Below are 57,671 nucleotides of genomic sequence, written 5' to 3'. Positions count from 1 at the left end.
GACACGGTCCGCTGGGCCTGGCGCACCCGCATCCTCGTCCACCTCGGCATCGACCTGCGGACGCGCATGTGGCAGGCCGCCGAGGAGGAGGCGGTACGCGTGTTCGCCGCGAACCTGCGCGACCTGCTGCTCGCCGCGCCCGCCGGGAGCCGCGCGACCATGGGACTGGACCCCGGACTGCGCACCGGCGTGAAGGTCGCGGTGGTCGACGCGACGGGCAAGGTGCTGGCCACCGACACCGTCTACCCCCACGAGCCGCGCCGCCAGTGGGACCAGTCGCTGGCCACCCTCGCCACGCTGGCGAAGAAGCACGGCGTGGAGCTCGTCTCGATCGGCAACGGCACCGCCTCGCGCGAGACCGACAAACTCGCGGGCGAGCTGGTCAAGCTGGTCCCCGGCCTGACCAAGGTCGTGGTGTCCGAGGCCGGGGCCTCGGTCTACTCCGCCTCCGCGTTCGCCTCCCAGGAGCTGCCCGGTATGGACGTGTCGCTGCGCGGCGCCGTCTCGATCGCCAGGCGGCTGCAGGACCCCCTCGCCGAGCTGGTGAAGATCGACCCCAAGTCGATCGGCGTCGGCCAGTACCAGCACGACCTCGCCGAGACCAAGCTCTCCCGCTCTCTCGACGCCGTGGTGGAAGACTGTGTGAACGCGGTCGGCGTCGACGTCAACACCGCCTCCGCGCCGCTGCTCACCCGGGTCTCCGGCATCGGCTCCGGGCTCGCGGAGAACATCGTCCAGCACCGCGACGCCAACGGCCCCTTCCGTTCCCGCAAGGCGTTGAAGGAGGTGCCGAGGCTCGGTCCGAAGGCCTTCGAGCAGTGCGCGGGCTTCCTGCGCATCCGCGACGGCGACGACCCGCTCGACACCTCCAGCGTGCACCCGGAGGCGTACCCGGTGGTGCGGCGCATCCTGAAGAGCACCGGCGGCGACCTCGCGTCCCTGATCGGCAACGGTACGGCGCTGCGTGCCCTGCGCCCGCAGGAGTTCGTGGACGACACCTTCGGCCTGCCGACCGTCACCGACATCCTCGCCGAACTGGAGAAGCCGGGTCGCGACCCGCGTCCGGCCTTCAAGACCGCGACCTTCAAGGAGGGCGTGGAGAAGCTCTCCGACCTCAAGCCCGGCATGCTGCTGGAGGGTGTGGTCACCAACGTCGCCGCCTTCGGCGCGTTCGTCGACGTCGGTGTGCACCAGGACGGCCTGGTCCACGTGTCGGCGCTGTCGCACAGCTTCGTCAAGGACCCGCGCGAGGTGGTCAAGCCCGGCGACATCGTCCGGGTGAAGGTGCTCGACGTCGACATCCCGCGCAAGCGCATCTCGCTCACCCTCCGGCTGGAGGACGAGGTCAAGCCCGCGGGGCCCCGGGGGCCGCGTGACCAGCAGGGTGGCGGCGGGCAGCGCCAGGGTGACGGCGGCGGCAGGCGCGGGGGCGGCCAGGGACGCGGCGGACAGGGCGGCGGACAGGGACGCGATCAGGGACGCGGCGACCGGCAGCGCAACGCGCCGAGCGGCGCGATGGCCGACGCCCTGCGTCGCGCGGGACTCGACGGCTCAGGCGGCAAACGCTAGACGTCCGCGCCCGCGGACCCGCGGGGTACATCGCCGGGGACCGGCACGCGACGCCGTGTCCCCGGCGCGAGACCGACGACCGGCGACGGCGACTCCGTTCACGGACGGCGGCCTCTCACCGGCACGGACCCGGCTCACGGACGGCTGCCCCTCACCGGCACGGGCCCCGCTCACGGACGACTGCCCCGCGGGGCGCACCCCGGGTGTCCGTGAGCGCACCGGAGGAGTACGCACGCCGCCCTGTCCCGTCCAGAGCGTCGCCGCATCGGGTCTCTCGCCCCCCTCCGGCAGCGACCCGAGATTTCCTGACAGCACATCCTGACAACGTCGAGCTCTGGACCGTTCCTCCCAGGGCTTCTACCGTAAACAAACTTTCCATTTTTTCCGCGAGCTCACATCGGTCCGCACGAACACGAGACCGGCGCTGTGATGCTTTTTTTACTGCTTGTATTGACCAAGGAACGAAGTCTGTCCTAAGGTCCGGGCAAGCGAAAGCCTGCCGTGAAGGGACTCCCATGACTCGCTTTCCTGACGCCGCGTGGCGGCGGGCGCGGTGGCCGCGCCCCGCTCCACCCCCCTGACGACACCCCCTCACGGGCGGGAGGCACACCGACCGTCTCCCCCCGCGAGGGCTCCCGTTCTCCCTGCCGTATCCGTCGCGGCAGGGCCCAGGACGCGCCGAGCAGCGCGTGCCGCCGCATGGCGATCCGTTCCGGGGACACCGTCCGGCCGCCCGCGAAAGGCACGCTCTCCGCGTCCGGCACCGCCCGCATGCCCCCGCTCGTCCGGGTCGTGACGTCACGCGCACGTCACGTCCCCGCCCGGGCGTGACGTCACCCGCACGTCGCCTCCCAAGACGGAAGGAAATCCGCGCATGGACACAGGACAGCCGCCTCCCCGGCGCCGTCGCATGTCGCTCCCGGCCACTCTCGGCGGGATGTTCACCGTCGTCGTTCTCGCCCTCGCCGGCGTGACCACCGCGTCCCCGGCCGCCGCCGCCACCGGGCAGATCACCGGCATCGGCGGCAAGTGCGTCGACGTCGCCGCGGCCGGCACCGCGAACGGCACCCCCATCCAGCTCTACGACTGCAACGGCACCGCGGCACAGCAGTGGACCCGCAACGGCGACGGCACCGTGCGCGCGCTGGGCAAGTGCCTGGACGTCACCGCCGCCGGAACCGCCGACGGCACCCCTGTCCAGCTGTACGACTGCAACGGCACCGCGGCGCAGCAGTGGGCCTACAGCGCCGCGAACGACCTGGTGAACCCGGCCGCCAACAAGTGCCTGGACGCCACCGGCCAGTCCAGCGCGAACGGCACCCGCCTGCAGATCTGGACCTGTGGCGGCACCGCCAACCAGAAGTGGAACGCCCCGAGCGACGGCGGCACCACGCCCCCGCCGGCCGGCAAGATGGCCGGAGCCCCCTACCTCTACATGGGCTGGGGCAACCCGCCCAACCCGGCGACGATCATGAGCACCACCGGGGTGAAGTCCTTCACCATGGCGTTCATCCTGTCCGGCGGCGGCTGCACTCCGCGCTGGGACGGATCGAGGCCGCTCACCGGCGGCGCCGACCAGGCCGCGATCAACCAGATCAAGGCCGCGGGCGGCAGCGTCCAGGTCTCCTTCGGCGGATGGTCGGGCAACAAGCTCGGCCCCAACTGCTCCACCCCGGCCGCCTACGCCGGAGCGGTGCAGCAGGTGATCAACGCCGTCGGTCCCGCGGTCGTCGACTTCGACATCGAGAACACCGACGAGTTCGAGAACTACACCGTCCAGGACCGCATCCTCAACGGCCTGAAGATCGTCAAGCAGAACAACCCGAACGTCAAGATCGCCGTCACCTTCGGCACCGGGGTGAACGGCCCCACCTCGGCCGGTGTCCGCCTGATCAACCAGGCCAAGGCGCTCGCCGTGCCGATCGACAACTACACGATCATGCCGTTCAACTTCGGCGCCTCGAACATCTACAACGCCACCGTCAGTTCCTCGGAGGGGCTGAAGAACGCGCTCAAGGCCGCCAACGGCTGGACCGACGCGCAGGCGTACGCCCGCATGGGCATCTCCGGCATGAACGGCCTGTCGGACCAGGGTGAGCTGACCACCACCCAGGCCTGGACCCAGATCCGCGACTGGGCCAGGTCCAAGGGGCTGACCCGCTTCGCCTACTGGGCGGTCAACCGCGACCGTCCCTGCCCCGGCGGCAACGCCTCCTCCGAGTGCAGCGGCATCTCCCAGCCCAACTGGGAGTTCACCCGTATCACGGCCGGCTTCTAGACCGTGACCTCCCTCCAGCGGACACCGGTTAGAAAGGAACAGCCGATGATCGTCACCAGCCCGGCACCCCCCACCGGCCCTCGCCCCGCGCGGACGCGGTTCGCGCGGATCGGCGGCCTCCTCGCCGCGACACTCCTCGCCCTCGGCTCCGCCACGCTCGTCCCCTCCCAGGCCGGGGCACAGGCCACCGCCGCCCAGACCGCCACCCGGCAGGCCCTCGCCGCCCCGGCCCCCGGCCCCCTCGTATGGTCGGACGAGTTCAACGCGGCCTCCGGCACCGGCCCCGACAACGCCAAATGGCGCCGGGACGTCGGCGGCGGAGGCTGGGGCAACAACGAGCGGCAGTACTACACGTCCGGCAACGAGAACATCGCCCACGACGGCGCGGGCAACCTGGTCATCACCGCCCGCAAGGGCAACCCCGCCGGACACGGCTGCTGGTACGGCTCGTGCGAGTACACCTCCGGCAAGCTGACCACCGCCGCGACCTTCACCCGCGCCTACGGCCGCTTCGAGGCACGGATGAAGCTCCCCAGGGGCAAGGGCATGTGGCCCGCGTTCTGGATGCTGGGCACCGGAGGGGCCCAGTGGCCCGCCAACGGTGAGATCGACATCATGGAGAACGTCGGCAGCGTCCCCGGGCAGGTGCTCGGCAGCCTCCACGGCCCCGGCTACTCGGGGGGCAACCCGCTGAGCGGCAGCTACAACCTCCCCGCGGGCCAGGCCTTCGCCGACGCCTTCCACACCTTCACCGTCGACTGGGAGCCCGGCGCGGTGACCTGGTACGTCGACGGCGTCCAGTACTCCAGGAAGACCCCCGCCGACACGCGGGGCAACCCCTGGGTCTACGACCACCCGTTCTTCATGATCCTCAACCTCGCCGTCGGCGGGAACTGGCCGGGCTCGCCCGACGCCTCGACCACCTTCCCCCAGCAGCTCACCATCGACTACGTCCGCGTCTACGCCCCGCCCACCGGCGGTGGCCGTACGGGACAGATCACCGGCATCGGCGGCAAGTGCGTCGACGTCGCCGCGGCCAACACCGCGAACGGCACCCCCATCCAGCTGTACGACTGCAACGGCACCGGCGCACAGCAGTGGACCATGGGCACCGACGGCACCGTGCGCGCCCTGGGCAAGTGCCTGGACGTCACCGCCGCCGGAACCGCCGACGGCACGCCCATCCAGCTGTACGACTGCAACGGCACCGCGGCACAGCGGTGGACCTACAGCGGGGCCCGGGATCTCGTGAACCCGGCCGCCAACAAGTGCCTGGACGCCACCGGCCAGTCCAGCGCGAACGGCACCCGCCTGCAGATCTGGACCTGTGGCGGCACCGCCAACCAGAAGTGGAACGTCCCGTCCTGACCCGCTCCGGCGCGGACCGGAACCGTCCCCCTCGGTTCCGGCCCGCGCCGGGCCTGTCCCGCCGTCACCGGCCGCCCGCGACGGGTCCTCCCCGTCCTCCCGATCCGCTTGAGACGCCTCGGGAGGCATGCTCGGTACCGACATTCCCGGGTGGGAGAAGCTCCCCGGATACGCCGGGGCGGCCCGGCGCCTCACGGCACCATGACAAGATCTCGTCGACGTGGTGAACGCCTGCCCGACGGGAGATCAGAGCAGGCGCCTGATGTCGCCGTACGCGCGGTAGAAACCACCCCGCTCGGAGAAGCGGACGCCCTCCACGAGGTAGCGGGCCCCGGCCTCTCTGACCTCCTTGGGGAACTGCACGTTCCGCCGCACGTCGTAGCCCTCGCTGACGACCCGCACCCGGAGCCGCTCGCCCTCGCGGAAGCACTCGAGCACCACGCCGTCGCCGGTGTCCGGGACGGCGTCGAACACCACGGTCTCCAGCACGGCGGTGGGCTCCACCACCGCCAGCCCGGCGGACGCCTTGACGTCGACCGCCTCGGGGAGGGTGCCGTCCTGGGCCGCCCTGATCGCCTCCTCGGTCGCGTCGATGCAGGCCAGGGTGCCGTCGGTGGTGACGATGTAGAGGCGGTCGTCGAGATACTGCATGGAGAAGGCGGAACCGCAGCCGGTGGCCAGCTTCCACAGGCGCTCGCCGCTCTGGTCGAAGCAGTAGATCGAGGAGTGGTTGTCTCCGGCGAAGACGTACCGGCCGCCGGGGGCGGTGGCACAGGAGAAGACGGTGGCGTCGCAGCGGTAGACCGCCTGGGAGGCGCCGTCGGACTTGCGCAGGCGGTGCACGGTGGAGCGCGAGGTTCCCGCGTAGACCGAGTCGGCCTCCTGCCAGCCGAAGAGCACCGCGCCGGTGAGGGGCGTCTCCCAGACCGGCGCTCCGTCGGCGGCGTCGTAGCGGGCCACACCGGTGGAGTGGCCGTGGTAGACGGCCTCGTCGTCGCAGCGGACCATCCAGGCCGAGTCGCCCCTGCCCTTGCGTGCCCACTGGAACTCGTCCTCGTGGTCGATGGTGGTGATCCGCCCTGCCCGGTCGGAGACACCGAGCACACCGTCGTGGATGTCCAGCCAGTAGATGTCGACGTCCTCGGCGATCTCGTACGCGACCCTGGGAACCTTGCCTCCGAGGTCGTAGACCTTGCCGTCGTCGGCACCCGCGTAGATCCAGAAGTCGTCGCCGACGATGCACTTGACCCCGTCCGGCAGCTTGAAGCGGCCGGTGACGGTGCCGCCGTGGGTGACGGTGTAGACGTCGCCGCGCTGGTTGCCGACCCAGCAGCGCTCGGAGTCGACGAAGATGCCGAACGCCGCCGCGCCGCTGGCGAAGCGCCACAGCACCGGCGCCTGGGTGGCGGTGGAGCGGGTGCTCTCCACGCTGCGCCGGGTGACCGCGCGGCGCTGGCGCACCCCCCGGACCGCGGGGGCGTATCCTCTGCGGACCTTCTCGTTGATCTTCTTCGCGGCGGCCGCCTCCGCCTTCGCCTCATTGGCGAACGCCGACGCCTTGGACTGGCCGGACTCGCCGATGCGGCCGTATCTGATCGTCACCTCGGCCCCGTCGACCACGACCTCGTAGAACTTGTGCGAGCTTCCGCCGTCCTCGGACAGTTCCAGGTAAGTGCTCCGCGCGGCCATGCTCCACCTTCTCGATCGATCGACTTTCCGGGAGCGTAGGGCAGCCGTACGACAAACCGGGAACAAACCGGGAACGCGATCAGGCTCGGGCGGCCGCCGGGAGCGGACGGCGGACGCGGCCGCGCCGGGCACCGGCCACCATCCCCAGCATGGCCAGCACCGCCACCTCGAAGCCCACCACCAGCCGCTGGGTCACCCCCGCGGGAATGTCGTCGTTGGTCAGGTCCACGCCGAACACCCGCACCGCGTACGGGAGGACCACCAGGACCAGCACCCCCATCGCGGCCAGGCTGAGCAACCGGACCGCGCGGGCGTACGGACTGGTCGCGTACCGCCTGGCGAGGAGCAGCCCCGCGATCGGCATGGTGAGGAAGGCCACGAACGCCGCGTACCTGTGGATGCCACCCGACATCGAGAGCGGCACGCCGGGCTCGTCGGTGGGGAAGGCTCCGATCAGCAGCATGCACAGGCCCCAGACTCCGACCAGCAGCGCCACCGCACGGTCCTCCCCGCGCCGGGCCAGCACCGCCCCGATGATCGTCGCCGCGGCGGCGAAGAGCGTGAGCGACAGGGGCAGCAACCAGCCGTCCGCCTCGAACGCGTACTCGCTGATCACGGTGTGCACCGGATCGAGGCCGGTGACCACGTGCAGCCCGAGCATCGCGGCGGCCCCGGCGCCGATCGCCGCGTAACCACCGAAGACCATCGCCGACCCCGTGAACGCCTGACTTCCCATGCCTCAACGATGGCGACGAGGAGAATGACGGAACATCGGAGACAGCCCCCGGCCACCCCTGAACGCTCCCGGATGTCTCCCGGGACGCGGTGGTGCCCGCCCTCCGGGGACACTCGCCGCGTTAAGCCCCTGAGCTGCGCGAAGAGCCGAGACGGTAGGGCGGTCCCCCTCAGGGTTCCGCCCCGGGAACGGGCCCCCGCGAGGCGATTCGTCCGCGACGTCGAGTGTCCCGGACGAATTCGACGATCCCATGGTGCGCGATCCGCCTCGGCGACGTCGCCTTCGACCTCTCCTGAGCCCGCGGTCTCCCCCACCAGGACCGCCCGTGTGACGTGGCGTGGGCTCGCGAGGGGACACGGGCTCAGGAGTCGAAGGGCAGGCCGACGTAGTTCTCCGCGAGCGTGGTCGCGGCGGCCTCCGAGGAGGTGACGTAGTCGAGGTGTGAGGTCTGCAGGCGTCCCCCGTAGGGGTCGTCGGCGTCGAAGGTGTGCAGCAGCGTCGTCATCCACCAGGAGAAGTGCTGGGCACGCCAGACGCGCCTGAGACAGTCGGCGGAGTAGGTGTCCAGCAGCCCGGTGGAGCCTTTGGTGTAGAACTCGTCCAGTGCCCTGGTCAGCAGCCGGACGTCGGCGACGGCCAGGTTGAGTCCCTTCGCCCCGGTGGGCGGCACGATGTGGGCGGCGTCCCCGGCGAGGTAGAGGTTGCCGTGGCGCATCGGCTCGGCGACGAACGAGCGCATCGCCGACAGGTCCCTGGAGATGATCGGCCCCTCGGCGAGTGTGAACCCGGGTACCGTCTCCAGGCGTGCCCGCAGTTCGGCCCAGATCCGCTCGTCCGGCCAGTCGTCGAGCGAGGCGTCCGGCGGCACCTGGAGGTAGAAGCGGCTGATCTCCTCGGAGCGCATGCTGTGCAGCGCGAAACCCCGGTCGTTACGGGAGTAGATCAGTTCCTCGGACGACGGCGGGACCCGCGCGAGGATGCCGAGCCAGGCGAACGGGTAGTCACGCTGGAAGACCGACAGGACGCCCTCGGGGATCGACGTCCGCGAGACCCCGTGGAAGCCGTCGCACCCGGCGATGACGTCGCAGTCGAGACGCTCGCCCCCGAAGGTGAGGTAGGGGTCCTTCTCCAGCGAGTGCAGCGCGACGTCGGGGACGTCGAAGAGGATCTTCCCGCCGTCGGCGAGCCGCCGGGCGATGAGGTCCTTGACGACCTCCTGCTGCCCGTAGACGGTGATGGCCCTGCCGGGGACCAGCTTCTCGAACGCGATGCGATGCCCGGCTCCGCCGTAGCGCAGCTCGATGCCGTGGTGCGGCAGCCCTTCGGCGCGCATCCGGTCGCCGACCCCCGCCTCGTTGAGCACGTCCACCGTGCCCTGCTCCAGCACCCCGGCCCGCACGCGCTGCTCGACGTACTGTCTGCTCCGCGCCTCCAGGACCACCGAGTCGATGCCCCGCAGGTGCAGCAGATGGGAGAGGAGCAGCCCGGCGGGTCCCGCGCCGACGATCCCGACCTGAGTTCGCATGCGTCGAGCATCGCGTACCGTCCGCCCGCGCATACCGCCCCCTTCCGCTCAGCGGAAAGCGACGAGGAAAGCTCCGCTCGGCGGGAGGAACGCCGCACTCGGCGGAGGGAGGGGAACCGGGGAGGCGTGAGGCGAGGACGGACGCTCAGCGGAACGCGGCGACGAGGTCGCGGGAGAGCGCGGCGGCCGCGGTCAGCACGGCCGGTGCCAGCCGTCGCGGATCGGCGGTGTGCCGCCAGGCCACCAGCGACAGCGCCGCCACCACCCGGCCGCCCGCGCCCCGTACCGGCACCGCGACCGAGCAGGTGCCGACCGACATCTCCTCCTGTGTGCAGGCGATCCCGGTCCTGCGGACCTCCTCCAGCTCACCGCGGAGCCGCGCCGGGTCCACCACCGTGTTCGGCGCGTGCGAGGTGAGCCCTCCGGCGAGCACCCGCTCCACCGTCTCCGGATCCGCGAAGGCGAGCAGCACCTTTCCCACCCCGGTCGCGTGCAGCGGCAACTCCCCCGCCACGCGCGAGACGACCGGCACGGAGGTGGGCCCGCGCAGTCGCTCGACGTACAGTGCCCGGTCGTCGCGGAGCACCGCGAGCTGCACGTTCTCGCGGGTGGCGGCGTAGAGGTCCGCCATGTACGGCAGGGCGAGCTCGCGCAGCTCCCTCGGCTCCGCGGCCTGGGCGCCGATCTGCCACAGGAGCATCCCGATCCGGTAGGAGCCGTCGGGGAGCCGTTCCACGAACCCGCCCTCCGCCAGCTCCTTGACCAGCCGGTGGCCGGTGGCGGGAGGCAGCTCGGCGCGACGGCAGATCTCGGTGAGTGTCAGCCGCACGTCTCCCGGCAGGAACGCGCCGAGGATGGCCATGACCTTCCCGGTGACCGTGGGCGCCCTCACGTCTCCCACCCTAGATCCTCACCCGCCGCCCCCACGGCGGTGATCGTGAAGGCGAGCCTAGGAGGCGGAGGCGAGGCGGGCGGCGAGGATCCCGGCGCGGGCGAGCTGCACCTCGCGGGCCTTCTTCGCGGCGTAGCCCAGCATCGGCCTCGCCCAGGCGTGCACCACGAGGATGTCCTCGACCTCGGTGCCCCCGTTCTTCTCGCTGAGGGTGAACCGGTAGTCCAGGCGCACCCCGCCGGGGCTGTCGACCTCACCCTCGACGGTCCGCGGCGTGCTCCGCAGCGTCACCTTGATCATGTTGTCGTACTTGACGAGGCCGAAGAACCTGAACCGCTCCACCGAGGTGTAGCGGGTCTCCGACTCCCCCTGCTCGACGTCCTTGACCGCGACCACCATCGGCGAGAGGCCCACGTAGCTCTGCGGCTGGCTCAGGTGGGCACGGACCGCCGCCGCGGTGTTCTGTACGTGGAAGGTGTTGCGCAGTGTGACCTTTGGCATCTTGTGCCCCCGTTTGAAGATTTTTACTGGGAGACACTAACGGGTTCGGCCATGTACCACCGGGCATGTTGCTCACCTCGGGTGAGGGAATTCAGTCTTCGGGGAAGCTCGCGCCGGGAGAAGGGGTCGGCGGCGGCGTTGCGGATGTGGATTCCCACCGCGTAGATGTCCCTCACCTCCATGAGGGTGGAGTATCCCGGCCAGGAGCGCAGGTCACTGCCGTACGCGTCGGCGAAGGCGTCCACGTCGGCGGCGGTCAGGCCGAAGCGCCGCTGGCCGTGGTAGGTGTGGACCAGGTCCCACTCGCGAGGCCCGACCGCGACGCCGTCCCAGTCGCAGAGCACCACGTGCCCGTCCGTGCAGCGCAGCAGGTTGTCGATCCACGCGTCGCCGTGCAGCAGCACCGGCGAGTCGTCCATGCCGAGATCCGACCAGCGCTCCGTCAGCTCCGCGATGCGGTCGCGCAGCCACGCCCGCTGGCAGGCGGTGAGCTCTTCGGAGCGGTCCACGGCGCGACGCACCTCGCACAGCGGGTCGACGAAACGCCGCAACGCCACCGGCGGCACCGGCAGCAGGTGCAGGCTGCGCAGGATCTCGCCCAGCTCCGTGGTGGTGGGACGGCCGCTCGCCGGGACGTAGTGCCAGAAGGTGACGACCCTGCCCTCGTGCACCACGGGCTGCTCGGAGATCTCGTCGGCCGGGCGCACCGCGGGGAACCCCTGCTCGGCGAGCCAGCGGGCCACCGCGAGGACGAGCGGCAGCCGGGTCAGCGCGTTGGGAGCGGTGGCGATCCTGACCACGATCTCACTGCGCAGCTTGAAGACGGCGTTGCTGCGCACCCTCAGCAGCTCCGCGTCCCTGTGGTCGATGCCGAGGTTCTCGCAGACCTCCCGCAAGACGGTGAACGCCTCCTCGGCGAGCGAGTTCATCAGCTGACCGGCGCCGCGCCGGTGACCAGGTCGTTCAGACGTCGCACCGCCGCCGCCCTGTTTCTGGTCTGCGGCACCTCCGACAGCAGCGCCTTCGCTCGGTTGAGCACGATGGAGGTGCGGTGCTCCGGCGGAACCTGGAGCAGGGCCTTCTCGGCCAGGTGGCAGGCGTCCTCGACCTTGCCGTCGCGGACCAGGTGCGCGGCCTGGTCGAGCAGGAGGAGGACCGGGTCGATCGCGTACGGCACCGAGGGCCCCGCGGGTCCCGGGTTCCAGTCGACGTCCTCGCCGAGCTCGATCAGGGTGCCGATCCGGTAGAACTGCAGCCGCCGCTCGGAGAAGCGGAAAGCCAGGTGGTCGTGGCCCTCGGGAGGCATCTTGGCGAAGATGCGCTCCGCCTCGGCCAGCGCGACCCTCGCGGCCTTGTGCTCGCCCATCCGTGCCAGCGCCCGCGCCTCCGCCGCCGCGCCGAGCGCCGCCGGTGAGCTGGGGGCGCTGCCGGCGAGCATCCTGGCCTCGCGGGCGAGCCGCACGGTCTCGGCGAGGTCGCCGTAGTAGTAGGGGAGCATCGCCTGCTGTGCCCGGACGAGGGCGCGCAGCCGCACGTCGCCCATGTCGTCGGAGGCGTTGCGCGCGGTGCCGTACCAGGCGTGGGCCTGGCGGGTGTCGCCGAGCTTCATCAGCGCGTCGGCCGAGAGCAGCGCCAGCATCACGGTGGCGTTGAGCAGGCGGCGCTGGGCCATCGCGGGCTGGCGGGCCAGCGAGAGCGTCCGCACGTCCGACAGCTCCAGCATCAGCCGGTAGAGCATCGGCACCGGCGCGCTGCTGATGTATTCGCGCCGGTAGCGCAGCACCTGCTCGTCGAGCCGGTCGAGCTGCTCCTCGGAGACGGTGGAGACGGCGAGCGTACGGTCCAGGTCCTGACGGGTCCGCTCGACCTCGGCGAGCAGCCGGCCGGTCATCACCGACCGTGAGCCGAGCAGGGCGTGGTGGAACAGCGCGCGCCGCTCGATGTCGTCTTCGGACCGTTCCCGCTCCTCCGTCTGGTAGGGCGTGCGGCCCTCGCCACCGGAGACGACCACGACCTTGGCGCCCCCGCCGTCCTCGCAGTAATCTCCGGCCAGGCCTAGCCTGACGGCGTTCGCACGGTAAAGTCGAGCCAGTAGATCGATGGTCTGCGGGCGCGGCCGTGCCCGGTTGTTCTCCCAGGCGTTGAGCAGGTCGATGCTGGCCCGCGCCTCGCCCAGGTCCTGGCGCTCACAGAGCTCCTCCAGTTCCTGAACGGACTGCCTGGCCGACCAGCCCCTGGCCAGCCGGTGTGCCTTGAGCAGGCTCACCCCGCAGCAGCCGTGAATGGCCTGCGCGGTCTGCCAGTGGGTCCACTGCCTGGACGCCGCCTGCTCGCGCCAGCGTCGCGCGCATGCCGGCGAATGCTCACCTCGGGCCACGGCGCCCCTCCCACTTGCTGTTTACACAACATTAACAAGCACGCACCTCAACGTAAACGCAGCTGTGCGCGGCATTCCGTTTATTCGCGGTTTCCCCACGGAACATCCATGACTTTCCGGTCTATTCCACTGTTCCCGGAGGGGGTTGCGGAGGGACCGATTGCCTCAAGTGCCACAAAACCGCACTCTGCAGAGAGGCAAGTCACCAGTGTCCGCCAGGAGTGATCCGGATGATGACAGAGCGCGGCGAAGGTATCGACCACCTGCGTCGGTTGGCCACCCAGTTGGAGGCGCACGCCTTTCAGGTGCGCCTGAGGTCGGCCGCAGGGCTTTATCCACGACTTCATGTGATCAACCCCATGGCCCCGGCCAGGACCGAGGACGTGCTCGCCGCCCACGAGGAGGACGGCGAGTGGTGGTTCTGGCTGTCCTGGGCGGGGCGCATCGGCCACGCGGAGGACGTCGCGACGGCCGCGGAACGTGTGGCCAGTGTTCTTCATGTGATACGGAGATAGGTGATTCTTGGGCCTGGCGTGGGTAACACCCGGTGATCAAGCCCAGAATGGAGCGGCACCGTGAAAAGGATCCTGCTCGTACAACGTCCGCGTCCACCCCGTGAGCCGGTGCCACTCGACCTGCGCAGCCCTTCGGGTCGCACGCTCCCCTTCTGACAGCCCTCACGATCCGCATCGGGTCGTGCCTCCCCTTGGAACGGTCGGCGAAGAGATCCTCCCGCTACCCCCAAGGGGAGGTCAAAAGGCACGATCCTCTGTCACGTGAGGGCTTGCAAGAGGCTTTCAAGTGTTCTGCAGGTGGTGTGTTCAACCCTGTGGCCATGAACAGCGCCCCTTTTCCTTTCAGTGTCAGCGTGGTCGTCCCCGCCATGAACGAGGCGGAGAACCTCCCGCACGTCTTCGCGACCCTGCCGTCCTGGATCGACGAGGTGATCCTGGTCGACGGCAACTCCACCGATGACACCGTCGCCGTCGCCAGAACCCTGCGGCCCGGGCTGCGCGTCGTCAGCCAGACGGGCAAGGGCAAGGGCAACGCTCTCACCGAGGGGTTCGCCGCCGCGACCGGTGACATCATCGTCATGATCGACGCCGACGGGTCCACCGACGGCCGGGAGATCCACTCCTTCGTGACCGCGCTGGTCGAGGGAGCCGACTTCGCCAAGGGGTCTCGCTGTGCCCCCGGCGGAGGCTCGGACGACATCAGCCCGATCCGCTCGCTCGGCAACACGATGCTGACCAAGGTGACCAACCTGCTGTACGGCACCCGCTACACCGACCTGTGCTACGGGTACAACGCCTTCTGGGCCCGCCACCTCGACGCGCTCGACCTCGACTGCGACGGCTTCGAGATCGAGACCCTCATGAACATCCGCGCCGCCCAGGCCGGTCTCGTCATCCGCGAGGTTCCCAGCCACGAGCGCAGTCGCATTCACGGCGCCAGCAACCTGCACGCCGTCCGCGACGGCCTGCGGGTGCTCCGCACCATCCTCCGCGAGCGCGAGGGACGCGTCGACGGTGTCCGGCTGCGGCAGGAGCACGCCACCCAGGCCGCCGTCTGACCCGCCGGGGATCGGGCCGATCCTCCGGCGCTCCTCCGCGCCGGTCTTCTCGTCGCCCCGGGGCCGTTCGCGAGGGCTCAGGCCACCTCGAGCGCGTCGGCCACGGAGGGGAGCACCTCGAACACCTGGGTCAGGCCGGCGAGGTTGAGACGCCGGGCCAGGTTGCCCTGAACGCCGGTGAGGATCACCCGCACCCCTCTGCTCAGCCCCTGGTGACGCACCTGGAGCAGCTCGCCGATCCCGGAGGAGTCGCAGAAGGTCAGGGCGGACAGGTCGAGGATGAGCCTCGGTGAGGGCAGGGAGCCCCAGGCCCTTCCCATCTCCTCGCGGAGCACCGACGTGTGGTAGTGATCAAGCTCTCCGCTCGCCCGTACGACGAGTGTCGTACCGTGCAGCCCGGATGTGGCGGTGAAAACCGACTCCGGCTCATCTCCCACGAACATGACCAACCTTCTGAACCGACCCTTTGCCCAAGCAACCATAACTGTCTCATACGGCGCGGATCGCTCTAGTGCGGAGAAACGTGACCACTCATGTCACCTCGGGAAACGCCTCCACCGCCTCCTCGACCGTGCGACAGGTATCGAACAGATCGGCCACCCCGAGGCGCCCCAGCCGCTGCCGCATCACGGCGGAGAGGCCGACGAGGACGAGCGAGCCCGCCAGCCGGCGAACCCGGTCGAGGGCGTACATGAGCACGCCGTACCCGGTGGAGTCGCAGAAGGTGACCTCGGTGAGATCGATCACCAGGCGAGGGTGATCCGTCGCTCCCAACGCGACGTCGGCCTGTTCCTTCAGCAGTGGCGAGGACCCGTAGTCCAGTGCCCCCACCGCGTGCAGGGCGATGAAATCACGGTGTTCGTCGGCTCGAACACGGAGTCTGCCGCCCTCTTCAGCCTTCGCCATCGACATCCTCTCCCGCTTACGTCCCCGGTGCCCCGGCCAGGCGGGTCTAATCACGCGGAGCACGACCGGATCGCGAAGGCATGCGGAACAATGGGGACATGGTGAAAGCGCGCCCGATGGCGGTCATGGTCGTCGGTACGCTCCTGATCGCCGCGTGCGGAGGTGCCCCCGCGACGCCCGACCCCACCGTCGCACCGGGCGGCACCGCCTCGCCGGCCCCCGCCTCCCCTTCCCCGAGTTCTCCGAGCCCGGCGCCAGGGGCCCCGTCGGCGAGCCAGGCGAGTCCGGCGGCGACCGGGGCGGTCGCCGCGTCCGCCGAGTGGACGGCCGTGGGGGGCGCGAACCTGTCGGGCGCGACGGCATTGCTCGACGTGGTGGCGACCGGGCCCCGCGACGCCTGGGCGGTCGGATACCAGGACGGCGCGGAGGACCGGGAGGGCACGCCCGCCGTCCTTCGCTGGAACGGGAACCGCTGGAGGGAGATCTCCCTGGGCGACGAGGCCGAGGTCCACCACCTGGAGGGGGTCGGCGCGGCCGGACCCGACGACGTGTGGGTGGTGGGCAACGGCCCGAGCGCGTTCGCCGCGCACTGGAACGGGCGGGCGTGGACCTCGCACCGGCCCTTCGGGGTGGCCGAGGACTACCGGCTGGCCGACGTCGCGACAGGCGGCGGCACGTGGTTCGCCGCGAACGGCCCCTCGGGCGCGGTCGTCCTGGAGCGGGCGGACGGCGGTTTCCGTAACGTGCTGACCACGCAGGGCACCTTCGAGGCGATCACCTCCGGGCAGGGACACGTCTGGGCGGTGGGAACGAGCGAGACCCGCACCCCGCTGGTCTGGCGCGGCACCGCCGGATCGTGGGAGAGCCTGGAGACGCCGCCGGTCCAAGGCGGTCGTCTCAGCGCGGTCTGGCAGGTCTCGCCGTCGGAGGTGTGGGCGGTCGGACGGATCTCGACCGGCCAGGAGACCGGGTCGCAGACGCGAGGTGCCGAGGGGGCGCAGCCGCTCGTCATGCGCTGGGACGGGACCCGCTGGACGCGGGTCGAGGTGCCGGTCTCCCGGGGAGGCCTGTACGGGGTCACCGCCTCCGGCTCCGACGTGTGGATCAGCGGCGTCGACGCCGACCACGCCGGACAGGCGCTCATCCTCCACTTCGACGGCACCGCCTGGTCACGCGAGTACGGCCCGCTGTTCCGCACCTACGCCGCCACCCAGCAGTACGAGGAGACCGACGACGTGGGCGGCGCCGTCCTGACCCGGGTGCCGGGCAGCGAAACGCTGTGGGCGGTGGGCTCGGTCGGCGTGGGCGACGACGAGAAGGCCTTCGTGCTCCGCCGCTGAGACCTCCGGGACTCCCGGGACTCCTGAGACTCCCCGAATCCGCCGGCACCGTCGGCATCGCCGCCGCCATCGGACCGTCGTCGCCCCGGAGATCGCCGCCGAGGTCGCGGACTTGGAACAAACGGTGTCCTTGCCGGAAACATCGGCCTCCTAGTCTGCGGACATGGCGGACTATTTCTCCCAAACGCCACGACAGAGCCCTCGACGCCGCAGCCGGGACACCGAAGGTCAGACCTCCCCTTCGCTGCCCTTCCCCGCCCTCTCGGGCCCCGACATCCGCGCGATCACGCCGCCCGGCACACTCGCACCCCGTCCTGCCGGTACAGATCAACACGAGCTGGGTAAAAAATCCGTGAAAAAGTCGGTCAGTTGACGTAGTCTCTCTCAAACTCCAACAAAGAGGGAGTATCACATGAAAAAGGTTCTTATCCTCCAAAAGCCCCGGCCGCCACGGAAACCCATCGCTCTGGACCTCCGCACCCCCTCAGGACGGGCCCTGCCCTTCTGACAGGAACAACCGGTTGACGAACCAGAGGACCGCACCGATCGCGAGCAGGACCCCCGCGCGGAGATAGACGTCCGCGTCCCTGCCGGTGATCGGCAACGTCAGGACGAGACAGACCACCGCCCCGAGAACCGGCATCCAGCTCGGCGCCCGGAAGTGATCGTGATCGACACGGTCCTTGCGGAGGATCAGCACGGCCACGTTCACTATCGCGAAGACGCACAGCAACAGCAGCACCGTGGTGTCCGCCAGGTCGCTCATGTCGCCGGTGGCGACGAGCACCGCCGCGACGCCCACGGTGAAGACGATCGCCACCCACGGGGTGGACCTCGTCGAGTGGACCGTCCCGAAGATCTTGGGCACGATTCCCTCACGCGCCATGCCGTAGACCAGGCGCGAGGCCATGAGCATGTTGATCAGCGCGGTGTTGCCCACCGCGAGCAGCGCGATGAGGGCGAACAACTTGGGCGGGAACGCCAGCCCGGCGACCTTGACGACCTCGAGCAACGGACCGGACGAGTCCACCAGCGTCCTGGTGTCGACCAGCATGGTCGCCGTGAACGCGACCCCCAGGTAGATGACCGCCGCGATGGTCAGGCCGCCGAAGAGAGCGCGGGGAAAGTCTCGCTGCGGCTCCTTGGCCTCCTCCGCGAGGTTGACCGAGTCCTCGAAGCCGAGCAGCGCGTAGAAGGCGAGGGCCGTGCCGCCCAGGATCCCGAGGAAGGCGCCGTTGACCGGATGGAACTCCAGCGCCCGCGCCGGTTCGCCGTCGCCGGACAGCAGGGCGAAGATCCCGATCGCGATGATCACCAGCAGGCCGAAGGCCTCGATGATCGTGAGCACCACGTTGACCTTGATGGACTCGGAGATCCCGGCGAAGTTCACCAGCGTGATCAGGCCGAGGAAGATGAACGCGCCGACGACGACCGGCAGCGTGACGAACTCCCCGAGGTAGTCGCCGCCGAAGGCCCGCGCGGCGGCGCTCGCGGAGGTGATGCCGCTCATCAACACCGCGAACGCCACAATGAACGTGACAAAGGGAATGTTGAACGCTTTGTTCGCATAAAGCGCGGCACCGGCCGCCTGGGGATATTTGCCGACAAGTTCGGCGTAGGCGGTCGCCGTCAGCGCCGCCAGCACGAAGGCCACCAGGAAGGGCACCCACAACGCCCCGCCGACGTGGCCGGCGACCTTCCCCACCAGGGCGTATATCCCGGCACCGAGGATGTCGCCCACCACGAACAGAAGGAGGACCCTGCGCCCGATGACCCGCTTGAGCGAGTGCTGACCGGAACCGGGATCGACGATCGCCTCAGCCATGCCCCGCACTTACCCTCGGCGGGGGCAAAATCACGTCAGGTCACAGGAGTCACTCCTGTAAGTGTCATGAAAGTGATCCGCAAGGAACCCTGCCTACAGTTCCAACTGTCACGAAATGCAATGAAAGGCAGAAATGTTCCGCGCCCTCTCCTCCCGCCGCCTCGCCGTCGCCGCAGCGGGAGTCGCTCTCATATCGATGACCGCCGCCTGCGGCGGGTCGTCCTCCAACAGCGCGGTCTGCACGGAGGCCGCGTGGTCGAAGCCCTTCGCGGACTTCACCACCGCCGCCACGTCGAGCGCCGGTGATCTCACCAAGTACAACGACGCCACCGCCAAGCTCGCCGCCGACCTCAAGGCGCTCGCGGCCACGGCCGACGGTGAGGTGGCCACCGCCCTCACCGACCTCGCCACCTCGTTCGAGTCGGCCAAGATCGATGCGAACGACCCGGCCGCGGCCGCGACGGCCGCGACGTCGCTGGTGACGAAGATCCAGGAGGCGAGCACCAAGCTCGTCGAGGCCTGCGCCTAGACCTCCTAGACCTCCTGGACCTCCTGAACCTCTTGGACGATCCAGGGACCGGTGCCTCCTGGCGGCAGGAGGCACTCCGGGTACGGCCGCCGCTCCGCCTGCGGGGGGCAGTGCGGCGCGGCGGCCGTACCGACGATCTCCGGCAAGGCCCCTGCCACCGCACGGCAGGGGCCTTGCGCGTTTCCACCCGGCCGCCACCCGGCCGCCGCCCGGCCTCGCGACGGCGTCCCGCCGGACACCGGCCCCCGCCTCGGCCTCCCGTCCACCGGCCCTCTCACCCGGGCCCGGCTCTCAGGTCCGGCCGGCGCGCGCCTGCTCGTAGCAGCGTTCGAAGCCTTCGAGCACCGCGGGCCAGGAACTGTGGACGGGCTCGGTCTCCCGGTTGTTCGCCGCGATCGACTCGCGCAACTCGCGGTCGCGGACCAGCCTCGCCACCGACGCGACCAGGTCGTCGAAAGTCCGCCCGAGGAGTCCCTCCTTGCCCGGCCGTACGAAGTCGGCCACCCCGCTCTGCGCACGCGCCACCACGGGCACCCCCGCGGCTCTCGCCTCCAGTGCCGCCAGCCCGAAGGACTCACGGGGCGCGGGGGCGACGAACACGTCCGTCGAGGCGAGCAGCTCGCGGATCTGGTCGCGGCTGTAGCGGCCGGGGAGCGAGACCCAGCCGGTCATGCCGTTCGTCCTCAAATAGCGCTCCATCTGCGACCGGGCCGGGCCGTCCCCGACGACGGTCGCCCGCATCGGCGTCTCGGCGGGCACCTGGGCGCGGGCCTCCCGCAGGAGCCGCAGCAACCGGACCGGCTGCTTGCGGGGCGCGAGCCGCCCCACCGCGACGACGTGCACCGGCTGTACCGGGCCGCCTTCCCGCTCGGACGGCACGTGATCGACGCCCGCCTCGGACGGCGCGTCTCCCGCGGGGGACGCGGCTCGTACGTCGTCCGCGGGGGAGGCATGGGAAGCCGGAGAGACCGGAGAGACCGGGGGAGCCGAGGGAAGGTGCGCCGAGCGCCAGCCGGAGACGTCCAGGCCGTTGGAGACCACGTGCACCGGCACGCCGGGCCCGGCCACCGCGCGGATCGGCAGGGCCGCGGCCTCGCTCACCGCGGTGCCCACCAGCCCCCAGCGGTGCCACCCGAACAGCAGCCGCAGCCCCCGGTAGAGCGCCCGCGTGACCGGGTCCCACATGCTGTGCACGGTGACGACCACGGGCAGGCCCGCGCGGGTCGCCGCCCGCACGCCCATCCAGGCGAACGGCGAGACCGCCCCCGTGTGCACGTGCACCACCTCGGGCCGCCGCGCTCCGATCAGGCGGAGCAGGTGTCCGGTACCGAACGGGTGGACCGGCAGGTCGAAGGGGAGTCTCGCGACGATCCTGTGCACCCCGGGAAGGCTCTCCCCCGGGGTGGCGGTCGCCACCTCGACGTCGTGGCCCGCCTCCCGCTGCGTCCGGATCAGATCGGCGACCTGCACCTCGATCCCGCCGAGGCGCGGCAGGTAACAGTCACTGATGTGGAGGATCCTCACCGTGCCAGCGTAGACCCGCGTGAGATCATGCCTGCGTGCCCCTGAGGGCGCATCCGCGTCGCGCGAACGGAGTGAGCCTGATCAGCAGCGTCAAGACAGCAGTGTTCTTTCATGCCCATCCCGACGACGAGGCCCTGCTGACCGCGGGCACCATGGCGATGCTCGCCGCCGAGGGCCACCGGGTGGTCCTCGTCGTGGCGACCTCGGGTGAGCGAGGCCAGGCCGACCTCGAACCCGGTGAGGCGCTGGGCGCCGCCCGTATGGCCGAGCTGTACAAGTCGGCCGCGGCACTCGGCTGCGCCCGGGTGGTGAACCTCGGCTACGGCGATTCCGGGCTCGCCCCCGGCGGCGGGATCGCCGACGACCGGCCGGACGACGCCTTCATCGACGCCGACGCCGAGGAGGCCGCCCGGCGGCTCGCCGCCATCCTCACCGAGGAGAAGGCCGACCTGCTGACGACCTACGACCCCGCGGGCGGCTACGGCCACCCCGACCACGTCCAGGTGCACCGGGTCGGCGGCAGGGCGGCCGAGATCGCGAAGACCCCGATCGTGCTGGAGGCGACCGTCAACCGCGACCCCCTGCTGCGGGGGCTGCGGCTCGCGAGGAGGTTCTATCCGCAGCTCGACATCCGGGCCTTCGAGCGGGCGTACTCCCCCGGCGAGGTGATCACCCACCGGGTCCCCGTGCGGCGTTTCGCCCGCCAGAAGCGGGCGAGCATGGCCGCCCACGCCTCCCAGGCCACCGGCGCCGACACCCGCACCCTCGGGGTGATGCTCAAGATCCCCCAGCCTCTTTACCGTCTCGTCTTCGGCACCGAGTGGTATGTCCGCAGGGACGCCCCCCTGGGCTCCCGGCTGAGGCACCCCTTCGAAGTTCCTCCCAAAGGATGAGTTCGGTGGCGGCAGACTGGGTCGGGGATATCGGGTGAAGAGCGGTCGTGTCGCATGAAGAGCAGGTTGTTCCAGGTCGGGCTGTCGGTCGTGTCGCTGGCACTCGCCGCCACGCTCGTGTTCTTCATGCCCCAGGTCGTGGCGGTCCTGACGGGCAAGCACGTCTCCTGGGCGCAGATCGGCGCGCAGTTCGCCGCGCTGGGTCCGCGGGAGGTCGCGCTGATGACCGTCGTCTGGCTGCTCAGCCTCCTCGCCTACACGTTCGTGCTCACCGCCTCCCTTCCCGGGCTGACCCACCTGCAGGCCCTCACGCTGAACGCGGGCGGCAGCGCGGTGAGCAACCTGCTCCCCTTCGGCGGCGCGGCCGGGGTGGCGATGACGTTCGCGATGACCAGGGGCTGGGGGTTTCCCGCGCGGGCGGTCGTGGTCTCCACGCTGACCACCGGCATCTGGAACACCCTGTTCCGCTTCCTGCTGCCCGCGGCGGGCATCGTCGCCCTGCTGTTCAGCGGGCAGTCGCTCAGCCCCACGGTGACGAGGGCGGGCTGGGTGGGTGCGCTCTCCATCCTGGGCCTGGTCGCCGTGGTGACCGCCGCCCTGTACTGGGACCGCGCCGCGAACGTCCTGGGTCGCGGTCTCGACGCCCTCACCCGTCTGCTCCCCCGCCGGATCCGTCCCGGCGAGCACTCCGCCTCCGAGGCGCTGTCCAAGCTGCGGGCCGACACCTCCGAGATCGTGAGGGACCGCTGGGCCGGGCTCACGCTGGGAATGATCTTCTTTCTGGGTTTCCAGTGGCTGATTCTCGTCGTCTGCCTGCAGGCGACCGGCGCCTATCCCGGGCTGGCGCAGTCGATCGCCGCCTTCGCCCTGTCGAGGGTCCTGACCACGGCCTTGGTGACTCCCAGCGGTACCGGGATCATGGAGGCCGGAACCATCGGCGCACTGGTCTTCTTCGGCGCCCCCCTCGACTCCGCCACCGCCGCCGCCCTGCTTTTCGGGTTCTGGACCTACACTGTCGAAATCCCCTTCGGCGGGCTGGCTCTGGGAGCCTGGACCTTCCTGCGCAGGCGTGAGAACGCCGCGACGGCCGCCGAAAAGGAGTCGATCAGCCGCTAGATTGGGAAATACCTTGTATGCGATTGGAAGGCCCACATAGCGTGGCGGCTGACATGGTGGCGTTCCGAGTTCTCGGCCCGGTCGAGGCGCATTCAGGTGAAGACGAGCTCGACCTGGGCGGGCTCCGTCAACGTGCGGTCCTGGCGCGCCTGCTCGTCGCGCGCGGGCAGGTCGTTCCCGTCGACTCGCTGCTGTACGACCTGTGGGACGACGACGCGGCCAAGGGCGCCCAGTCGGGGCTCCAGGTTTACATCTCCCGGCTGCGCCGGGTGCTGGAGCCGGGACGTCCGCGCGGAGGGCCGAACCGGCTGCTGGTGACCGTGGCCTCGGGCTACGCGCTGCGCGCCGCTCCCGACCAGGTCGACGCGCTGCGTTTCGAGACGCTGGTCCGCACCGCGGGAGAGCACCTGGAGGGCGACGACCCCGCCTCCGCGCGGGCTCGCCTGGAGAAGGCCCTGAGCATGTGGCGGGGCACCCCCTACGCCGACTTCGCCGACCAGCCGTGGGCCGAGGCCGAGGTCAACCGGCTCGCCGAGCTGCGCCTGGTGGCCCGCGAGCGGCACGCCGACAGCGGCCTGCGGTTGGGCCTGCCCGCCGAGTCCGTGCCCGACCTGGAGGCGCTCACCACCGAGCACCCGCTCCGCGAGGAGGGCTGGCGGCTGCTCGCCCTGGGCCTGTACCGCTGCGGACGGCAGGGCGACGCGCTGGCGGCGCTGCGCCGGGCGCGCACGATCCTCTCCGACGAGCTGGGCATCGACCCCGGCCCGGCGCTGCGCAAGCTGGAGTCCGACATCCTGTCCCAGGACCCCGGCCTGCAGCTCGCCCCCTCGGCGCCGTCCAGGCAGCGCCAGCAGGTGGCCGCGGAGACCTGGCCGCCCAGGCCGACGGTGGCCCAGGTGGAGCTTCCCCCGCTGGAGCCCGAGCCGTTCGTCGGCCGCGACGCCGAGCTGGGCAGGCTCACCACCGCCGCGGCGAGAACCGGCCGCTTCACCGTCGCGGTGATCAGCGGCGACGCGGGCGCGGGCAAGACCACCCTGGTCCGCCAGCTCATGAGGCGGCTCTCCGACGACGGGTGGGGCATCTCCTCCGGCGCCTGCCCCGACAGCAGCGCCACGCCTCCCGGCTGGGCCTGGGTGGAGATCCTGCGCACCCTGGTGAACGCGGCCGGGCCCGGCGAGTACGCCTCGCTGCTGGCGCCGCTCCTCGACGACGCGGCCCCCGAGCCAGACGACGACCAGGCCTCCGGCGGGTTCCGGCTGCACCGGGCGGTGGGCGGCTATCTCGCCGCCGTCGCCAAGGAGACGCCGATCCTGCTCACCCTGGAGGACCTGCACTGGGCCGACGACCAGACGCTGGCGCTGCTCCGCGCGCTGCCGAGCCTGCTCGCCACCAGCCGGGTGCTGCTCGTGGTGACCTGTCGGGACAGCGAGCTGAGCGACCAGCAGGCCGACGTGCTGGCCGCGCTGGCCAGGCTCGGTCCGGTGCGGGTCGGCCTCACCGGACTCGACACCAAGGCGGTGGCCGAGCTGGTCAGGGCGACGTGCGTGCGCGAGGTCGACGAGGACGCGGTCAGCAGCATCGTCGAGCGCACCGGCGGCAACCCCTTCTTCGTCCGCGAGACGGTGCGCCTGCTCGACGCCGAGGCGGTGAGCGACCGCGCGACGGCCGCCGAGGTGATCTCCGGCGTGCCCTCCGGTGTCCGCGACGTGCTGCGCAGGCGCGTCTCCCGGCTGCCCGCGATCGCCCAGCAGATCCTGTTGCAGGCCGCGGTGATCGGCCGAGACGTGGACGTGGACGTGCTCGTCGACGTCTCGGGCGACGAGGACGCCGTGGTCGACGCGGTGGAGGCGGCGCTGCTCGCCGGCCTGGTCACCGAACCCGGTCCCGGCAGGCTGCGCTTCGACCACGACCTGGTCCGCGACACCCTGTACTCCGACGCCTCCCGGCTGCGCCGCTCCCGGCTGCACGCCGCGGTCGCCTCGGTGATCGAGCGCAGGAATCCCGGCGACGTGGCAGCGCTCGCCCACCACTACCACTCCGCGGGCACCAGCGAGACCGCCGGCAAGACGGTCCACTACGCGGGCCTCGCCGCCGAGCAGGCCGAGCGGCGCTTCGCCCACCGCGAGGCGGCCACCCTGTGGGAGCAGGCCATCGCCGCCTTCGACAGGTCGGGCGTCGCCCACACTCCCGACAGCACCAGGGAGCGACTGCTGCTCACCCTGCGGCTGATCAAGGCCCTCGCGCTCTGCGGCGACATGGCCGCGGCCCGCAGACGGCGGCGCGAGGCGATGGACGCGGCGCTGCCCCTGGGCAACCTGGAGCTCACCGCCCGGGTGGCCGCCTCGCTCGCGGTGCCGCACAAGGGCATGGCCCGCGACTTCACCCGTACGGCCTGGGAGATCGTCGACGTCGCCGAGCAGGCGCTCGTCGAGCTGCCCGCCGGCGAGCAGTCGCTGCGGGCGAGCCTGCTCGCCACCCTCGCCCTGGAGCTGGAGGGATCGGCGACCCCCCGGGGCGAGCAGGCCTCGCTGGAGGCCGAGGAGCTGGCCCGCCGCTCCGGTGACCCCGCCCTGCTCGCGACCGCGCTGAGCGGGCGGCTGCGCCAGTCGTACGGCATCACCCCGGTGGGCGAGCGCGAGGTCATCGGCAGGGAGCTGCTGGAGGTCGGCAAGGCGACCGGGCAGATCTCGGTGCAGGCCCTCGCCCACCTGGTGCTGATGGAGTGCGCCGCCGCCTCGGGCGCGTTCGCCGAGGCCGACGCGCACGTGGCCGCCGCCGAGAAGCTCGCCAGGCAGTACGGCCTGTCCGCGCCCGCCTCCGTGGTCGCCTGGTACGCCGGGCAGCGTCTGATGATCGCCGGTGACTTCGCCGGGGCGGAGCGCGCCTACCGCGACGCCGCCCGGCTGACCGCGAAGGCCGGGATGCTGGAGGGCCGCCAGGACCTGCCGCTGATCACCACGTTCTGCCTGCGCCTGGTGAACGGGCAGGCCGCCGAGATGGTCGAGCCGCTCGCCGAGGCGCACCAGCGCGGAGCCAAGTGGACCCTGGACGCCTACGCGGTGGCTCTCGCCTCCGCGGGCCACCACCGGGACGCCAGGGCGGTCATCGCGGTGAAGACGCCCGTGCGCCCCGACTTCCTCTACGAGCTGGCGATGATCTGGCGGGCCCTCGCGGGCATGCTGCTGGACGACCGGGAGCGGATGATCGAGGCGTACGACACGCTGAAGCCGTTCGCCGACCGGATCGCGGGCGCGGGGACCGGGGTGGTCGCGCTCTGGCCCGTCGCCCTGACGCTGGGTGACCTGGCGCTGCGGCTGGGCTTCGCCGACGCGGTGAAGCCGCACTACGAGAACGCCCTCGCGGTGGCCGAGCGGGTCGGTGTGGACCGGTGGGTGGAGGCGGCACGGCGCTCACTCGGCAGCTGAGGCGTCACGAGGGCGAAGGTCCCCCACGAGATCCGGTCCCTCTTGATGCCCGGCTCCCGCCCCCGGAGAAGGACGATCGGGAGGAGTCCTTCCGAGACCCGGTCCATCTTCGGGAGCGGCTCTTCCCGGAAGGCCGGACAGCGGGCGGATCAGCATTTGACGAGGAACCTCTCGCTGCGCAGCGGGGCCTCGCCGGAGACCGACAGCACGACGCGGTACCAGCCGGGGTTGTTCACGACCCTGGGCTGCCACTCGACGACCTGGCTCTCGCCGGTGAAGCCGGACCCGGTGCCCAGGTATGCCTGCCAGCGGCGGGTGCCGGGGCTCCAGCGCTCCAGGCGCCAGCCGTAGGAGACGGTGGCCCGGGGGTCGTCGTTCTCGACGAGGCTTTTGGCCTGGTAGGGCCGGTCGCAGGGGCCGAGCGCGTCGATCGCGCCGACGGTGACCGTACCGGGCGTCATGACCGTGTCGGAGACCCGCTCGACGGTGACCGGGACCCGCTCCGTGGCGGGCATCGATCGCGACGACAGCTCCACCGCCCGCACCGGCGCCTGCGCCGGCGCACCGGCCGTCACCTGGCCCGGAGTGCCGTACGCGGCCTCCACCCCCAGGTAGGCTCCAGCGAAGGCGAGGGTGGCGACGAGCAGCTTGAGTGCGCTCGCGACTCCACTCGCCACCACCGGTGCCACACTGCTACGCGGACTCATGACAGACACCTCTTTCGTTACCCCAAGGTGTACGCCACGGTTCTTGCCTTGGAGTTGACGTCCGCTTGCAGCCGGTGCGCCCACAGGCCGGCGGGTGCGCCCAAGGAGGGCTCCGCCATGTCGGCTCAGGTAAGCCTGCCCTAATATCAAGTAAAGGCAGCTGAAACGACCGCGGCGGTGATGTTCGGAATGCGACCTGTTGTGGCGGGCATCCCCGACCCGACCTCCGCGTCCTTCCTGGGCATGCCCCTGTGGCTCTGGGTGATCATCGGTGGCGTGGCCCTGTTCGGCGCGTTCCAGGCCTACTACTGGATCGGCCACGCCCTGGGCTCCAGGCTCTACGCCTCGCGCCTGGGCGCCAAGATCGGCCAGGAGAACATCACCCGGGTCGAGAACGTCGTCAGGAAGTGGGGCGCGCTCGCCGTCTACGGCTGCTTCTGGGTGCCAGGCCTGCGCCACACGCTGCCCTGGGTGGCCGGGGTGCTGCGGATCTCCTACCCCTGGTACGTCGTGGCGAGCGCACTGGGCTGCCTGACCTGGGTGCCGGTGACCTCCTTCGGCCTGTACTCGGTGATCTGGGGGTGGCTGGAGCTGGCCGCTCGCTCACCGCTCCTCGCGGGCCTGGCCGCGCTGGTGGCGGTCGCGCTCGTCGCCGGGTTCGTGCGGTGGCGCCGTCGCCGGGCCTCCCGCCGCGAACTGGAGAAACACCCGCCACAGATGTCAACTTTTCAATAGCCAAACCGACAACTTCCGTATATCGACGGTGGCCTCTGCCAGCATGGCTCGCATGCATCACGGGGGAACAGGCCGCACGGCCCGCGCCGCGCTGGTCACCGCGCTCATCCTGGGCACCGCGTCTTCGGTGTCCCCGGCCTGGGGGATCTCGACCTCCGCGCCGCCCGGCGGGGCTTCGGCGCGCGTTTCGGTCACCGGATCCACGGTGTCCGCCCCGCTCGCCACGCTTCGTACGCCCGCCCTCACCGCCACACCCGCTTTCGCACCCGCTTTCGCCCCCGCAGGGGACCGGCGCGCGTCGGTGCCGTCGGTGCCGGGGCGGGCCGCGTACCTGTACGACGCGAGCACCGGAACGATCCACCTGAGCAAGCAGGCGGGCAGGCGGATGCCGGTGGCGAGCCTGACCAAGATCATGACGGCGTACGTCGTCCTCAGGGAGGCGCGGCTGGCCGACACCGTCACGGTCCAGGCGGAGGACGTACGGCACGCGGCGGCGAACGGCGCGACCCACGCCTCCCTGCGCGCCGGGGAGCGACTCACCGTGCGGGACCTGCTGTACGCGGTCATGCTCCCCTCGGGGGCGGACGCCTCACACGCCCTGGCCCGCGTCTACGGGCCCGGCAGCACGAGGTTCGTGGCGAAGATGAACGCCACGGCCCGCTCCATGGGGCTCGTCGACACCCGTTACGCCACTCCCGACGGCCTGCCGAAGCCGGGGCCCGGTTACTCCACCGCCCTGGACCAGGCGAAGCTGGCCGACCTCGCGCTGCGCGACCCGGTGCTGCGGATCATTGCGTCCACCAGGCGCCACCTCGTGGCGAAGTCCAAGGTGCACCGGGCGCATACCTGGACCAACTCCAACAAACTGCTCGGCAAGACACCCGGGGTGACGGGCCTGAAGACCGGCTACACCAGCGCCGCCGGATACTGCCTGTCCTTCGCCGCCGACCGCGAGGGCCACCGGTTCATCGGCGTCATCCTCGGCGAGTCCAACGGCGACCGGCGTTTCCAGACCGCGGCACGGCTCCTGGACTGGGCGGGCGAGCAGACTCCACCCGAGCTGTGAGGACGGCTGGAGCGCCCGCTCCCGACCGGCCCTCGACCGGAACACCCGACCACGCCGCCATCCCGTGGGTGGGATTCCGGCCGTTCTCTGAGAGAGTTTGTTCCACACGTCGAGAGGAGTTGGACGGGTGGAACCCGATGGGGAGCTGAAACACCCCAGCCTGGTCGAGCTTTCGATGCGACGGCTCCGTCACGAGATCCTCTCCGGTGCCCTCGCACCGGGCGAGCGGCTGATCGAGGAGCAGCTCACCCAGCGGTTCGGCATCAGCCGGGCGCCGCTGCGCGAGGCACTGCGGTCGCTCGGGCAGCAGGGGCTGGTGGAGCACCTGCCCCGGCGGGGAGCCCGCGTCACCGAGCTGACCGGGAACGACGTGGACGAGCTGTTCGGGCTGCGCGACGTGCTCGAACGCTACGCGGTCGAGACCGCGCTGCCTCTCTCCGGCACGCACGACATGACCGCGCTCGCCGAGGCGCTTGAGGGGATGGCGGCGGCGGTGCGCCTGGACGACCCGCTCAGCGAGAACGAGGCGCACCGGCGCTTTCACCTCGCGCTGGTCGCGCTCGCGGGCCACCGCCAGCTGCTGATGGCGTACGAGCCCGTCATCCTGAAGCTGCAGCTCTACATGGCCGCGAACCTGCGCAGGGAGGCCGAGCAGCGCTCTCCGGCCGAGGGGGTGGAGCGGCACAGGCGGCTCTTCGAGGCGATCGCCTCCGGCGATCCCGTCACCGCGCTCGACGCCCTCTCCCGGCATGGAGCGCGCACCTACATCGGCTAGAACGGCATCGGGTTCCACCCGTCCCGTCCGGCTCCTCTCGACGTAGGACGCGGGTGTCGGCCGACCGCCGCGCTCACGCCCGTCGGCTGTCGGCCGTCCGCGGGGGCGCAGAGCCGCGGGGGCGCGGGGGCGCTGTCACGCATCGGCCGGACGCTCGACCGCGGGAGAGGCGCGCACCGGACACGATCACGCTCTGGTACAGGCCGCTAACAGAAGCGTAACCGGACGGGAAAGCCGCCGACATAATTCTGTCGACAATCGACAAAAGGAGGATCCGAGGAACGGAGTCAACGTGTCCGATCCGCTTCTCGTCGAGGCCGAGCCGTACGTATACGGGTTCGATCCCCGACATACAGCGCTGCTGCTCATCGACATGCAACGGGACTTCGTCGAGCCCGGGGGTTTCGGGGAGACCCTGGGCAACGACGTGTCCATGCTGCGGCGGGTCATCCCGCCGCTCCAGGAGGTGCTGGCCGCCACCCGCGCGGCGGGAATGACCGTCATCCACACCCGTGAGGGGCACCTGCCCGACCTGTCCGACTGCCCGCCCGCCAAGCTCAACCGCGGCACCCCCTCGCTGCGCATCGGGGATCCGGGTCCCAAGGGACGGATCCTGATCCGCGGCGAGTACGGCCACGACATCATCGACGAGCTCGCCCCCGTCGAGGGCGAACTCGTCGTCGACAAGCCGGGCAAGGGCTCCTTCCACTCCACCGACCTGGACCGGACCCTGCGGGCGGCGGACATCCGCAGTCTGATCGTCACCGGCGTCACGACCGAGGTGTGCGTGCACACCACCGTTCGCGAGGCGAACGACCGGGGTTACGAGTGCCTGGTCCTGTCCGACTGCGTGGGCTCGTACTTCGCCGAGTTCCAGCGGTACGGGCTCGAAATGATCGCCGCCCAGGGCGGCATCTTCGGCTGGGTCGCCCCCTCCGGCGGCTATCTCAAGGCACTCGAAACACGGAGCTGACCGATGACCACGACAACCGACCCCGTCAACCTCAAGCTCCCCTGGTGGGTCAGCGGGGACACCAACGCCTTCTTCGGCCTCGGCTTCAACGTGATGGTCAACGTGCTGGTGCTGAGCGGCCTCTGCCTCGGGGTCGTCCACCTGCCGGGCTCCGACGTCTTCGGCGTCATCCTCCCCGCGATGGGCATCCAGCTCCTCATCGGCAACGTGTACTACACCTACCTCGCCCGGCGGCTCGCCCGCCGGGAGAACCGCACCGACGTGTGCGCGATGCCGTACGGTCCCAGCGTCCCGCACATGTTCATCGTCGTTTTCGTGATCATGCTGCCGACCTACCTGGCCACCAAGGACCCGCTGCGGGCCTGGGTGGCCGGGCTCGCCTGGTGCTTCATCATCGGCGTCATCGTGGTGATCGGCGCCTTCGTGGGCCCGTACATCCGCCGCTTCACCCCCAGGGCGGCGATGCTCGGCACCCTGGCGGGCATCTCGATCGCCTTCATCTCGATGCGGCCCGCCGCGCAGATGTGGGAGGCGGCCTGGATCGCGCTGCCGGTGCTGGTGATCATCATGGTCGGCTTCTTCACCGACCTGAGGCTGCCGGGCAACATCCCCGTCGGGCTCGCCGCGCTCCTCGCCGGCACCGCGATCGCCTGGATCGGCGGCTACATGGACCCCGCCGACGTGGGCGCCGCCGCCGGGAACATCGCGGTGAGCCTGCCGTCGCTGCACATCGACCTCCTCCTCGAAGGACTCGGCCAGGTCTCGCCGCTGCTCGCCACCGCCATCCCCCTGGGCATCTACAACTTCACCGAGGGCATGAGCAACGTGGAGAGCGCCGCCGCCGCGGGTGACTCGTACAACCTGCGCTCGGTGCTCCTGGCCGACGGCGCGGGCGCGGTGGTCGGCTCGATGCTGGGCTCGCCGTTCCCGCCCGCCGTCTACATCGGCCACCCGGGGTGGAAGTCCGCGGGCGGCCGTACGAGCTACTCGATGGCGAGCGGCGTCGTCATCGCGCTCTTCTGCTTCCTCGGCATGTTCGCGCTGCTCGGCGCGGTGCTGCCGGCGCCCGCGATCGTGCCGATCCTGCTCTACATCGGCCTGCTCATCGGCGCCCAGGCCTTCCAGTCGGTGCCGAAGGCGCACGCGGTGGCCGTGGTGATCGCGATCATCCCCAACATCGCCTCCTGGGCGCAGGGCTACATGGACAACGCGCTCGCCGCGGCGGGCACCAGCGCGCGGGAGGTCGGGTACGACACGATCGCGCAGAGCGGGACGGTCTACGAGGGAACGGTCCTGCTCGGCGGCGGTGCCGTGCTCGCCGGCCTGGTGCTCGGCTCGATCACGGCCTTCATCATCGACCGGTCGTTCCTGTGGGCCGCCGGGTACGCCTTCGTCGGCGCGGCCCTGGCCTTCATCGGCCTCATCCACGGCGAACGGGTCGAGTGGAACGCCAACGGCCAGGTCTCCCTGGGCTACCTCTTCGCGGGACTGATCCTGCTCGCCTTCACCCTCCTCAAGCCCAAGCCTTCCGGCGAGACGCCGGAGGCCACCGAGGAGCCCGGCGAGCCCGAGCCGGCCCCCGCGAGGCCCGTCTCCGCCGAGGCACCCGCCACCTCCTGAACACCGTCCCGCCGAACACCGTCCCGCGAACCACGTACACAGGAAAGGCATATGCACACTCCGCCTGATCCGGACAGCATGCCCCGCCTCCCCCTGAACCCGGTCCGGCTGGACCTGGAGAGCCTCTCCGGTCTCTACCGTTCCGGTGCGGCCCTCCCCGCCGACGTCGCCGGGGAGGTGCTCGCGCGGATCGCGGCGCGAGGTGACGACCACGTGTGGATCACCCTGCGCCCGGCGGCGGACCTGCTCGGCGACGCGGCCGAGCTGGCCCGCCGCTGGCCGGACCCCGGCACCCGCCCACCGCTCTACGGGGTCCCCTTCGCGGTCAAGGACAACGTGGACGTGGCCGGGCTGCCCACCACCGCGGCCTGCCCGGCCTACTCCTACGTCCCCGAGCGCGGTGCGCCGCTGGTGGAACGACTGCTCGCGGCGGGCGCCCTCCTCGTCGGCAAGACCAACCTGGACCAGTTCGCCACCGGTCTGTCGGGCACCCGCAGCCCGTACGGCGCGTGCGAGTCACCGCTGGTACCCGGTCTCATCTCCGGCGGGTCCAGCTCGGGCTCCGCGGTGGCGGTGGCCGCGGACCTGGTCTCGTTCGCCGTCGGCACCGACACGGCCGGTTCCGGCCGGGTACCCGCCGCGCTCACCGGCACCGTCGGGGTCAAGCCGAGCCGGGGGCTCGTCAGCACGCTCGGCATGGTGCCCGCGTGCGCGTCACTGGACTGCCCGAGCGTCTTCGCCCGCTCGGCCGCCGACGGCCTGGCCGTCCTGTCGGCCATCGCCGCCTTCGAACCCGCCGACCCCTGGTCACGCGTGCTCCCCGTCCCCGGCCCCGTACCGACCCGCGCGTCCCCCCTGCGGATCGGGGTTCCGCACGAACCGGAGTTCTTCGGCGACACCGCCGCCGAGACGGCCTTCGCGCGGACGGTGGACCGGCTCGGCGGCCTCGGCCACCGAATCGTCCCCGTGGACCTCGGCCCCTTCCTCGCCGCCGGGCGGCTGTTGTACGAGGGGCCGTGGCTCGCGGAACGGCTCGCGGCGGTCGGCGACTTCGTCACCCGCAACCCCGGCGAGATCCACCCCGTCACCCTGAAGGTGCTGTCCGGCGGCGGCGCGCTCAGTGCCGTGGACGCCTTCGAGGGGCTCTACCGCCTGCGCGCGCTGGACGCGAAGACCCGGGAGGCATGGGCGTCGATGGACGTGCTCGCCGTCCCGACCGTACCCACGACCTTCACCGTCGCGGAGATGCTCGAAAGCCCGATCGAGCGCAACGCGATCCTCGGCCACTACACGACCTTCACCAATCTCCTCGACCTCGCCGGGATCTCCGTACCCGCGGGGACGACGACCGCCGGCCGCCCGCACGGCGTCACCTTCCTGGGACCGGCGGGCTCCGACGGACTCCTCGCCGGTCTCGGTGCCACCTTCCACGCCCTGACCGGCGGTCCCGCGCTCCCCGTCCCGGACTCGGGATCGGCGGCCACCTCGGCCTCGGCGAGCACCGTCCACGCTCCGAAGGCGGGACCGGCGACGGTTCACGCCTCCAAGGCCGGGGCCGAGGCCGCAGTCGGGGTCGGGGCCGCGGTCGAAGCCGCAGCCAGGGCCGGGGCCGAGGCCCAGGCGCGGACGGTGCTCGCCGTGGTCGGCGCGCACCGCTCCGGCCAGCCGTTGCACGGCCGGCTCCTCTCCCTCGGCGCCACCGGTCTGGGAGTTGCCCTCACCGCCCCCCTCTACCGCCTCTACGCCCTGGAAGGCGGCGAGATGCCACTGCCGGGGCTGGTCCGCTCGACCTCCGGCGGGGTCGCGGTGGAGGTCGAACTGTACGAACTGCCCCCCTCGGCACTCGGCATCCTCCTGACGCAGACCGTTTCGCCCCTCGGCCTCGGCACGATCGAACTCGCCGACGGCCGCGCGGTGCACGGTTTCCTCTGCGAGCCGTACGCCACCGAGAAGGCCCCCGACATCAGCCGGCACGGCAGCTGGCCGAGCTATCTCCTCTCCCGGTCACGATCCTGACGATTCGGCTCCCTGCCCGGCCACGGTCCTGAGAGACCGGCCCCCTGTCACGGTCCCGACGATCCGGCGACGGTCACTCCGCGGTCGTCCGGAGCTCGCGCCCCGGTGATCGCGGGTTTCGGACGACCGTGTGCGAGCCGATCAGGGGAACCAGCGAAGATTGTTACGGTTTTCCGCATGACTGAACGGTTCGCGATCCTGAGCGGGTCCACCTTCGAGGAGCAGATCGGATACGCGCGGGCGGTGGTCGACGGTGACCGCGTGCACGTGTCCGGGACGACCGGCTACGACTACGCGACCATGACGATCTCCGACGACGTCGTCGAGCAGGCGGAGCAGTGCATGCGCAACATCGGAGAGGCACTGGCCAAGGCGGGCTGCTCGTTCGCCGACGTCGTACGGGTGCGATACATGCTGCCCGACCGCGAGGACTTCGAGCCCTGCTGGCCGACCCTGCGCCGTCACTTCGGCGAGGTCCGCCCCGCCGCGACGATGATCGTGTGCGGCCTCGCCGACTCCCGTATGAAGATCGAGATCGAGGTGGACGCGCGGCGAGGAGATCCGCTCAACCGGCGCGCATGAGTCCGTGGCAGGCGATGGCGGCGGCGGCCACCACGTTGAGGGAGTCGACGCCCATGTCCATCGCGGCCGGGCTCATCGGGATGCAGACCGCCTCGTCGGCCTCGCGCAGCCAGCGGGAGGAGAGCCCGTCCCCCTCCGAACCGAGGAGCAGTGCCACCCGGTCGGCCATGGCGACCTTGTCCATGGGGGTGGCGGACTGGTCGGGGGTGAGGGCGAGCGTCTGGAAACCCGCTTCGCGCAGTTCGGCCAGACCGGCGTACCAGTCGGTCATCCGCGCGTACGGGATCGCGAAGACCGCGCCCATGGAGACCTTCACCGAGCGCCGGTAGAGGGGGTCGGCGCAGCGCGGCGAGAGGATCACCGCCTCCACGCCCAGGGCGGCGGCGCAGCGGAAGATCGCGCCGACGTTGCCGTGGTCGACGAGGTCTTCGAGGATCAGGACGCGCCGGGGCGCCACGGGCTCGGCGGAAACCCCTCGCGGAGCCGGGAAACCCGATCCTGGTCCGCCCTCCGAGTGCGCCGCGTCCTCGGCGGAGGCCCCTCGCGGAGCCGGGGAGTCCGATCCTGGCTCGCCGTCCGACCGCGCCGTGTGCCCGGCGGGAGCCCTTCGCGCCTCGCGTCCGGACAGGAGATCCTCCACCTCGGGAAGCGGGAGGCGTTCCATCGCGGCGAGGGCGCCGCGATGGACCTGGAATCCGGTGACCTCCTCCATGACGGCGTCGTCCACGACGTGGACCCGGTCGCCGAGCGGGCCGAGGAGATCGGCGAGAGGGCCGGCCCAGCGGGAGGTGAGGAGTACGGAACGCACGGGGTAGCCCGCCGCGACGGCGCGGCGGATCACCTTCTCCCCCTCGGCGATGAAGAGGCCGTGCTCGGCCTCCATGCTCTTGCGCAGCTCGACGTCGCGCAGGTTGGCGTAGTCGGCCAGGTGGGGGTCGATGGCTTCAGGCACCCTCGAATACTGCCATGACCCGCCTGAGCTGCCATATCAGCGCGTAGACGAGCAGCATCGCGGAGCAGCCGACGACCGCCCCCGCGCCCAGCCTCGTCACGAGCTCGGCCTTGGTGTCCGGGGGGAAGGTAAGCGCCCAGGCGACCGCGCCCAGCGGGATCGAGACGGCGGTGGCCAGGAGCACGGCCGCCCGCTCACCGGCGGGCAGGAGCAGCCGTTCGGGCACCGGCCGCGGCTCCATCGCGCTCAGTCCGCGCCAGGCCCACCAGAGGACGACCGCCAGGCCGACCACGGTGGAGGTGTACTGCAGCAGGCGGAACAGGGAGATCACTCCCGCCACCCGGACGTCCAGCCAGCTCCAGCCCCACAGGGCCGAACTGTACGAGTGGGTGAAGGAGTCCCAGAGCTTGTGGGTGAAGGCGCCCACGATGCCTCCCGCGACCACGGCGGGCAGCCGCCGCAGCCCGTACATCCCCGGGGTCAGCGCGGCGGCGCGTCCGGCGAGGGAGGGGGGCAGGAGCGCGGTCAGCGGGTCGCGGAGCGTCAGGTGGAAGACGGCGAGCAGCACCAGGACGGCGAACAGGTCGATCGTGAGGACGCCCTCGGAGGAGTGCCAGAACATGTAGTCGGGCAGGAAGGGGAAGAAGATCGGCAGATCGGGCACCATCGCGCCCAGGGCGAGGGCCCAGGGGTCGAGAAACCTGCGCGTCCGCTCCGAGGAGATCAGCGGCAGCACGGCTGCGACGTGGCTGGGCGTGAACGGCACGGATTTCCCTCCCGACGATCTGCTGGACAGCTCCATCTTGCGGCATGCCCGCGCCGGGACCGCGGACTTTCACCGGCCCGCGAAACCCACCGTCCTCCCACGCCCCGCCTACGGCGGGACAGGCCGGTCGACCGGCCTGTCCCGCCACACAATCCACCACACCGTTCGCGCGGTTCGCCATGCGGTTCCGTCATGCGGTTCGTCACGGGGAGGCACGTGGTCCGCCACCGGGGGAGGCATGTCGCCGTCACCATGAGGAGCTTCGCCGCTTCTCCACACTCCGACACCATGTGACGCATAGATTACCGAGCGTCGTCGAACGGGTACCGGAGGCCGTCGTGACCGATCAGATCGTGCCGGTGGCACCGCCGAGCGCCGAGTGGCTGCGTGACGCCCGCAGGGCTCGCACCCTCTCCCTGGTGACCCTGGTCTGGCTGGGCGCCGAGAGCCTGCTCGGCATCGCCGCGGGTCTGGAGGCGCATTCGGTCGCCCTCATCGGCTGGGGCACGTCGGCCCTGGTGGAGGCGGCGGCCGGCCTGATCGTGGTCTGGCGGTTCACCGGGACGAGGACAGGTTCCGCGTACGCCGAGGAACGGGCCCGCAAGGCCGTGGCGATCAGCTTCTGGATCCTCGCCCCCTACCTGGTGGTGCACGTGGCGCACGACCTGGACGCCGGGCACCGGGCCGTGCCGACCCTGCTCGGGATCGTGGTGACGGCGGTCAGCGTGGTCGGCATGCCGTTCCTGGGGATGGCGAAGCGGCGACTGGGGGTCCGGCTGCACTCGGCGGCGACCGCGGGAGAGGGGACGCAGAACCTCATGTGCGCCACCCTCGCGGCGGGGGTCCTGGCCGGGCTCGCGCTGAACTCCGCCGGCTGGTGGTGGGTCGATCCCGCGATGGCGGTCCTGCTCGCCGCGGTGGCGGTACGTGAGGGGTTCAGGGCGTGGCACGGGCACTCCTGCTGCCACTGACCAGGCGATCCTCGCCGTCTCGGTCGTCGACCGCTCTTCGCGGACACAGAGTTCAATGATCAACACATACAGTAACAACCGCACCGAAATGCGTTTTTTGCCCCACTAATCATTGCAAGTACAGTTCCGTGAATATTGCGGACGACCTCCCGATAGGGTGACCCGCTAGCTCCATGACATCGACACCGAAGAGGACATCGTGGGCGGACGTCACCGGACAGATGAACTCGAGGACGGCTACACCCCGTACAGGGAACAGCAGACGAGACGCAGGCGTGGAGGACGCGGCAAGGTGCTGGTCCCGCTCGCCGGATCCGTCGCCCTCGCGGTACTGCTCGGCGTCGCCGCGTTCGTGGTCATCAACCGCGACCGTGACGGCGGGTGCGCGGGCGAGGCAGTCCCGTTGCGGATCACCGCCTCCCCTGACATCCAGCCCGCCCTGTCCCAGATCGCCCAGCGCTTCAACAAGGCGGCCCACCAGGTCGACGGCAGATGCGCCGCCGTCACGGTGGCCAAGGGCACCTCGGCGACCGTGGCCTCCTCCTTCACCGGGGGCAAGGCCGTCGCGATGGACATGTGGGTCCCCGACTCGAAGCTGTGGGTGACGAACCTGCGGACGAGGGTGGAGGAGGTGCCCGAGGCGGGCGCGTCCATCGCCCAGTCCCCCATCGTCATGGTGGCCTCGGGCTCGGTGGTGCCGAACCTGAAGAAGAGCTTCGGCGAGGCCAGCTGGGGCGGCATGATCAACGCCGCCAACGTGGCCAACGTGGACGGTCCCGGCCGCAAGGTGCGCGTGCTCGTGCTGGATCCCGCGCTCAACTCCGCCGGGCTCGGCGCGCTCCTGGCGGCGGCCGGAGTGGCCACTGCCTCGGGCGCGGGCGAGGAGCAGCTGGTCGGCGCGCTCAAGAGCCTGTCGGGATCGACGTCGACGGTTCGCGACCAGGACGCGCTGCTGTCCAGCCTGGGCGTCCAGGGCAGCAAGGCCCCGCTCGGCATCTCCTCGGAGCAGGGAGTCTGGGCGTTCAACAAGGCCAAGAAGCCCGATGTCCCGGCCGTGCCGCTCTATCCGGCCGAGGGGACCATCAACCTCGACTACCCGGTGGTGATCACCGCCAAGGACGCCGTCGTCCGCAAGGCCGCCGAGGCGTTCCAGAAGGAGCTCGGCAGCGAGGCGTCGAAGAAGGCACTGCAGGACCAGGGGTTCCGCACCCCGGACGGCAAGGGCGGCAAGGCCATCTCCGGCTCCGACGGTTTCCAGGCCAAGGCGCCGCAGGCGATCGAGCCGCCCGACGCCAAGACCGTCGCGAGGATGTCCCAGACCTGGTCCCGGATCAAACTGGGCACGAGGCTCCTCACCCTGCTGGACGTCTCGGGCACCATGGCACTCCCTGTTCCCGGTACGGGCCTGACCCGGATGCAGGCGATCAGCAGGATCGCCGTCGAGGGCATGAAGCTCTTCCCCGCCAACAGCGAGCTGGGACTGTGGGAGTTCTCCACCCATCTCAACGGCCAGGGCGTCGACTACCGCGAGACGGTCCCGGTCGGCCCGCTCACCGAGGACATGAACGGCGCCCTGCGCAGGGACGTGATCAACCAGAAGCTGATCACGACCCAGGCCAAGGCGACCGGTGACACCGGGCTCAACGACACCCTCGCGGCCGCGTACAAGCAGATGACCGACGAGTACCAGAGCGACAAGATCAACACGGTGCTCATCCTCACCGACGGGGCCGGCAACGACGATCCGGACGGCGGGATCAGCAACCAGCAGATCCTGAAGCGGCTCAGGGACCAGTTCAACCCCGAGAAGCCGGTCAGCGTCCTGATCATCGCCTTCGGTCCCGACGCCCCCAAGGGCAAGCGCCAGATGGACGCCCTCGCCAAGGCGACCGGCGGTGACGCCTACATCGCCAAGGACGTCCTGGAGGTCAGAAAGTTCTTCCTGGAGGGCATGAAGCGCCGGCTCTGCGCTCCCAACTGCTGACCCTCCCGCATCACTTTCACCCCGTACGGCTGGTGTCACATTGGCACCAGCCGTAGCAGTTTTCCCAGGTCATACCGTATCGGCATGATATTGACCCCTTTGGTCAACCAGTCGCGGGGAGGTGACGTCCTACGCGTGTGGGCTGGAACGGGCGAGTGGTGAAACCCGTGAACGAGCCCGTCTCACGGGGGAGGAATATCCGTGCCCGGATGGCCGACCGTCGGCCGGACCGACGACCAACGACTCGTTGAAGCGCTGCGGCGTGCCGACACAGCCGACCCTGTGGCACCCGCGAGCCTCTACGACTCCTATGCGGAACGGCTCAACGACTACGCCCACTCGCTGCTGGGCGACCGTGAGACGGCCGCCGGCGCCGTACACGACGCCCTGGTAACGGCCCGGGGCAGCGTGGACCGCCTGCGCGAGCCCGGCCGCCTGCGCGCGTGGTTGTACGCGCTCGTACGGATCCGGTGCGCGGACGCCGGGCACGGCGGACCTCGGGGAGCGGTGCCACCGCCCGACATCCACGACGATCCCGGCGAGCGGGAACTCGCGGTCCTGGTCCATGAGGCGATGGCGGAGCTGAGCGTTCAGGAACGCGAGGTGCTCGAACTGTCGCTCCGCCACGACCTCGGCAGCGGCGAGGTCGGCGCGGTGCTGGGGCTCACCTCCCGCCAGGTCACCGCGAGGCTCGGCCGGGCCCGCGACCACCTGGAGAACGCGGCCGGCGCCGTGGTACTCGCCAAGGTCGGCCGGGCGCACTGTCCCGACCTGTCGGCGATGGTGGACTCGTGGGAGGGGCCCCTCACCACGATGCTGCGCAGGCGCCTGTCGGCCCACATCGGCCGCTGCGAGGTCTGCCTCGAGCGCAGGGACCGGCACGTCTCGGCCGGGCGGCTGCTGGACCTCGTCCCCCTGACCTACCCGCCGCTCTCCCTGCGCCGCCGGGTGATCGAGACCTGCGTGAACCCGGAGTCGCGCGAGGAGCGCGCCGCCATCGCCGCCGAGAACGGCTTCGACAAGGCCGGTTTCCCCACGGCGGCCGAACGACGTTCAGCAGGGCGCCGGTGGGGCGGGCGGAGGAGCGCGGGCGGCAGGCGGGCACGCGACGAGAAAACCTCCGAGAGCGCGGCCACACCGCCCACGGGCACCCGCGCCCGGCACGCGGCGCCTCCCGCGGACCCCGGAACGCCCCCCACGGGCGCGAGGGCTTCGCAGGCCGGGGCAGCAACCGGGGCAGAGGCACGGTACGAGTACGAGGAGGAGCGAGCGGGACACACAGGGGGACACACAGCGGCCGGGACGCGATCCCCCGAGGGTGGGTCGGGCACGACGTGGCGAGGGCCGGAGAACCAGGGCGGACCGCACCGCACGGGCGGCGGCCCGCACCGCGCGGAGGGCGGACCGGCACCCCGATACGTTCTGCCGTCGCCCTCGGCCGGCGAGCCAGGGCGTGCGGCCCCCTGGACGAACACGCCGAACACGACGAACACGACGGACACGACGAACACGGGGGCGCGGCCGGCCTCACGGCAGGCGGGCGGCGAGGCGCGGCACACACCGCCACCCGTGAACATCGAGGTCTGGCCGGCACCGCCCGTGAGCGCCAAGGCGTGGCCGACACCGACCGAGAACGCCGAGGCATGGCCGGCACCTCCGGCGGACGACGAGGCGTGGCGTACGGCGTCGGCGGGGACTCCCGAGGCTCGGCGTACGGCGTCGCGGGAAGACCCGGAGGCCCGGCGTACGTCATCGGCGGAGTACGGCGAGGTCCGGCGTGCCGCACTCCCCGGCGGTGGGAAGCGGGGCACGGAGGCGCTCCCCGCGCAGCGGCGCAGGCGGCGCGGACGCAGGGGTCCGGTGCTGCTGGCGGCGGTGTGCGTGCTGGCCGCCACCGGGGCGGTGGTCGTGGTGGGCGGAGGGGACCTGGCCGGCGGGGAGTTGAGGGACCCCCAGGCCGCGCCGGGACCGGAACCCGCGCTGATCACGCTGGAGCCCGAGCCCGCGCCGGAGCCCGACCCCCTGCCGGAGGACCCGGAGACGGCGCCGACGCCCACGCCCACGAGAAGCCGCAGGAGCGAGGCACCCGCCACCCCCGCTCCCACCGCCACCGCGGCGCGACCGGCTCCGAGCCGCGCCACCACCGCGGGACGGCCCCGCCCCACCCGCACCGCCACCACACCGCCCGTGACCGGACGGCTGAACGTCTCGTGCCCGCGCGACATCGGGGAGGGTGCCGGGCAGATCCGGCTCGCGGCTCGCGGCGCCACGGTTTCGTGGTCGGCGACCACCTCCGGCGGGCTCGCCGTGCACCCCGTCCGCGGGCAGTTGAAGGCGGGCACGAGCGGCGTGATTTGGGTCACTGCCAAGGACCCGTCGGAGAGCGGTGCCGGGCGGGTCGCGTTCAAGTCCGCCGGAGGCAACGCCGGATGCGCGATTTCGTGGGAAAGCCCTGACCCAGATGCCTCCGCACCCCCTGAAGACCCTGCCCCGGAGCCGACTCCGACCCCCTCCGCCGGGGCGGGTTCGGAGGAGGCGACGGGCTGATTCCCACATCTCGTTTTACCTAACACCGAGACTTCCCTCAGGGATCCGGTAAACCATGGACTGGTGCCGAGCGTCGGCATTGACGTCCATGTTGAGTGATTGGTCACATGAAGAGCGCGATCAGTCACCTCATTACCAACCAGGAGCTCGGAAGATGTCGGTCAACCGCAGGGTGCTCAGATGGGCACTCACCCTCGCGTGCGTGGCGGGGGCCGTGATCGCCTTGGCCGACCTGGACACTCCGTTACGATTGATCCTTACGCCCCTGTTCCTGTTGGTCGTTCCCGGCGCCGCAGTGGTAGGACTGTTGCGTGATCGTGACCCACTTGCGGCACTATCAGTGGGTGCAGCGGCGAGCCTGGTCGTAAACGTTCTCTTGGCCGCTGCCATGCTTACCTTTGACGCATGGTCGCCCCGCGCCGGAGTCGCGACCATCGCGGTGCTCGGCGGCTTCATATACGTACTACGCGTGTTGTATCGGGGGAGCGGGAGTTTGCAGACCGAACAGGGGGCCAGGTCAAGGTGAACATCGTCATCGTTCGCCCGGGAGACCTCGGGGAGCCCGAGATCTCGCGATGGCGGGAGTTGCAGGTGGCGGACCCGTCGCTGGACAACCCCTTCCTCTCCGTGGAGTTCACCCTGGCCATGGGGCGACTGCGTGACTACGTTCGTGTCGCGATCATCCAGGACGGCGGCAAGATCGTGGGGTTCTTCCCCTACGAGCGCCACAGCTTCGGGATCGGCAAGCCTCTCGGCGGCTTCCTCACCACCTGCCACGGGCTGATCGCGGTCTCCGGCCTCAAGCTGGACGTCCGGACGCTCCTGCGCGCCTGCAAGCTCTCCGTCTTCGACTTCGACCACCTCGTCCCCGGCCAGCCGACGTTCGCGCCGTACGAGTCGGACGTGCGGCCGGCTCCGGTGATGGACCTCAGCGTGGGGTTCGAGACCTACATCGAGCGGGTGAAGGCCAACTCGCCGAAGAATCTCAAGACGGTCCGCTACAAGGAGCGCAAGCTCAGCCGCGAGCAGGGTGAGATCCGCTTCGAGTGGGCCTCGACCGACCTGGGCACGCTCCGTACGCTCACCAACTGGAAGTCCGACCAGTACCGCAGGACGGGCCGGGTCGACCGTTTCGCCCAGCCGTGGATCGTCCAGTTGCTCGACGAGATGCACGCGGAGAGGTCCGAGAGTTTCGCGGGCGTCCTGACCATGGTCTACGCCGGAGACAGGCCCGTCGCCGGTCACTTCGGCCTTCGGACGGCGACGACGCTGGTGGGCTGGTTCCCGGCCTACGACACCGAGTTCGCGCGTTACTCCCCCGGGATCATGCACCACCTGCACATGGCCGAGCACGCCGCGAACTCCGGGCTGCTGCAGGTCGACATGGGCAAGGGCGGACGCGAGTACAAGAGCTGGTTGAAAAGCGGTGATCTCTTCGTCGCGGAAGGTCGCGTGTCGCGTCCCTCCCCGGCCGCCGCCGTCCACTGGATCGGCCGTACCCCGGTCAACAAGGCACGAACGATCGTCACGGATCGCCCGAATTTATACAGGCTTGCTGACCGTGTGCTGAAAGGTTTCGGCCGTATGCGCTCCCCCGCGCAGAACCAATCAGGCACTCCGGCTGTCAAGGAACCGTGGGGAGTGGGTTAGACCGCTCCCGTTCATCACCACCCCACTCGCCAGGACCCTCGTATGCATCCCTCATCGCATTCGCCGTTTTCGCCGATCGTCCCGATCGGCCATGGCCCCGGGTCCGTCCGCCCCAGTCGCCCCTGACGACCGACCGCCCGGAAGGACATCCGTCACAATGAGTCCCGAGATCACCAAGCACTACAACAACAAGCCACCGCTGAGGGCGGTGCCTCCCATCGAGCGGTTCACTCCCATCACCCCCAACATGGCGATCTCCCCGACCGTCAGCGTCGTCGTGCCGGCGATGAACGAGGCCGAGAACCTCCCGCACGTCTTCGCGACGATCCCGCAGTGGATCGACGAGATCGTCCTGGTCGACGGCAACTCCAAGGACGACACCGTCGCCGTGGCCAAGAGACTGCGTCCCAACGTGCGCGTGGTCCACCAGACGGGCAGGGGCAAGGGCAACGCGCTGACGGACGGCTTCGCCGCCTGCACCGGCGACATCATCGTGATGATCGACGCCGACGGCTCCACCGACGGCCGCGAGATCATCCAGTTCGTGGGCGCCCTGGTCACCGGGGCCGACTTCGTCAAGGGTTCGCGTTACGCGTCGGGCGGCGGCAGCGACGACCTGACGTTCATCCGCAAGTTCGGCAACAAGTCGCTGACCGCGCTGGTCAACAGGATGTACGGCACCAGCTACACCGACCTGTGCTACGGCTACAACGCCTTCTGGGCCCGCCATCTGGACGTCCTCAACCTCGACTGCGACGGCTTCGAGATCGAGACCCTGATGAACGTCCGCGCCGCCAAGGCCGGGCTCAAGGTCCACGAGGTGCCCAGCCACGAGCGCTGCCGCATTCACGGCGAGAGCAACCTGCACGCCGTACGCGACGGCATCCGGGTGCTGAAGACCATCATCCGCGAGTGGCGGAGCAACCCGGCTCCCGCCGTTCACGAGCCGGCCGCCGCCGCTCCGGCCGCCGATCAGGGTGCCGCGTAACCATGAGAAGCAGTGTCGTCATCTGCGTTTACACCGAGGACCGCTGGGAGGACATCCGAGCAGCCGTCGAGTCGGTCCAGAACCAGACGCGCGCGCCGCACGAGATCATCCTGGTCGTCGACTACAACCCGGATCTCCACCTGAGGCTCAAAAAGGAGTATCCCGGCGCGATCGTGGTGGAGAACGCTCAGGAGAAGGGGCTCTCCGGTGGCAAGAACACCGGTGCGGCGACCGCCTCCGGCGACATCGTGGCCTATCTCGACGACGACGCCGTCGCGGAGCCTGGCTGGCTGGAAGCACTGGAGGAGGGCTTCCAGGACCCGACCATCGTGGGGGTGGGCGGGCTGACCAGGCCGCTGTGGGGCATCGGGCACCGGCCCGGCTGGTATCCCCACGAGTTCGACTGGACCGTGGGGTGCAGCTATCTCGGCATGCCCACGCAACGGGCGCGGATCCGCAACGTCATGGGCGGCAACGCGGCCTTCCGCAGGGAGGTCATCGGCGGTGTCGGCGGGTTCCACACCGGCATCGGGCGCAGCGTGCAGGGGCGCAAGCCCCGTCCGCTGGGCTGTGAGGAGACCGAGTTCTGCATCCGGCTCTCGCAGCGGATGCCGGGGTCGGGAATGCTGTTCGAGCCCGCGGCGGTGATCGGTCACAAGGTCCCGCCGGTACGTTCGACGTTCGCCTACTTCCGTTCACGCTGTTTCGCCGAGGGGCTGTCCAAGGCGCTGGTCGCCCAGAGCGTGGGAGCGGGCGACGGATTGTCGAGCGAGCGGGCCCACGCGCTGAGGGCTCTGCCGATGGGCGCGCTGCGCGGAGTCGGGGAAGCGCTGCGAGGCGACCTGGCCGGCCTCGGCAGGGCCGGGGCGATCGTCGTCGGTCTGGCCTGGACGACCTGGGGTTACATCGTCGGTTCCCTTCGGCTGAAGCTGAAGCGGGTGCGTGCGGCATGATCCGCGTACCGATCCTGATGTACCACTCGGTCTCCGACCGGCCCAACGCCGAGACGAAGCCGCTCGCGGTGCGTCCCTCGGCCTTCGCCGAGCACCTCGCCTATTTGAAGGAGAACGGCTTCACGCCGCTCACGGTGGCCGACCTGGTCGCCTCGCTGCACAACAACAACGGCCGCTCCATCCCGGAGCGTCCGGTCGTGGTGACCTTCGACGACGGGTACGCCGACTTCCACAGCGAGGCGCTGCCCCTGCTCGAACGCTACGACTTCCCCGCGACGGTCTTCCTGACCAGCGGGTGGGTGAGGGACGCGGGCAAGGACGCGGCGGGCAGGCCCCTGGACACGATGCTCTCGTGGAGCCAGGCCCGCGAGGCCGCCTCCTGCGGCATCGAGATCGGCGGCCACAGCCACAGCCACCCCCAGCTCGACCAGCTGTCCGAAGACGAGCTCCGCCAGGAGCTGCGGCGCAACAAGGCCCTCCTTGAGGACAAGATCGGCTCGCTGGTCTCGACGATGGCCTACCCGTACGGCTACTCCAACGTGCGGGTGCGGCGCGAGGTGCGGAAGGCCGGATACTGGGCCGCCTGCGCGGTGAACAACGCCATCGCCGCCGACCGGCACGACGTGCTCGCACTGCCGCGCCTCACCGTCGCCGAGGGCACCTCGATGGGAATGTTCACCCGGGCGGTCGAGGGGAACCAGGTCCCGCTCATCTACATGCGGGAACGGATGCTGACGAAGGGGTACGCCGTCGTCAGGCGCACGAGATACGGTCTGCGCAAGGTGCGCGGCCAGGTGTGAACGGCCGGGTACGCCACGGAAAGAGCGCGATCCGCGAAGCGGGTCGCGCACCGGTGGCCGCCCCGGCGAGCTCGATGGTCTCCGCTGCCTGGCTTCCCCGTCCCCCGGGGGATCGGGGACGCCAGGAGAGGGCCGTTTGGCCGGAGTACAGCCGCGATACCGCTTTTAACTGATCTACGCGAAGCGTCCGGACATGACGGATATCCGTAGTGACCTGTCACAGCCTGGTCCGCGTAGCCGCCATGATGTTAGACGTGAGGCAACGGGCAGGTAATGACGTGACGACGACGGGGGCGGCGGAAACCGCCGAGGTCGGGAAGATCGATCCCACTCACCCCGCGCCTTCGGACGAGCCCCAGGCCGGGGCCGACGGCGAGCCCGCCGGCACGGCGCCCTTCGGAGCGCCCGGCGACGAGGCTCCCGACGAGATCCCGGGCGGCGAGGTCCCCGACGACGAGGCTCCGGGCGATCAGGCCTCCGGCGCCGGGAGTCCGCAGGGCGAGACTCCCGACGACGAGACGGCCGGGACCGGAGCCCCGTACGGCAGAAGCCCGTACGGGGAGGCAACCGGCGCCGGGAGCCCCCACGGCAGGAGCCCGTACGGGGAGACTCCCGACGGCCGGACGTCCGAGGAGAAGACCCCTGCGGGCGCCCCTCGTGACGGGACGGCGGACGACGAGACGGCGGACGACGAGACGGCGGACGACGAGACGGCGGACGACGAGACGGCCGATGACGGCACGCCGCCGGATTCCGCCGAGGACGCCGATCCTGACGTTGACGACGCCGCCGCCGATGACCTGTCGCCGGCCCCCGACACCGACACCGACACGAAAAACGCGAAAGGCGCGAAAGGCGCGAAAGACTCTCCCGAGGAGAGCGCCTACGGTGACGATCCCGAGGTGACCGCCGTCATCCGGCTACCCCTCGGTCCATCGTCCCCGCCCTCCGCGAGCGTTACCCGCTCCGAGACGACAGAGGCCCCGCCCGCGCGCCGTGAGAACGCCTGGCAGGCCGAGGACACCGGGGATGCCGAGGACGGTAAGGACGGTAAGGACGGTAAGGACACTGAGAGCGCCGAGGACGAGGACGGGGCCGACAACACGGCGGAGTTCCGCCTGCCCGACCTGACAGCGTCCCCACCGTCCCCACCGTCCCCACCGTCCACTGCACCCTCTGCGCCCTCTGCGCCCTCTGCGCCCCCGGTGCGCCCCGTGTCCTCCGGACCTTCGGGACTCGACCGGCCTGCGGGCGTTGAGTCTCGGGAGAGGTCCACCGGAGCCCCTGGGGTCCCCCTGGAAGCTTCCGAGTCCTTCTCCGATGTCACAGAGACCCCGGCGGCCTATCGGGCCTCACAGGACACGCAGAGAGGCTCGGAGATCGGCTCGGGAGCGGGAAAGAGCGCCGGGAGGCTCACGGGGAAGACGGCACCGGCGACGAGCGCGATGCCCCCGGCCGCGGTGGACACCGTCGAACCGCCGGTCACGACGCCCGTCGGACCCACTCCCGACCCCACTCCCGGCCCCGCTGCCAGGCCCACGCGCCTGCAGACCCTGATGCGGTCGGCCATGGTGTGGCTGCCTCCGCTGCTCACCGTCGAGGGCCTGGTCATGTACGTGCTGGCCCTGCGCGTGTCGCCGGGCCCGCTGCGAGGCGTCGACCTGAACGACATCGACGGCGTGGGCCTGATCTCCGCCATGCCGTCCACCGCGTTCGCCGCGATCCTGCTGATGCTCGTCGCGTTCTTCGTCACGATCGCGCAGAACACCGACCGCAAGTTCCTGCTGCTCTTCCAGATCGCGGCGATCACCTTCGCCCTGCACGGGGCCGCGGCCCTGATCGAGGACGAGGCGAGGTTCCACACGGCCTACGTCCACGCGGGCTTCGTGGAGTACATCAACCGCACCGGTGAGGCCTCCGCCATCCTCGACGCCCGCCTGGCGTGGCCGGGGTTCTTCGCGCTGGTGGCGTTCGTCACCAAGGCCGCCGGGGTCACCGACCTGACGACGATCATGCGGTGGACGCCGCTGCTGTCGAACCTGCTGTATCTCCTGCCGTTCGTGCTGATCCTGCGCCAGGTCGTCGCCACGACCAGGGCCCGCTGGTTCGCCGCGCTGCTGTTCGTCATCGTGCAGTGGATCGGCCAGGACTACTTCTCGTCCCAGGGCTTCACGTACGCGATCTACCTGGCCTTCGTCGCGATCGTGCTGCGCTGGTTCGGCAAGGTGGAGCCCCGCGTCAAACCGATGCCCGCCAAGGGGCCCGTCCGGCGGTTGCTCGCCCGTCTGGACGGGCTGACGCCGGGCGAGCTGCCCCATTCCACCGGCGTCTACGACCGGGCCATCATGCTGATCGTGCTGATCGGCCTGTTCTCGACGGCGACCGCCTCGCACCAGATCACGCCGTTCATGATGCTCGGCGCGCTGACGGGCCTGATCCTGCTCCGGCGCTCCTCGCTCAGCTGGGGGCTGCCCTTCTTCCTGGGCCTGATGGTGCTGGCCTGGATCAGCTACCAGACGGTCACCTTCTGGAGCGGGCACATCGACCAGCTCTTCGGCGGTCTGGGCCGGATCCTGGAGAACCTGCAGAGCAACACAGGCGACCGGATCGACGGCAGCGATCCCAAGCACGCGCTCGTCCTCATGGCCCGCCTGGGCATCTGCGGCGTCATCCTGACGCTCGCCGCGGCCGGCCTGTTCCGCCGTCTGCGGCGCGGCGTCGGCGACCGCGCGGCCCTGCTGCTGCTGTGCGTCCCGGTACTCGCCCTCGGCCTGCAGAACTACGGCGGAGAGATCGGCCTGCGCATCTACCTGTTCGCGCTGCCCGGCGCCTGCATCCTGGCCGCGTACGCGTTCTTCCCGAACCTCCCCGCGGGCACCGAGGACGCGCCGGAGGAGACGGTGCCGATCCGCAGGCGCAACATCCGGTTCAACCCCGAGCTGACGCGGCGGATCTCGCTGCTGCTCGCCGCCGGGTGCGCCATGATGCTGGCGATGGTCTTCCTGGTCGCGCGCTACGGCAACGAGCAGTTCGAACGGGTCTCCGCCAGCGAGGTCGCGGCGATGCACTACATCTACGACAACGACGAGCCGAGCGCCCGCGTCCTCTACCTGGTCCCGGTGCTGGGCCAGGAGGTGACGCCGAGCATCCCGTGGGGCGAGCGCGACTTCGACAAGATCTCCTACCAGCAGGTGCTGGTGGACAAGGATCCGGCCCAGCTCTCCTCGGTGATCGACAAGCTCCGGGTCTCGCCGCCCAACACCTATCTGGTGGCCACCCGCGGGCAGGCCGGATACCTGCAGCTCAACCACGGCTTCCCGCACGACTGGGCGCAGCGGTTCCGCGCCGCGCTCGACGCCAACAAGGAGCTCAAACGGGTCTTCAACGGCGAGGACGCGGCCGTCTACACACTGAGTTCCTATCCCGAGGGGGCCGAGATCCCCGAGCCGGGGGTGCAGCTGAACGGCAGTGACCCGACGTCGCCGTGGACGCCGGTCGGCCTGGCCGCGCTGGCCGTGACCTGGATCGCGCTGTTCGCCTACGAGGTGACCTGCCTGCGCGGCCGCGACCAGGCGACCCGGAGAAGAAGGAGGCGCATCCTGTTCGTCGCGGTGCCCGCGTTCGTGCTTGCCCTGGCCGTGATCGCGGAGCGGTTCATCGTCATCGGCTACCAGCTTCAATAAGGAACAAAGTCTCATTGTGGGCGGTCGAACCGCACCATACTGAGCATCGTTCGCCGGGACGCACGTCCCGGCGCTGCTCGAAGGACGGTCAGATGCTCGCAGGGGAGCCCCGTGGCCGGGCAGGTACGTCCGCCGAGGCCACGGCGCCGAGGATCGCGGCGGTCGACGCGTTACGCGGCTTCGCGCTGCTCGGCATCGTGGTGGTCAACATCACCTACCTCGCCTCGGGGTACCGGATGGCCGGGCTGGCGACGCCGACGTTCTCCGCACCGCTCGACTGGGAGGTGCGCTGGTTCGTCTCGATCCTCTTCGAGAACAAGTTCTACATGCTGTTCGCCTTCCTGTTCGGCTACAGCTTCACCCTGCAGATCGACTCGGCCCACAGGTCGGCGACGAGGTTCGCCCCCCGGTTCCTGCGCCGCCTGGGAGGGTTGTTCCTGCTCGGACTGGCCCACGCGGTCCTCCTTTTCCCCGGTGACATCCTGACGACGTACGCGGTCGTGGGGCTGGTCCTGCTGGCGATGCGGCGGATCGCCCCGCGCACCGCGCTGATCATCGCGCTCGCGCTCACGGTGGCGCTGGCCGCGGGGATGTTGCTGCTGGCGGCGCTCGCGACACTGGGCACGGACGCCTCTCAGGCCATGTCGGAGAACGCGGCGCAGGCCGCCCTGTCCGACGAGGCGCTGCACGGCTCCGCCTCCATGATCATCAATGAGCACCTGCACAGGCTCGCCAAGATCTTCGTGCTGCGGGTCTCCTTCCAGGGGCCCACGGTGCTCGCCGCCTGCCTGGTCGGGCTGGCCGTGGGCAAGCTGCGGCTGCTGACCGACATCTCCGGGCACACTGCCACGCTGCGGCGGATGCAGTGGGCGGGGTTCACCGTCGGGCTCGCCGGGGCGCTGGTCTACGCGCACTCGACCTGGTCGGGCGGCGGGCACGCGTACCACATGGTCGGCCAGGCGGTGAACCTGCTCACCGCGCCGCTGCTCGCCGCCGCCTACGCCGCGACCCTGCTGCGCCTGCTCCCGGCGATGCCGCGCCTGGCGGGGGCGCTCGCGGCGCCCGGCAGGCTGGCGCTCACGAACTATCTGGCGCAGTCGCTGATCAGCTCACTCATCTTCACCGGCTACGGGCTGAGCCTGGTCGACCGGCTCAGCCCGTTTCACGTCGTGTCGATCGGCGTCGGCATCTTCGCGGCGCAGTCTCTCTGGAGCCTGTGGTGGCTGCGTAGCCACCGCTACGGGCCCGTGGAGTGGGTGCTGCGCTGGTTCACCAACTGGCGCAGGCCCTCCCCCTCCGCGGGCGCCGCCTAAAGATCCGGTCAGGTGACCGCGCAGAGCGTTGCTCGACATCGGATGCGGCGGGCCGATCCGTTGCGACCTGCGGTTTACCCGACGGCCGAACATCGCCGGGTTCTTCCTGACCGGCACTCTAGGCTCCGGTGCGGTCGCTCCATCTGACCTCGTACGGCCTGAGCTGGAACTCCTTGCCGTCCACGACGGTGGTGGCGGGCGCGTTGGTGGTGTTGACCATCACGAGCTGGCGCTCCTGGGCCAGGACCCGCACCTGTGTGTTGGAGGAGGTGACCGTCTCCAGCGTGACCCCGAGGGGGAACCACTTGGTGAAGCCGCTCATGATGCCCGCCATGGGCATCTCGACGCCGGTGGTCGGGTGCCACAGGCAGCCGGGGCACGCCTGGTTCGCGTCGATGGACTTGCGCTGAGGGTTCCAGAAGAGCGAGGTGGTGACGCCGCTGGTGGCGAACTCCATCATCGCGGCCGTGTGGACGGCGATGCGGCGATCCTCCTCCCAGTCGCTGTTGTTGGGTTCGACGTACCATTCGGCCCACCAGACCGGCAGGTTTCCGCTCCTCTCCTGGAGCCACCTGGTGAGGGCGCCGAACTTGCCCAGGGCGGTGAACTCGTCGGGGAAGGCCCCGGCCTCCTTCGTGACCGAGGCTCCGTCGACGACGATGAAGTCGGCGCCGTCCTTGTTCTCGATCCAGTAGCGGACCGCCTCCAGGTCGCGCTGGACGATGCTCCCCCACGGCCCCTGGATCTCCGCGCCCCGCTCGGGGACGGTGGTGCTGCCGACGGAGACGTAGGGGCCGCCGACCTTGATGTCCTTGTCGACGGCCTTCAGCGCGGCGTAGACCTTGTTGTACAGCTCGGTGTAGCCCTCGATGTCCCAGCGGTTCTGGGGGGTGTTCCAGAATCCCTTCAGCTCGTTCCAGACCATGAAGTGCTTGACGGTGGGGTAGCGCTTGGCGACGGTCACGGCGAGCTTGGCGTAGTCGTCGAAGTGCTCGCGCCGGGGTGCGGTCTCCAACTGCGTCCAGTCGGTCCTGCCGGAGCTGCCGCCCTTCATCCAGTCGGGCGCGCAGCACAGCGTGATGATCGGGACGGCCTCGGAGCCGGCCATGAGTCTCACCCTGCGGTCGAGATCGCGGAAGTCGTTCTTACCCGGCGCCGGCTCGGGATTGCCCGCGCCCCAGCCCATGATGTGCTGGTTCTGCAGCATCGGGACCCGGCTCAGCATGTGGGAGGCGGCCTCGGTGACATCGCTGCCCTCGTTGTCGGCGCTGAACTCCGTGTGGGTGATGCCCCAGCGTGGCCATTCCTCGAGGGAGGGGGGCGCCTCCAGCACGGGTGCCGGCTCCGTCGGAGCCGCGGTCATGGCCTGTCCGCGGGGAACGTCCGGCTTCGCGGCGTAGGCGATGATGCCGACCACGAGCACCACCGTCACGACCATGGCTCCCAGTGCGACCGGCCAGGCCGGGCGCCGTCGCTGGTGCCGTCCGTTAGTCGGTATCACCGAATTCCTCAATCCTCGCAGGTCAACGAATGTAGCGTTCCACAGCGGCAGCGGACCGTGACGGTGCCTCGACATGGTTCACAGGCAAGCGTTACCGGCCATGCCGCCAGCGTATCCAGGGTGGCTTGCACAACGCTTGAAACTTCTACCGTAGTTCCCGCCCGCTCTCCAGCCGGCGGGCCGTCGCCGGACCCGGCGACCGCGAATCCCCGGCGAGCGGGCCGGATCGGTGAGCCTCCCGGGACTCTCAGAACAAAGGAGACGGGCCCGTTGTGAGCCGCCGGTCAGTCTCCCAGGATCCGCAGAGCCCGCTCGACGAGCGTGGGGACGGCGGCGCCGATCTCCTCGAAGCCCTCGCCGACGGTCTTGCCCTGCTTGAACCTGGCGTGGATGCCCTCCACGATGACGGCGAGCTTGTAGTGGCCGAAGGCCACGTAGAAGTCCAGGTCGGACAGGTCCGCGCCGGAGACCTTCGCGTAGTGGGCGGCGAACTCGCGGGCGGTGAGGAAGCCGGGGGCCACGGTGACGCCCGCCGCGACCGGGACCGAGGCGCGCTCCTCGTCACCGGGGTCCTGCCAGTAGGTGAGGGTGAGGCCGAGATCGGCGAGGGGATCGCCGAGCGTGGACATCTCCCAGTCGACGACGGCGAGGATGTCGGGATCCGGGGACAGCCGCACGAGCGTGTTGTCGAGCCGGTAGTCGCCGTGCACGAGCGCCGAGGCGGACCGCGCCGGCAGTCGCTCGCGCAGGCGGGCCACCAGGCGGTCGTACGCGGGCAGTTCGGCGGTCTTCGACCGCTCCCACTGCTGCCCCCAGCGCTCCAGCTGGCGGGCCATGTATCCCTCGGGACGCCCGAAGTCCCCCAGCCCCGCCCTCTCGTAGTCGACGGCGTGGATCGCGGCGAGCACCTCGGCCAGGCGCTCCGACAGCCGCCGCGTCTGCTCGGGGGTGAGTGCCCAGGCGTCCTCCTGGGTGCGCACGGCCGCGCCGTCCACGTGTCCCATGAGATAGAAGGGCGCCCCGATCACCGCCGGGTCCTCGCAGAAGGCGACCGGCTCGGGCACGGGGACGGAGGTCGGCGCGAGTGCCGAGATCACCCGCCACTCGCGCCTCATGTCGTGGGCGGTCGGCAGCACGTGCCCCAGCGGCGGGCGGCGCAGCACCAGGCGGCGCCCGGGGGTCTCCACGACGTACGTCAGGTTGGATCTGCCGCCCGCGATCAGGGAGACCCCGGTAGGCTCACCGACGCCGGGGACATTGGCCGCGATCCATCCGACAAGGTGTGACCAGTCGATGCCAGGGGTGCTCATAGCCACCAATTAGAACGTCACTCGGGCCGGCGGCGCCACCCGGGGTCTTCCAAGGAGATTCCGAAACGTTGCGATGTACACAGCCTGCCCTCAGTTCCGTCCTTTATCGTTACATTACGTCCCTACCAGCATGCTTGAGCTTTACGGCATCCTTCGGGGTGACGTAGGGGACCCCGCACATCCCAGTAGGAGCTCATGCGCGTTTCAGTTGTTCAGCCCCGTGATCTCGGACCGGCCGACATCGACCGATGGAGAGTCCTTCAGAGCGCCGACCCCGCCTTCGACACCCCGTTCCTGTCGCCGGAGTTCACCGTGACCGTCGGCGCGCTCCAGGAACGCGTCCGGGTCGCGGTGCTGCACGACGGGACGGACACGGTGGGATTCTTCCCCTTCGAGCGCCACCCGATGGGTATCGGCATGCCCGTCGCCGCGGGCCTGACCGACGCGCAGGGACTGGTGCACGCCAAGGACGTGGAGATCGACGCGCAGCGGCTGATCAGAGCGTGCGGCCTCGCCGTCTACGAGTTCGACCACCTGGTCTCCGGGCAGCCGCTGCTCCAGGCGGGCCACAGCAGGCACCCCTCGCCGATCATCGACCTGCGTGACGGCCACGACGCGTACATCGAGACGATCAAGGTCACCTCCGGCAAGACCTACCGCTCGACGGCGTACAAGAGCCGCAAGCTCCAGCGCGACGTCGGGCCGCTCCGGCACGACTACGCCACCACCGACCTGGCGCCGCTGCGCACGCTGCTCGGCTGGAAGACCGAGCAGTACCGCCGCACCGGCCGCACCGACAGGTTCGCCAAGCCGTGGATCGTGGAGCTGGTCGAACGCTTCCTCGCCACCGACACCGAGCACTTCGGCGGGGTCCTCGACATGCTGTACGCGGACGGGCGGCCGGTCGCCGGGCACTTCGGGCTGCGCACCGGCACGACCCTCGCGGGCTGGTTCCCCGCCTACGACACCGCCTTCGCGAAGTACTCCCCCGGCCTGATCCACCACCTCGCCATGGCTGAGAAGGCCGCCGACGCCGGAATCCAGGTCATCGACATGGGCCGCGGCGAGAAGGAGTACAAGGAGAAGCTCAAGAACGGCGAGTACGAGGTCGCCGAGGGCAGGATCGCCAGGCTGAGCCCCGGCGCCGGGGTCCACTGGATGCTGCGGGTCCCGGTACGCAAGGCACGTGGCACGGTCCTGGCGAGCCCGCTGCTGCGCACCACCGCCGACCGCGCGCTCAAGACGTACGGCCGCCTGCGGACGTCCATACAGGCGTGATCCGTCCGCCGTGGTTTGGGAACGGTCCCACGCCACGGCGGCACCCGCCCTTCGGGTTCGGGCGGCCGGTCACGCGATCCGTCCGCCCTCCCCCGACGGCCTGCCGGCCCACCCGTTCGGAGGGCAGGCGGCCGGTCAGCCGATCAGCTCCGCGACCACCGAGACACCCCGCCTGACGTCGGCCCGCGACGCGGAGCCGTAGCCGATCACCAGACCGTGCCGCAGCCGCGGCCCGTGGTAGTGGCGGGCCATCGAGTCGAGCAGCACCCCCCGGGCACGGGCGGCCTCGACCAGGGGCGCGACCGTGTGCTCGGGCAACTCCACCATGACGTGCAGGCCCGCGGTGTCGCCCGTGACCCGGGAACCGAGGATCTCGACGACCACGGCGCGGCGGCGCGCGTACTCCAGGCGCGTCCGGCGCAGGTGCCGGTCCAGATCCCCCTTCTCCAGGAGCACCGCCACCGCCTGCTGTGCCGGACCGCTCGTGCGGTCGGCGAGGGCGTCCCTGGTCACGGCGAAGGCTTCGACGAGGCTCTGACGCGCGACCAGCCAGCCGACGCCGATGTCCGGCGTCAGGATCTTGCTCAGGCTGCCCAGCAGCACCACCGACGCGGGGTCGAGACCGTAGAGGGCGGGCAGCGGGGCGACGTCGTAGCGGAACTCGGCGTCGTAGTCGTCCTCCACGACGATCGCGCCGGTGCGGCGGGCCCAGGCCAGGAGGCGTTCCCTGCGCGGGATGGGCAGGCGCCCGCCGAGGGGGTACTGGTGGGCGGGGGTGGTGTGCAGGACGCGCAGGTCGCCGGGGAGCCCGTCCACGACGACACCGTCCTCGTCGACCGGGCAGGGCACGATCTCGGCGCCCCGCCCCGCGAAGACGTTCCTGGCGACGCGGTAGCCCGGCTCCTCCACGCCCGCCCGGTCACCGGGCCGCAGAAGGGTGGCGGCGACCAGGCCGAGCCCGTTGCCGGTGCCCCGGGTGACCATCACGTTCTCCGGGCCGACGGGGATCGCCCTGGTCCTGCGGAGATGCTCGGCCAGCGCGGCGCGCAGCCTCGGCAGGCCGCGCGGGTCGGGGTCGCTCACCGGCGGCAGGTCGGCCGCTCTCCGCCAGGCCCTGCGCCAGGCCGCCCTGTCGTAGTCGTGGACCCACGGCCGCCCCGGGCGCAGGTCGATCACCCCCTGCCCGCTCTCGCTCCGGTAGCCGTTCCACCCCCCGCCCTCGCCCCCTTCGACCGGCACGGGGACGGGGGCCCGCAGCCCCCTCTCCTCCACGGCGGGAAACGTCATCTCGGCCACGTAGGTGCCGGAGCCGTGGCGTCCCTCGACCCAGCCCTCCGCGTACAGCTGCTGGTATGCCTCGGTGACGACGGTGCGGCTCACCGCGAGTTGGCGGGCGAGGGCACGGGTGGAGGGCAGGCGCTCCCCCGAGGTGAGGGCGCCGCCGCGCATGGCGTCCCTGAGGCTGTCGCCGAGCTGGACGGCGAGCGCCGTGCCCGCCTCACGGTCCACCGATACGGGTAGGTCGACGGAAGGGCGTGGCAAAGTGGTCTCCTGTAAGAGCATTAGAGTGGACATGTTCTCGGTATCCACTTCTTTCTAGGTTAGGGTCATGCTCTCTACGACTCCCCGTACCACCCTCAACCGCGCGAAGGACAAGGCCAGGACCTCCCGCGAGGACCTGTACGCGGTGCTGGACGCCGGACTGGTCTGCCACCTGGGCGTCGTGAGCCGAGGCTTTCCCATGGTCGTACCCACCGGTTACGGCCGGATAGACGACACCCTCTACCTGCACGGTTCCACCGGCGCGACCTCCCTGCGCGACGCGGACGAGGTCTGCGTCACGGTGACCCACCTGGACGGCATCGTGCTCGCCCGCTCGTCCTTCAACCACTCGGTCAACTACCGCTGCGCCATGGTCTACGGCCGCGCCCGCCGGGTGGAGGACCCCGAGGAGCACCTCGCCGCGCTGCGGGCGATCACCGAGCAGCTCGCCCCCGGCCAGTGGGAGGCAGCCCGCAAGCCCACCCGCAAGGAGCTCGCCGCGACCATGGTGCTCGCCCTGTCCCTTGAGGAGGCGTCGGTGAAGGTGCGCCAGGGCCCTCCGGTCGACGAGGACGAGGACTACGAGCTGCCGATCTGGGCCGGGGTCCTGCCGCTCCACCAGTCCTGGGGAGCCCCCGAGCCCGACCCCGCGCTCACCGCGGACCTGGCCGTGCCCGAGCACATCGCGTCGAGGACCATGCCCGCCCCGCCGGAGATGCCGGCCGCGAACCTCCCGCTCTAGCCGCGGGGAGCGCTTCGAAAGCCTTCCCACCCGCACCCGCACCCGCACCCGCATCGCCGCCGGGCCCCCGCGCACCCGGGACCCTCCCCGCAGGCCGCGCGTGCGCGGGCCGCGGGCCCGCCGGCGGCGGGGGGCCCGCCACCGCACCCCC

At 70.7% G+C, this 57,671-nt stretch carries 45 protein-coding genes (1 of these 45 only partly in view); 28 read left to right on the top strand and 17 right to left on the bottom strand.

The genetic code is table 11. From position 1 onward, the window contains the following. The 3 genes from ABT352_RS14580 to ABT352_RS14570 form a co-directional block, all read left to right on the top strand. Nucleotides 1-1,569, top strand: the 3' portion of a protein-coding gene (locus ABT352_RS14580; RefSeq protein WP_350945295.1) for a Tex family protein. Its footprint begins 804 nt before the window's first position; the window shows 1,569 of its 2,373 coding nt (coding positions 805-2,373); its start codon lies off the left edge, out of view; it ends in the stop codon at nt 1,567-1,569. Nucleotides 1,570-2,443: 874 nt separating this feature from the next. Further along, nucleotides 2,444-3,847, top strand: a complete 1,404-nt coding sequence (locus tag ABT352_RS14575) for a ricin-type beta-trefoil lectin domain protein (RefSeq protein WP_350945294.1) — start codon at nt 2,444-2,446, stop codon at nt 3,845-3,847. A 45-nt stretch (nt 3,848-3,892) separates the two neighbouring features. Further along, nucleotides 3,893-5,215, top strand: a complete 1,323-nt coding sequence (locus ABT352_RS14570; RefSeq protein ID WP_350945293.1) for an RICIN domain-containing protein — start codon at nt 3,893-3,895, stop codon at nt 5,213-5,215. A 246-nt stretch (nt 5,216-5,461) separates the two neighbouring features. Here the strand turns inward: ABT352_RS14570 and ABT352_RS14565 are convergent, their stop codons facing one another. From ABT352_RS14565 to ABT352_RS14535, 7 genes are all read right to left on the bottom strand, one after another. Beyond that, nucleotides 5,462-6,904 carry a WGR domain-containing protein gene (locus ABT352_RS14565; protein ID WP_350945292.1) on the bottom strand — a complete coding sequence of 481 codons (1,443 nt, stop codon included), beginning with the start codon at nt 6,902-6,904 and terminating at the stop codon, nt 5,462-5,464. Nucleotides 6,905-6,983: 79 nt separating this feature from the next. Continuing rightward, a complete protein-coding gene (locus ABT352_RS14560) occupies nt 6,984-7,640 on the bottom strand; it encodes a DUF998 domain-containing protein (protein WP_350945291.1) in 657 nt (218 codons plus the stop codon). A 361-nt stretch (nt 7,641-8,001) separates the two neighbouring features. After that, on the bottom strand, nt 8,002-9,165 hold the full coding sequence (locus ABT352_RS14555) for a 4-hydroxybenzoate 3-monooxygenase (RefSeq protein WP_350945290.1): 1,164 nt from the start codon (nt 9,163-9,165) through the stop codon (nt 8,002-8,004). A gap of 145 nt (nt 9,166-9,310) precedes the next feature. Next, nucleotides 9,311-10,057, bottom strand: a complete 747-nt coding sequence (locus tag ABT352_RS14550; RefSeq protein ID WP_350945289.1) for an IclR family transcriptional regulator — start codon at nt 10,055-10,057, stop codon at nt 9,311-9,313. A 57-nt stretch (nt 10,058-10,114) separates the two neighbouring features. Beyond that, nucleotides 10,115-10,558, bottom strand: a complete 444-nt coding sequence (locus ABT352_RS14545) for an SRPBCC family protein (protein WP_350945288.1) — start codon at nt 10,556-10,558, stop codon at nt 10,115-10,117. Nucleotides 10,559-10,581: 23 nt separating this feature from the next. Beyond that, on the bottom strand, nt 10,582-11,487 hold the full coding sequence (locus tag ABT352_RS14540) for a phosphotransferase enzyme family protein (protein WP_350945287.1): 906 nt from the start codon (nt 11,485-11,487) through the stop codon (nt 10,582-10,584). Beyond that, nucleotides 11,487-12,935: a helix-turn-helix domain-containing protein gene (locus ABT352_RS14535; RefSeq protein ID WP_350945286.1), complete on the bottom strand. Its 1,449-nt coding sequence runs from the start codon at nt 12,933-12,935 to the stop codon at nt 11,487-11,489. The genes ABT352_RS14540 and ABT352_RS14535 overlap by 1 nt, the downstream gene beginning before the upstream one ends. A 230-nt stretch (nt 12,936-13,165) precedes the next feature. On the opposite strand from ABT352_RS14535, the gene ABT352_RS14530 reads away from it, so the two are divergent. Further along, nucleotides 13,166-13,450 (top strand): hypothetical protein, encoded by a 285-nt coding sequence (locus ABT352_RS14530; protein ID WP_350945285.1) that lies wholly within the window; start codon nt 13,166-13,168, stop codon nt 13,448-13,450. A 320-nt stretch (nt 13,451-13,770) separates the two neighbouring features. Continuing rightward, on the top strand, nt 13,771-14,508 hold the full coding sequence (locus ABT352_RS14525; protein ID WP_350945284.1) for a glycosyltransferase family 2 protein: 738 nt from the start codon (nt 13,771-13,773) through the stop codon (nt 14,506-14,508). A gap of 77 nt (nt 14,509-14,585) precedes the next feature. On the opposite strand, the gene ABT352_RS14520 is transcribed toward ABT352_RS14525, so the two are convergent. Then, nucleotides 14,586-14,951 carry an STAS domain-containing protein gene (locus tag ABT352_RS14520; protein ID WP_350945283.1) on the bottom strand — a complete coding sequence of 122 codons (366 nt, stop codon included), beginning with the start codon at nt 14,949-14,951 and terminating at the stop codon, nt 14,586-14,588. An 88-nt stretch (nt 14,952-15,039) separates the two neighbouring features. Then, nucleotides 15,040-15,414: an STAS domain-containing protein gene (locus ABT352_RS14515; protein ID WP_350945282.1), complete on the bottom strand. Its 375-nt coding sequence runs from the start codon at nt 15,412-15,414 to the stop codon at nt 15,040-15,042. A gap of 98 nt (nt 15,415-15,512) precedes the next feature. Here ABT352_RS14515 and ABT352_RS14510 point away from each other — a divergent pair, with 98 nt between their 5' ends. After that, nucleotides 15,513-16,754 carry a hypothetical protein gene (locus ABT352_RS14510; RefSeq protein ID WP_350945281.1) on the top strand — a complete coding sequence of 414 codons (1,242 nt, stop codon included), beginning with the start codon at nt 15,513-15,515 and terminating at the stop codon, nt 16,752-16,754. Between the two features lie 484 nt (nt 16,755-17,238). Here the strand turns inward: ABT352_RS14510 and ABT352_RS14505 are convergent, their stop codons facing one another. Next, nucleotides 17,239-18,579 carry an APC family permease gene (locus tag ABT352_RS14505; protein ID WP_350945280.1) on the bottom strand — a complete coding sequence of 447 codons (1,341 nt, stop codon included), beginning with the start codon at nt 18,577-18,579 and terminating at the stop codon, nt 17,239-17,241. A gap of 133 nt (nt 18,580-18,712) precedes the next feature. Here ABT352_RS14505 and ABT352_RS14500 point away from each other — a divergent pair, with 133 nt between their 5' ends. Then, on the top strand, nt 18,713-19,108 hold the full coding sequence (locus tag ABT352_RS14500; protein ID WP_350945279.1) for a hypothetical protein: 396 nt from the start codon (nt 18,713-18,715) through the stop codon (nt 19,106-19,108). Nucleotides 19,109-19,399: 291 nt separating this feature from the next. Here the strand turns inward: ABT352_RS14500 and ABT352_RS14495 are convergent, their stop codons facing one another. Further along, a complete protein-coding gene (locus ABT352_RS14495) occupies nt 19,400-20,632 on the bottom strand; it encodes a glycosyltransferase family 4 protein (RefSeq protein WP_350945278.1) in 1,233 nt (410 codons plus the stop codon). A 35-nt stretch (nt 20,633-20,667) separates the two neighbouring features. Here ABT352_RS14495 and ABT352_RS14490 point away from each other — a divergent pair, with 35 nt between their 5' ends. From ABT352_RS14490 to ABT352_RS14480, 3 genes are read left to right on the top strand one after another with little or no spacing between them, the layout of a single operon-like run. Next, on the top strand, nt 20,668-21,525 hold the full coding sequence (locus ABT352_RS14490) for a PIG-L deacetylase family protein (RefSeq protein ID WP_350945277.1): 858 nt from the start codon (nt 20,668-20,670) through the stop codon (nt 21,523-21,525). Nucleotides 21,526-21,579: 54 nt separating this feature from the next. Further along, nucleotides 21,580-22,641 carry a lysylphosphatidylglycerol synthase transmembrane domain-containing protein gene (locus ABT352_RS14485; protein ID WP_350945276.1) on the top strand — a complete coding sequence of 354 codons (1,062 nt, stop codon included), beginning with the start codon at nt 21,580-21,582 and terminating at the stop codon, nt 22,639-22,641. Nucleotides 22,642-22,682: 41 nt separating this feature from the next. Then, entirely contained in the window at nt 22,683-26,066 is a 3,384-nt protein-coding gene (locus ABT352_RS14480) for an ATP-binding protein (RefSeq protein ID WP_350945275.1), read from the top strand. 149 nt (nt 26,067-26,215) lie between these two features. Here ABT352_RS14480 and ABT352_RS14475 read toward each other — a convergent pair whose 3' ends face one another. Then, entirely contained in the window at nt 26,216-26,773 is a 558-nt protein-coding gene (locus tag ABT352_RS14475) for a hypothetical protein (protein ID WP_350945274.1), read from the bottom strand. Nucleotides 26,774-26,962: 189 nt separating this feature from the next. Between ABT352_RS14475 and ABT352_RS14470 the strand changes: the two genes are divergently transcribed. The 7 genes from ABT352_RS14470 to ABT352_RS14440 all read left to right on the top strand — a co-directional run bounded on the left by ABT352_RS14470 (nt 26,963) and on the right by ABT352_RS14440 (nt 34,540). Then, nucleotides 26,963-27,508, top strand: a complete 546-nt coding sequence (locus ABT352_RS14470; RefSeq protein ID WP_350945273.1) for a DedA family protein — start codon at nt 26,963-26,965, stop codon at nt 27,506-27,508. Nucleotides 27,509-27,560: 52 nt separating this feature from the next. Beyond that, complete coding sequence (locus tag ABT352_RS14465) at nt 27,561-28,574, top strand: D-alanyl-D-alanine carboxypeptidase family protein (protein WP_350945272.1); 1,014 nt, start codon at nt 27,561-27,563, stop codon at nt 28,572-28,574. A 127-nt stretch (nt 28,575-28,701) separates the two neighbouring features. Beyond that, nucleotides 28,702-29,349: a GntR family transcriptional regulator gene (locus tag ABT352_RS14460; protein WP_350945271.1), complete on the top strand. Its 648-nt coding sequence runs from the start codon at nt 28,702-28,704 to the stop codon at nt 29,347-29,349. A gap of 292 nt (nt 29,350-29,641) precedes the next feature. Beyond that, on the top strand, nt 29,642-30,322 hold the full coding sequence (locus ABT352_RS14455; protein WP_350945270.1) for a cysteine hydrolase family protein: 681 nt from the start codon (nt 29,642-29,644) through the stop codon (nt 30,320-30,322). 3 nt (nt 30,323-30,325) lie between these two features. Then, nucleotides 30,326-31,942 (top strand): SulP family inorganic anion transporter, encoded by a 1,617-nt coding sequence (locus ABT352_RS14450; protein ID WP_350945269.1) that lies wholly within the window; start codon nt 30,326-30,328, stop codon nt 31,940-31,942. A gap of 51 nt (nt 31,943-31,993) precedes the next feature. After that, complete coding sequence (atzF, locus tag ABT352_RS14445; protein ID WP_350945268.1) at nt 31,994-33,958, top strand: allophanate hydrolase; 1,965 nt, start codon at nt 31,994-31,996, stop codon at nt 33,956-33,958. 177 nt (nt 33,959-34,135) lie between these two features. After that, on the top strand, nt 34,136-34,540 hold the full coding sequence (locus ABT352_RS14440) for a RidA family protein (RefSeq protein ID WP_350945267.1): 405 nt from the start codon (nt 34,136-34,138) through the stop codon (nt 34,538-34,540). On the opposite strand, the gene ABT352_RS14435 is transcribed toward ABT352_RS14440, so the two are convergent. After that, nucleotides 34,524-35,492 (bottom strand): TrmH family RNA methyltransferase, encoded by a 969-nt coding sequence (locus ABT352_RS14435; protein ID WP_350945266.1) that lies wholly within the window; start codon nt 35,490-35,492, stop codon nt 34,524-34,526. The genes ABT352_RS14440 and ABT352_RS14435 overlap by 17 nt on opposite strands. Next, nucleotides 35,485-36,258, bottom strand: a complete 774-nt coding sequence (locus ABT352_RS14430) for a DUF4184 family protein (RefSeq protein WP_350945265.1) — start codon at nt 36,256-36,258, stop codon at nt 35,485-35,487. Before ABT352_RS14430 ends, ABT352_RS14435 begins: the two co-directional genes overlap by 8 nt. A 338-nt stretch (nt 36,259-36,596) precedes the next feature. Here ABT352_RS14430 and ABT352_RS14425 point away from each other — a divergent pair, with 338 nt between their 5' ends. The 9 genes from ABT352_RS14425 (at nt 36,597) to ABT352_RS14385 (ending at nt 51,147) form a co-directional block, all read left to right on the top strand. Continuing rightward, nucleotides 36,597-37,229 (top strand): cation diffusion facilitator family transporter, encoded by a 633-nt coding sequence (locus tag ABT352_RS14425; RefSeq protein WP_350945264.1) that lies wholly within the window; start codon nt 36,597-36,599, stop codon nt 37,227-37,229. A 199-nt stretch (nt 37,230-37,428) separates the two neighbouring features. Next, on the top strand, nt 37,429-39,213 hold the full coding sequence (locus tag ABT352_RS14420; protein ID WP_350945263.1) for a substrate-binding and VWA domain-containing protein: 1,785 nt from the start codon (nt 37,429-37,431) through the stop codon (nt 39,211-39,213). Between the two features lie 201 nt (nt 39,214-39,414). Beyond that, on the top strand, nt 39,415-41,760 hold the full coding sequence (locus ABT352_RS14415) for a sigma factor-like helix-turn-helix DNA-binding protein (protein WP_350945262.1): 2,346 nt from the start codon (nt 39,415-39,417) through the stop codon (nt 41,758-41,760). 522 nt (nt 41,761-42,282) lie between these two features. After that, the gene (locus ABT352_RS14410) at nt 42,283-43,410 is read left to right on the top strand and encodes a GNAT family N-acetyltransferase (RefSeq protein ID WP_350945261.1); all 1,128 of its coding nucleotides are present in this window, start codon (nt 42,283-42,285) and stop codon (nt 43,408-43,410) included. A gap of 157 nt (nt 43,411-43,567) precedes the next feature. After that, nucleotides 43,568-44,398, top strand: coding sequence for a glycosyltransferase family 2 protein (locus tag ABT352_RS14405; RefSeq protein ID WP_350945260.1), 831 nt, complete (start codon nt 43,568-43,570; stop codon nt 44,396-44,398). A gap of 2 nt (nt 44,399-44,400) precedes the next feature. Then, nucleotides 44,401-45,351 carry a glycosyltransferase family 2 protein gene (locus tag ABT352_RS14400; RefSeq protein ID WP_350945259.1) on the top strand — a complete coding sequence of 317 codons (951 nt, stop codon included), beginning with the start codon at nt 44,401-44,403 and terminating at the stop codon, nt 45,349-45,351. After that, nucleotides 45,348-46,151 carry a polysaccharide deacetylase family protein gene (locus ABT352_RS14395; RefSeq protein WP_350945258.1) on the top strand — a complete coding sequence of 268 codons (804 nt, stop codon included), beginning with the start codon at nt 45,348-45,350 and terminating at the stop codon, nt 46,149-46,151. The genes ABT352_RS14400 and ABT352_RS14395 overlap by 4 nt, the downstream gene beginning before the upstream one ends. Before the next feature lie 278 nt (nt 46,152-46,429). Next, nucleotides 46,430-49,834 carry a hypothetical protein gene (locus tag ABT352_RS14390; protein WP_350945257.1) on the top strand — a complete coding sequence of 1,135 codons (3,405 nt, stop codon included), beginning with the start codon at nt 46,430-46,432 and terminating at the stop codon, nt 49,832-49,834. Nucleotides 49,835-49,926: 92 nt separating this feature from the next. Further along, nucleotides 49,927-51,147 (top strand): DUF418 domain-containing protein, encoded by a 1,221-nt coding sequence (locus ABT352_RS14385; RefSeq protein ID WP_350945256.1) that lies wholly within the window; start codon nt 49,927-49,929, stop codon nt 51,145-51,147. 118 nt (nt 51,148-51,265) lie between these two features. Here the strand turns inward: ABT352_RS14385 and ABT352_RS14380 are convergent, their stop codons facing one another. Both ABT352_RS14380 and ABT352_RS14375 read right to left on the bottom strand, forming a co-directional pair. Then, entirely contained in the window at nt 51,266-52,648 is a 1,383-nt protein-coding gene (locus tag ABT352_RS14380; RefSeq protein ID WP_350945255.1) for a GH39 family glycosyl hydrolase, read from the bottom strand. 284 nt (nt 52,649-52,932) lie between these two features. Next, nucleotides 52,933-53,958, bottom strand: coding sequence for a phosphotransferase family protein (locus tag ABT352_RS14375; protein ID WP_350945254.1), 1,026 nt, complete (start codon nt 53,956-53,958; stop codon nt 52,933-52,935). Between the two features lie 195 nt (nt 53,959-54,153). On the opposite strand from ABT352_RS14375, the gene ABT352_RS14370 reads away from it, so the two are divergent. Then, nucleotides 54,154-55,236, top strand: a complete 1,083-nt coding sequence (locus ABT352_RS14370; RefSeq protein WP_350945253.1) for a GNAT family N-acetyltransferase — start codon at nt 54,154-54,156, stop codon at nt 55,234-55,236. 135 nt (nt 55,237-55,371) lie between these two features. Here ABT352_RS14370 and pdxR read toward each other — a convergent pair whose 3' ends face one another. After that, entirely contained in the window at nt 55,372-56,778 is a 1,407-nt protein-coding gene (gene pdxR / locus ABT352_RS14365; protein WP_350945252.1) for a MocR-like pyridoxine biosynthesis transcription factor PdxR, read from the bottom strand. 67 nt (nt 56,779-56,845) lie between these two features. Between pdxR and ABT352_RS14360 the strand changes: the two genes are divergently transcribed. Beyond that, nucleotides 56,846-57,520, top strand: coding sequence for a pyridoxamine 5'-phosphate oxidase family protein (locus tag ABT352_RS14360; protein WP_350945251.1), 675 nt, complete (start codon nt 56,846-56,848; stop codon nt 57,518-57,520). The last annotated feature ends 151 nt before the right edge of the window (nt 57,521-57,671 follow it).

Source organism: Streptosporangium sp. NPDC000563, assembly GCF_040299985.1.
In the GTDB taxonomy this organism is placed as follows: Bacteria; Actinomycetota; Actinomycetes; order Streptosporangiales; family Streptosporangiaceae; genus Streptosporangium.
Note: the sequence above shows the minus strand (reverse complement) of the source record. Positions and strands in the feature narration are given on the sequence as shown.

Bases quoted from the DNA above. Each gene is read 5' to 3' on its own strand.
- ABT352_RS14575 (WP_350945294.1), top strand. From the start codon at position 2,444: ATGGACACAGGACAGCCGCCTCCCCGGCGCCGTCGCATGTCGCTCCCG.
- ABT352_RS14570 (WP_350945293.1), top strand. From the start codon at position 3,893: ATGATCGTCACCAGCCCGGCACCCCCCACCGGCCCTCGCCCCGCGCGG.
- ABT352_RS14565 (WP_350945292.1), bottom strand. From the start codon at position 6,904: ATGGCCGCGCGGAGCACTTACCTGGAACTGTCCGAGGACGGCGGAAGC.
- ABT352_RS14560 (WP_350945291.1), bottom strand. From the start codon at position 7,640: ATGGGAAGTCAGGCGTTCACGGGGTCGGCGATGGTCTTCGGTGGTTAC.
- ABT352_RS14555 (WP_350945290.1), bottom strand. From the start codon at position 9,165: ATGCGAACTCAGGTCGGGATCGTCGGCGCGGGACCCGCCGGGCTGCTC.
- ABT352_RS14545 (WP_350945288.1), bottom strand. From the start codon at position 10,558: ATGCCAAAGGTCACACTGCGCAACACCTTCCACGTACAGAACACCGCG.
- ABT352_RS14540 (WP_350945287.1), bottom strand. From the start codon at position 11,487: ATGAACTCGCTCGCCGAGGAGGCGTTCACCGTCTTGCGGGAGGTCTGC.
- ABT352_RS14530 (WP_350945285.1), top strand. From the start codon at position 13,166: ATGATGACAGAGCGCGGCGAAGGTATCGACCACCTGCGTCGGTTGGCC.
- ABT352_RS14525 (WP_350945284.1), top strand. From the start codon at position 13,771: ATGAACAGCGCCCCTTTTCCTTTCAGTGTCAGCGTGGTCGTCCCCGCC.
- ABT352_RS14520 (WP_350945283.1), bottom strand. From the start codon at position 14,951: ATGTTCGTGGGAGATGAGCCGGAGTCGGTTTTCACCGCCACATCCGGG.
- ABT352_RS14515 (WP_350945282.1), bottom strand. From the start codon at position 15,414: ATGGCGAAGGCTGAAGAGGGCGGCAGACTCCGTGTTCGAGCCGACGAA.
- ABT352_RS14510 (WP_350945281.1), top strand. From the start codon at position 15,513: ATGGTGAAAGCGCGCCCGATGGCGGTCATGGTCGTCGGTACGCTCCTG.
- ABT352_RS14505 (WP_350945280.1), bottom strand. From the start codon at position 18,579: ATGGCTGAGGCGATCGTCGATCCCGGTTCCGGTCAGCACTCGCTCAAG.
- ABT352_RS14500 (WP_350945279.1), top strand. From the start codon at position 18,713: ATGTTCCGCGCCCTCTCCTCCCGCCGCCTCGCCGTCGCCGCAGCGGGA.
- ABT352_RS14485 (WP_350945276.1), top strand. From the start codon at position 21,580: ATGAAGAGCAGGTTGTTCCAGGTCGGGCTGTCGGTCGTGTCGCTGGCA.
- ABT352_RS14475 (WP_350945274.1), bottom strand. From the start codon at position 26,773: ATGAGTCCGCGTAGCAGTGTGGCACCGGTGGTGGCGAGTGGAGTCGCG.
- ABT352_RS14470 (WP_350945273.1), top strand. From the start codon at position 26,963: ATGCGACCTGTTGTGGCGGGCATCCCCGACCCGACCTCCGCGTCCTTC.
- ABT352_RS14465 (WP_350945272.1), top strand. From the start codon at position 27,561: ATGCATCACGGGGGAACAGGCCGCACGGCCCGCGCCGCGCTGGTCACC.
- ABT352_RS14450 (WP_350945269.1), top strand. From the start codon at position 30,326: ATGACCACGACAACCGACCCCGTCAACCTCAAGCTCCCCTGGTGGGTC.
- atzF (WP_350945268.1), top strand. From the start codon at position 31,994: ATGCACACTCCGCCTGATCCGGACAGCATGCCCCGCCTCCCCCTGAAC.
- ABT352_RS14440 (WP_350945267.1), top strand. From the start codon at position 34,136: ATGACTGAACGGTTCGCGATCCTGAGCGGGTCCACCTTCGAGGAGCAG.
- ABT352_RS14405 (WP_350945260.1), top strand. From the start codon at position 43,568: ATGAGTCCCGAGATCACCAAGCACTACAACAACAAGCCACCGCTGAGG.
- ABT352_RS14400 (WP_350945259.1), top strand. From the start codon at position 44,401: ATGAGAAGCAGTGTCGTCATCTGCGTTTACACCGAGGACCGCTGGGAG.
- ABT352_RS14395 (WP_350945258.1), top strand. From the start codon at position 45,348: ATGATCCGCGTACCGATCCTGATGTACCACTCGGTCTCCGACCGGCCC.
- ABT352_RS14385 (WP_350945256.1), top strand. From the start codon at position 49,927: ATGCTCGCAGGGGAGCCCCGTGGCCGGGCAGGTACGTCCGCCGAGGCC.
- ABT352_RS14375 (WP_350945254.1), bottom strand. From the start codon at position 53,958: ATGAGCACCCCTGGCATCGACTGGTCACACCTTGTCGGATGGATCGCG.
- ABT352_RS14370 (WP_350945253.1), top strand. From the start codon at position 54,154: ATGCGCGTTTCAGTTGTTCAGCCCCGTGATCTCGGACCGGCCGACATC.
- ABT352_RS14360 (WP_350945251.1), top strand. From the start codon at position 56,846: ATGCTCTCTACGACTCCCCGTACCACCCTCAACCGCGCGAAGGACAAG.